The 57,671-nt window shown below is 34.7% G+C and carries 46 protein-coding genes (1 of these 46 running past the window's edge); 24 read left to right on the top strand and 22 right to left on the bottom strand.

Annotated features, from left to right (window positions below; translation table 11 throughout):
• The 4 genes from DMB65_RS08825 to pruA all read left to right on the top strand — a co-directional run.
• A protein-coding gene (locus DMB65_RS08825; protein WP_110306289.1) for a DEAD/DEAH box helicase crosses the window boundary here: on the top strand, window positions 1-1,744 show its 3' portion. It extends 1,157 nt beyond the left edge of the window; 1,744 of the gene's 2,901 nt are visible here — the last part of the coding sequence; its start codon lies beyond the left edge, outside the window; the stop codon is at window positions 1,742-1,744.
• A 75-nt stretch (window positions 1,745-1,819) separates the two neighbouring features.
• Window positions 1,820-3,079 (top strand): type IX secretion system plug protein, encoded by a 1,260-nt coding sequence (locus DMB65_RS08820; protein WP_110306288.1) that lies wholly within the window; start codon window positions 1,820-1,822, stop codon window positions 3,077-3,079.
• A gap of 82 nt (window positions 3,080-3,161) precedes the next feature.
• A complete protein-coding gene (apaG, locus tag DMB65_RS08815; protein ID WP_110306287.1) occupies window positions 3,162-3,548 on the top strand; it encodes a Co2+/Mg2+ efflux protein ApaG in 387 nt (128 codons plus the stop codon).
• A gap of 205 nt (window positions 3,549-3,753) precedes the next feature.
• Window positions 3,754-5,379 carry an L-glutamate gamma-semialdehyde dehydrogenase gene (pruA, locus tag DMB65_RS08810; RefSeq protein WP_110306286.1) on the top strand — a complete coding sequence of 542 codons (1,626 nt, stop codon included), beginning with the start codon at window positions 3,754-3,756 and terminating at the stop codon, window positions 5,377-5,379.
• A gap of 100 nt (window positions 5,380-5,479) precedes the next feature.
• Here the strand turns inward: pruA and DMB65_RS08805 are convergent, their stop codons facing one another.
• Both DMB65_RS08805 and rsmG read right to left on the bottom strand, forming a co-directional pair.
• Window positions 5,480-6,895, bottom strand: coding sequence for an alkaline phosphatase (locus DMB65_RS08805; RefSeq protein ID WP_110306285.1), 1,416 nt, complete (start codon window positions 6,893-6,895; stop codon window positions 5,480-5,482).
• Window positions 6,896-7,036: 141 nt separating this feature from the next.
• Window positions 7,037-7,666, bottom strand: a complete 630-nt coding sequence (rsmG, locus tag DMB65_RS08800) for a 16S rRNA (guanine(527)-N(7))-methyltransferase RsmG (RefSeq protein ID WP_110306284.1) — start codon at window positions 7,664-7,666, stop codon at window positions 7,037-7,039.
• A gap of 107 nt (window positions 7,667-7,773) precedes the next feature.
• Between rsmG and DMB65_RS08795 the strand changes: the two genes are divergently transcribed.
• The 11 genes from DMB65_RS08795 (at window position 7,774) to DMB65_RS08745 (ending at window position 20,568) form a co-directional block, all read left to right on the top strand.
• Window positions 7,774-8,868: a fatty acid desaturase family protein gene (locus DMB65_RS08795; RefSeq protein WP_110306283.1), complete on the top strand. Its 1,095-nt coding sequence runs from the start codon at window positions 7,774-7,776 to the stop codon at window positions 8,866-8,868.
• 73 nt (window positions 8,869-8,941) lie between these two features.
• The gene (locus DMB65_RS08790; protein ID WP_110306282.1) at window positions 8,942-10,132 is read left to right on the top strand and encodes a pyridoxal phosphate-dependent aminotransferase; all 1,191 of its coding nucleotides are present in this window, start codon (window positions 8,942-8,944) and stop codon (window positions 10,130-10,132) included.
• Window positions 10,133-10,781: 649 nt separating this feature from the next.
• Entirely contained in the window at window positions 10,782-11,237 is a 456-nt protein-coding gene (locus DMB65_RS08785) for a ferritin-like domain-containing protein (RefSeq protein WP_110306281.1), read from the top strand.
• Window positions 11,238-11,355: 118 nt separating this feature from the next.
• Entirely contained in the window at window positions 11,356-11,931 is a 576-nt protein-coding gene (locus tag DMB65_RS08780; protein ID WP_110306280.1) for a hypothetical protein, read from the top strand.
• A gap of 33 nt (window positions 11,932-11,964) precedes the next feature.
• Complete coding sequence (locus DMB65_RS08775) at window positions 11,965-12,423, top strand: hypothetical protein (RefSeq protein ID WP_110306279.1); 459 nt, start codon at window positions 11,965-11,967, stop codon at window positions 12,421-12,423.
• Between the two features lie 140 nt (window positions 12,424-12,563).
• Window positions 12,564-14,438, top strand: coding sequence for a peptidase U32 family protein (locus DMB65_RS08770; protein WP_110306278.1), 1,875 nt, complete (start codon window positions 12,564-12,566; stop codon window positions 14,436-14,438).
• A 153-nt stretch (window positions 14,439-14,591) separates the two neighbouring features.
• Entirely contained in the window at window positions 14,592-15,251 is a 660-nt protein-coding gene (locus DMB65_RS08765) for a response regulator transcription factor (RefSeq protein WP_110306277.1), read from the top strand.
• A 100-nt stretch (window positions 15,252-15,351) separates the two neighbouring features.
• The gene (locus tag DMB65_RS08760) at window positions 15,352-16,830 is read left to right on the top strand and encodes an MFS transporter (RefSeq protein WP_110306276.1); all 1,479 of its coding nucleotides are present in this window, start codon (window positions 15,352-15,354) and stop codon (window positions 16,828-16,830) included.
• A gap of 458 nt (window positions 16,831-17,288) precedes the next feature.
• Entirely contained in the window at window positions 17,289-18,677 is a 1,389-nt protein-coding gene (locus DMB65_RS08755) for a CmpA/NrtA family ABC transporter substrate-binding protein (protein WP_110306275.1), read from the top strand.
• A 189-nt stretch (window positions 18,678-18,866) separates the two neighbouring features.
• Complete coding sequence (locus DMB65_RS08750) at window positions 18,867-19,232, top strand: hypothetical protein (RefSeq protein WP_110306274.1); 366 nt, start codon at window positions 18,867-18,869, stop codon at window positions 19,230-19,232.
• Between the two features lie 565 nt (window positions 19,233-19,797).
• Window positions 19,798-20,568: an alpha/beta hydrolase gene (locus DMB65_RS08745; RefSeq protein WP_110306273.1), complete on the top strand. Its 771-nt coding sequence runs from the start codon at window positions 19,798-19,800 to the stop codon at window positions 20,566-20,568.
• Window positions 20,569-20,620: 52 nt separating this feature from the next.
• Here DMB65_RS08745 and DMB65_RS08740 read toward each other — a convergent pair whose 3' ends face one another.
• Window positions 20,621-20,995 (bottom strand): winged helix-turn-helix transcriptional regulator, encoded by a 375-nt coding sequence (locus DMB65_RS08740; RefSeq protein ID WP_110306440.1) that lies wholly within the window; start codon window positions 20,993-20,995, stop codon window positions 20,621-20,623.
• Window positions 20,996-21,107: 112 nt separating this feature from the next.
• Between DMB65_RS08740 and DMB65_RS08735 the strand changes: the two genes are divergently transcribed.
• The 3 genes from DMB65_RS08735 to DMB65_RS08725 all read left to right on the top strand — a co-directional run bounded on the left by DMB65_RS08735 (window position 21,108) and on the right by DMB65_RS08725 (window position 24,454).
• Entirely contained in the window at window positions 21,108-21,623 is a 516-nt protein-coding gene (locus tag DMB65_RS08735) for an SRPBCC family protein (RefSeq protein WP_110306272.1), read from the top strand.
• A gap of 777 nt (window positions 21,624-22,400) precedes the next feature.
• Window positions 22,401-23,291 carry a hypothetical protein gene (locus DMB65_RS08730; protein ID WP_110306271.1) on the top strand — a complete coding sequence of 297 codons (891 nt, stop codon included), beginning with the start codon at window positions 22,401-22,403 and terminating at the stop codon, window positions 23,289-23,291.
• 23 nt (window positions 23,292-23,314) lie between these two features.
• Window positions 23,315-24,454: an OmpA family protein gene (locus tag DMB65_RS08725; protein ID WP_110306270.1), complete on the top strand. Its 1,140-nt coding sequence runs from the start codon at window positions 23,315-23,317 to the stop codon at window positions 24,452-24,454.
• Window positions 24,455-24,990: 536 nt separating this feature from the next.
• On the opposite strand, the gene DMB65_RS08720 is transcribed toward DMB65_RS08725, so the two are convergent.
• On the bottom strand, window positions 24,991-26,295 hold the full coding sequence (locus DMB65_RS08720; RefSeq protein ID WP_110306269.1) for an ammonium transporter: 1,305 nt from the start codon (window positions 26,293-26,295) through the stop codon (window positions 24,991-24,993).
• A gap of 382 nt (window positions 26,296-26,677) precedes the next feature.
• Here DMB65_RS08720 and DMB65_RS08715 point away from each other — a divergent pair, with 382 nt between their 5' ends.
• On the top strand, window positions 26,678-27,427 hold the full coding sequence (locus DMB65_RS08715) for a PAS domain-containing protein (RefSeq protein WP_230470630.1): 750 nt from the start codon (window positions 26,678-26,680) through the stop codon (window positions 27,425-27,427).
• A 287-nt stretch (window positions 27,428-27,714) separates the two neighbouring features.
• Here DMB65_RS08715 and DMB65_RS08710 read toward each other — a convergent pair whose 3' ends face one another.
• The 5 genes from DMB65_RS08710 to DMB65_RS08690 all read right to left on the bottom strand — a co-directional run bounded on the left by DMB65_RS08710 (window position 27,715) and on the right by DMB65_RS08690 (window position 33,451).
• Window positions 27,715-28,521, bottom strand: a complete 807-nt coding sequence (locus tag DMB65_RS08710) for an ABC transporter ATP-binding protein (RefSeq protein ID WP_110306268.1) — start codon at window positions 28,519-28,521, stop codon at window positions 27,715-27,717.
• Window positions 28,522-28,615: 94 nt separating this feature from the next.
• Window positions 28,616-29,503 carry a nitrate ABC transporter permease gene (gene ntrB, locus DMB65_RS08705; protein WP_051872830.1) on the bottom strand — a complete coding sequence of 296 codons (888 nt, stop codon included), beginning with the start codon at window positions 29,501-29,503 and terminating at the stop codon, window positions 28,616-28,618.
• 177 nt (window positions 29,504-29,680) lie between these two features.
• Window positions 29,681-30,892 (bottom strand): CmpA/NrtA family ABC transporter substrate-binding protein, encoded by a 1,212-nt coding sequence (locus tag DMB65_RS08700; protein WP_110306267.1) that lies wholly within the window; start codon window positions 30,890-30,892, stop codon window positions 29,681-29,683.
• A 29-nt stretch (window positions 30,893-30,921) separates the two neighbouring features.
• A complete protein-coding gene (locus DMB65_RS08695) occupies window positions 30,922-32,373 on the bottom strand; it encodes an alginate export family protein (protein WP_110306266.1) in 1,452 nt (483 codons plus the stop codon).
• Between the two features lie 373 nt (window positions 32,374-32,746).
• Window positions 32,747-33,451, bottom strand: coding sequence for a Crp/Fnr family transcriptional regulator (locus tag DMB65_RS08690; protein WP_110306265.1), 705 nt, complete (start codon window positions 33,449-33,451; stop codon window positions 32,747-32,749).
• 302 nt (window positions 33,452-33,753) lie between these two features.
• Here DMB65_RS08690 and DMB65_RS08685 point away from each other — a divergent pair, with 302 nt between their 5' ends.
• The gene (locus DMB65_RS08685; protein WP_110306264.1) at window positions 33,754-37,272 is read left to right on the top strand and encodes a nitrate reductase; all 3,519 of its coding nucleotides are present in this window, start codon (window positions 33,754-33,756) and stop codon (window positions 37,270-37,272) included.
• A gap of 128 nt (window positions 37,273-37,400) precedes the next feature.
• Window positions 37,401-38,831: a rubredoxin gene (locus tag DMB65_RS08680; RefSeq protein WP_110306263.1), complete on the top strand. Its 1,431-nt coding sequence runs from the start codon at window positions 37,401-37,403 to the stop codon at window positions 38,829-38,831.
• Window positions 38,832-38,977: 146 nt separating this feature from the next.
• Here the strand turns inward: DMB65_RS08680 and DMB65_RS08675 are convergent, their stop codons facing one another.
• On the bottom strand, window positions 38,978-39,841 hold the full coding sequence (locus DMB65_RS08675) for an AraC family transcriptional regulator (RefSeq protein WP_110306262.1): 864 nt from the start codon (window positions 39,839-39,841) through the stop codon (window positions 38,978-38,980).
• Between the two features lie 96 nt (window positions 39,842-39,937).
• Here DMB65_RS08675 and DMB65_RS08670 point away from each other — a divergent pair, with 96 nt between their 5' ends.
• Both DMB65_RS08670 and fabD read left to right on the top strand, forming a co-directional pair.
• Window positions 39,938-40,300 carry a DUF983 domain-containing protein gene (locus tag DMB65_RS08670; RefSeq protein ID WP_110306261.1) on the top strand — a complete coding sequence of 121 codons (363 nt, stop codon included), beginning with the start codon at window positions 39,938-39,940 and terminating at the stop codon, window positions 40,298-40,300.
• 71 nt (window positions 40,301-40,371) lie between these two features.
• On the top strand, window positions 40,372-41,247 hold the full coding sequence (gene fabD, locus DMB65_RS08665; protein WP_110306260.1) for an ACP S-malonyltransferase: 876 nt from the start codon (window positions 40,372-40,374) through the stop codon (window positions 41,245-41,247).
• Between the two features lie 76 nt (window positions 41,248-41,323).
• Here fabD and DMB65_RS08660 read toward each other — a convergent pair whose 3' ends face one another.
• The 5 genes from DMB65_RS08660 to DMB65_RS08640 form a co-directional block, all read right to left on the bottom strand.
• The gene (locus DMB65_RS08660; protein WP_110306259.1) at window positions 41,324-41,857 is read right to left on the bottom strand and encodes a YceI family protein; all 534 of its coding nucleotides are present in this window, start codon (window positions 41,855-41,857) and stop codon (window positions 41,324-41,326) included.
• 266 nt (window positions 41,858-42,123) lie between these two features.
• Window positions 42,124-42,840: a pirin family protein gene (locus DMB65_RS08655; RefSeq protein WP_110306258.1), complete on the bottom strand. Its 717-nt coding sequence runs from the start codon at window positions 42,838-42,840 to the stop codon at window positions 42,124-42,126.
• 312 nt (window positions 42,841-43,152) lie between these two features.
• The gene (locus DMB65_RS08650) at window positions 43,153-43,515 is read right to left on the bottom strand and encodes a hypothetical protein (protein ID WP_110306257.1); all 363 of its coding nucleotides are present in this window, start codon (window positions 43,513-43,515) and stop codon (window positions 43,153-43,155) included.
• A gap of 12 nt (window positions 43,516-43,527) precedes the next feature.
• Window positions 43,528-44,148: a response regulator gene (locus DMB65_RS08645; protein ID WP_110306256.1), complete on the bottom strand. Its 621-nt coding sequence runs from the start codon at window positions 44,146-44,148 to the stop codon at window positions 43,528-43,530.
• On the bottom strand, window positions 44,145-46,268 hold the full coding sequence (locus tag DMB65_RS08640) for a tetratricopeptide repeat-containing sensor histidine kinase (protein WP_110306255.1): 2,124 nt from the start codon (window positions 46,266-46,268) through the stop codon (window positions 44,145-44,147). Before DMB65_RS08640 ends, DMB65_RS08645 begins: the two co-directional genes overlap by 4 nt.
• 14 nt (window positions 46,269-46,282) lie before the next feature.
• Between DMB65_RS08640 and DMB65_RS08635 the strand changes: the two genes are divergently transcribed.
• Complete coding sequence (locus tag DMB65_RS08635; protein WP_110306254.1) at window positions 46,283-48,424, top strand: LamG-like jellyroll fold domain-containing protein; 2,142 nt, start codon at window positions 46,283-46,285, stop codon at window positions 48,422-48,424.
• A 146-nt stretch (window positions 48,425-48,570) separates the two neighbouring features.
• Here the strand turns inward: DMB65_RS08635 and DMB65_RS08630 are convergent, their stop codons facing one another.
• The 7 genes from DMB65_RS08630 to nirB form a co-directional block, all read right to left on the bottom strand.
• The gene (locus tag DMB65_RS08630; protein ID WP_110306253.1) at window positions 48,571-49,146 is read right to left on the bottom strand and encodes a Crp/Fnr family transcriptional regulator; all 576 of its coding nucleotides are present in this window, start codon (window positions 49,144-49,146) and stop codon (window positions 48,571-48,573) included.
• Window positions 49,146-49,466: a DUF6370 family protein gene (locus tag DMB65_RS08625; RefSeq protein ID WP_110306252.1), complete on the bottom strand. Its 321-nt coding sequence runs from the start codon at window positions 49,464-49,466 to the stop codon at window positions 49,146-49,148. Before DMB65_RS08625 ends, DMB65_RS08630 begins: the two co-directional genes overlap by 1 nt.
• Window positions 49,467-49,468: 2 nt before the next feature.
• A complete protein-coding gene (gene purT / locus DMB65_RS08620) occupies window positions 49,469-50,629 on the bottom strand; it encodes a formate-dependent phosphoribosylglycinamide formyltransferase (protein ID WP_110306251.1) in 1,161 nt (386 codons plus the stop codon).
• Window positions 50,630-51,407: 778 nt separating this feature from the next.
• Complete coding sequence (locus DMB65_RS08610) at window positions 51,408-53,228, bottom strand: sensor histidine kinase (RefSeq protein WP_110306249.1); 1,821 nt, start codon at window positions 53,226-53,228, stop codon at window positions 51,408-51,410.
• Between the two features lie 66 nt (window positions 53,229-53,294).
• Window positions 53,295-53,879 carry a DUF4202 domain-containing protein gene (locus DMB65_RS08605; RefSeq protein WP_110306248.1) on the bottom strand — a complete coding sequence of 195 codons (585 nt, stop codon included), beginning with the start codon at window positions 53,877-53,879 and terminating at the stop codon, window positions 53,295-53,297.
• Between the two features lie 33 nt (window positions 53,880-53,912).
• Window positions 53,913-54,290, bottom strand: a complete 378-nt coding sequence (gene nirD, locus DMB65_RS08600) for a nitrite reductase small subunit NirD (protein ID WP_110306247.1) — start codon at window positions 54,288-54,290, stop codon at window positions 53,913-53,915.
• Window positions 54,291-54,416: 126 nt separating this feature from the next.
• Window positions 54,417-56,933, bottom strand: a complete 2,517-nt coding sequence (gene nirB, locus DMB65_RS08595) for a nitrite reductase large subunit NirB (protein ID WP_110306246.1) — start codon at window positions 56,931-56,933, stop codon at window positions 54,417-54,419.
• Between the last annotated feature and the right edge of the window lie 738 nt (window positions 56,934-57,671).

Raw genomic sequence — 57,671 nt, 5'->3', positions numbered from 1 at the left:
GGAAACAACAGGGGATTGGTTTGACATCAAAATTATCATCACGATGGGGAAATACATCGTTAATTTTAGTGAAATTATTCCCAATATAAAAAACAAGGAAAGACTCTTTATGCTACCAGACGGAAACTATTTTCTGATTCCGTTAGAGTGGTTTAGCAAATATAGTTCGCTCGCAAAATGGGCTAATACAGAAAATGGGAACCTTCTTTTGCGTAAAAGTAATTTTACTGCTTTGGAGACGATTCCTGAAATTGAAAAAGAGGCAATTGAACAAGCTGAATACAAAGCATCTGATTTACTTAAAGCAACTCTGAGACCTTATCAGATTGAAGGAGTAAAATGGCTTTTGGGGCATTTTAACTCCGGCTTAGGCGCCTGTCTGGCAGATGACATGGGACTTGGAAAAACGTTGCAAACGCTGGCAGTTTTAGTAGCTGTTCAGGAACAATTGGGATTTACAACCAAAATTACCCATTTTGATTTGTTTTCAAATGAAACCGCTATTGAAAGAGAACCTCTAAAAGCGCTGATTGTTTTACCTTCGTCATTGGTGTTTAACTGGTTTAATGAAGCCGGAAAATTTACACCACATTTCTCGAAAATACAATATGTGGGGAATGACCGGAAATTATTGGCGGGCAGATTAAATTCGACCGACTTAATTTTTACGAGTTACAGCATTATTCACCGTGATATTTCAATTTTAGAAAAATGCAATTTCCGTTATTTGATTTTAGACGAAAGCCAATACATCAAAAATAAAAATTCTAAAATTTTTAAAGCTATTAACAAAATAAATACAGCTCATAAAATTGCCCTGAGCGGAACACCTATTGAAAATTCGCTTGACGATTTATGGTCGCAGATGCAGTTTATAAATCCGGATATCCTAGGTAGTTATGCTTTTTTTACAGAAAATTTTAAAATCCCAATCGAAAAAAAACAGGATGAAGCTATTTTATCCGAATTAAAAAACCTTATACAGCCTTATATTTTAAGACGTACAAAAGAACAGGTATTAAAAGATTTGCCGGAATTAACAGAGCAGATTTATTATTGTGATATGGATCCGGAACAGGAAAAATTATACGAAAAAGAAAAATCAAAAGCTCGTAATTTCCTGCTGAAAACAGATGGATCCAGTCCGGATAAAATCAGTATCATCAATACACTGATGAAATTACGTCAGCTAAGCAATCACCCCAAAATGGTCGATCAGGAATCTGAAATTGATTCAGGGAAATACATTGCTGTTACGAATTATCTGGAAAATTTAGTAAAAGGAAAACAAAAAACGATTCTATTCAGTTCGTTTGTAACCAACTTGAGTTTTTATACCGACTGGTGCAAAGAGCGTAAAATAGGGTATTGTGAAATTACCGGCGAAACTCCAGCAGGTAAAAGAGAGCAGCAGGTGAAATTGTTTCAGGAAAAAGAAGAGCCTTTGTTGTTTTTTATTTCGCTTAAAGCGGGAGGTGTTGGTCTGAATATCACCAAAGCTTCTTATGTTTTATTTCTGGATCCATGGTGGAATCCTTTTGCTGAAAAACAGGGAATTGGAAGAGCACACCGAATTGGACAGTTAAATAAAGTAAATGTTGTTCGGTTTATTTCAAAAAATACAGTCGAAGAAAAAATTATCAAACTCCAGGAAAATAAAAAGCTATTATCTGATTCTCTTTTAGAAGAAAGTTATATCAACGAAGAAATTGAAACTAATCTGGAATACATTTTGGGTTCTTAAAAAAATAAATCGAATAAAACAGCTTCTTTTTCGTTCAATAAAATTCTTATATTTACAATCTTACAACGTAATCTGATGCTGAAATTTTTATATACGAGCTTTATTTTTCTTTTTATTTTCACTTTGGCCAACGCTCAGAAAATAGAAACTGAAGTAATTCCGCCCTACAATATAAAAACCGTTTCGTTTGTTCAAAACGGAAGCAATGTTGTTCCGATATTTGAATTAGGCTCCACATTTGAATTCCAATTTGATGATTTATACGGCAACGAAGCCAATTATTACTTTGAAGTAGTACATTGTAATTACAACTGGACCCCTAGTAATATCCCAAAAACAGATTATATTCGCGGTTTTGATAATCAAAGAATTATGGATTATTCGAATTCTTTCAATACCCTTCAGAATTATTCACATTACCGGCTTTCTTTTCCAAATCAGTTTGCTACCCAACTTCGCATTTCGGGCAATTATATGCTGAAAATCCTGAATGAAGACAGGGAAGTTATTTTCTCCAGAAAATTCATTTTGTATGAAAATCACTCAACTGTAGCGGCTCAGGTTAAACGATCCCGAAACTTAAACAACATTGAGTACAAACAAAATCTGGATATCGCAATTACTTCAAATGACATCGCTTTTCAAACGCCATTGCAAAACGTAAAAATTCTTTTACTTCAGAATGGAAATTTTAACACAGCCATTAAAAATGTTCCTCCACAATATACCCTTGGAAATCAATTGGTTTATAAATACGATAGCGAAACACAATTTTGGGGCGGAAATGAATTTTTATATTTTGAAAATAAAGATATTAGAGCCGCCAGTAATAATGTGGCAAAAGTAAGCTCTACGAGTGATATTTACAGTTCGTTTTTATACACAAGCCCGGCAAGAGCAAATCAAATTTATACGGTTTATCAGGATATTAACGGAAATTTTGTAGTCAAAAATAGCAACGGTTCCAATCAGGAAATTGAAGCTGATTATGCCTGGGTTTATTTTAGTCTTTCTGCTCCGACTTTCAGATTAAACAAGGACATCTATATTACAGGAATGTTCAACAACTACAACTTGTCGCCGGAATTCAAAATGGATTATAATGCCGAGAAAGGAATTTATGAAAAGGCCGTTATGATCAAACAGGGATTTACAAATTTTCAATACACGGTAGCTGACAAAAAAGATATAATTGATTATGAAAATGCCATTGACGGAAACTTTTACCAAACCGAAAACGAATATACTATTTTAGTCTATTACCGTGAAAATACAGACCGTTACGAAAGAGTTATCGGAAAAGGAAACGCCAACTCATTGAACATTATTAACTAAACATTCTAAAAAAGGATTTCAATCGAATCATTTTTTTTTGTAAGTTTGCAGTTATAACACACACATATATACTACTTTAGTTATGGTTTCTCAGATAACAAGAGGCATAAAAATATCTGTTTTGACTAGTTTTGAAGGTACATACTTCAAAAACTATAAGATTCACTTTGCCTTTAGTTATGTTGTTACAATCGAAAATCACAGTAAGGATTCGGTACAGTTAACGTCTCGTCACTGGGAAATTTTTGACTCTTTAAACGACCTTGAAGTTGTTGATGGAGAAGGTGTTATCGGAAAAAAACCTGTTTTAAAACCAGGTGAAAACCACACCTACAGTTCAGGCTGTTTATTGTCATCGCCCTACGGCGCAATGAAAGGTCATTTTAATATGGTTAATTTTACCACAACCAAAATTTTTAAAGTGATAGTTCCTACTTTTAGGATGTGTGCTCCATTTGCCTTGAACTAAATCAACCGTTTATTTCTATTACTTCTCCTTTTTCAAGAGCATACCCTTTTATCATTATCATTTATTTAGTATTTGGCTATTTTATACCAGACAAGTCTTGTTTATTAAATTACAACATTTTAATAATGTATTGTGATATAATCAAAATAACCTTTGTACTTTTGCCTAAAATTAAACAATTCGTAATTTCAAAATATCATATCCCATGTTAAAAGGATTTTTTAATGTCCCTAAAGCGGTAAACGAGCCGGTAAAAGGGTACGCACCAAATTCACCGGAAAGAGAAGCAGTTCTGGCCGCTTATACCACAATGTGGAATTCTCAAATTGATGTTCCTTTATACATCGGAAGCGAGGAAATCAGAACCGGAAATACCAAAAATATAACAGCACCTCATAACCATCAACACGTTGTTGGAAAATATCATCTGGCTGAAAAACATCATATTGAAAAAGCAATTACTAATGCCCTTGAATCAAGAAAAGCATGGGCAAACATGGCATGGGAACAGCGTGCTGCAATTTTCCTGAAAGCTGCTGAATTAATTGCAGGTCCTTACAGAGCACGTATTAATGCTGCAACTATGATTGGACAATCAAAAAATATTCATCAGGCAGAGATTGATGCTTCTTGTGAGCTGATTGACTTTTTACGTTACAACGTAGAATTCATGACTCAAATTTACTCAGACCAGCCAAAATCGGATTCTACAACATGGAACCGTTTAGAATACAGGTCTCTTGAAGGTTTTGTTTACGCAATAACTCCTTTTAACTTTACGGCTATTGCTGCAAATCTTCCTGCCAGTGCTGCGATGATGGGTAACGTTGTGGTTTGGAAACCAAGTGACAGCCAGGTATTTTCAACCAAAATTATTTTGGATGTTTTCAAAGAAGCAGGAGTTCCTGACGGCGTTATCAATGTTGTTTTTGGTGATGCTTTAATGATTACCGACACGGTTTTGGCAAGCCGTGATTTTGCAGGTGTTCACTTTACAGGATCAACCCATGTATTTAAAGATATCTGGGCAAAAATCGGAGCTAATATCCATAACTATAAAACCTATCCAAGAATCGTTGGGGAAACAGGTGGTAAAGATTTTATCATTGCACATCCAAGTGCCAATGTAAAACAGGTAGTTACAGGAATTACCCGTGGTGCATTTGAGTTCCAGGGACAAAAATGTTCTGCAGCATCAAGAGTTTATATTCCGCAAAGTTTATGGCCAGCTGTAAAAGAGCAATTAATTACCGATGTAAAATCGATGAAAATGGGATCTCCGGAAGATTTCGGAAACTTTATTACAGCCGTTATTCACGAAGGTTCTTTTGATAAATTAGTAAGTTACATCGATCAGGCAAAAAAAGATGCTGAAGCCGAAATTATTGTTGGAGGAAATTACGATAAATCGGTTGGATACTTTATTGAACCAACGGTTATTGTAACTACAAATCCAAAATACACAACCATGGAAACCGAATTATTTGGTCCTGTTGTGACACTTTACATATATGAAGATGCCAAATGGGAAGAAACTTTAGAATTAGTAGATACTACTTCTGAATATGCTTTGACAGGAGCGATTTTTAGTCAGGATCGTTATGCTATTGAAGTAGCAACTACGAAATTGCAAAACGCAGCAGGTAACTTCTATATTAATGACAAGCCAACCGGAGCTGTGGTAGGAATGCAGCCTTTTGGCGGAGCAAGAGCTTCTGGAACTAACGATAAAGCAGGTTCTGCACTGAACTTATTACGTTGGGCTTCTCCAAGAACAATCAAAGAAACGTTTGTAACTCCTGAGGATTACAGATATCCTTTTTTAGGATAGTTGTCATAAGTTGAAAGTCTGAAAAGACTTTTTGAATACAAACAAAGCCGAATCTTTTAATTAGGATTCGGCTTGTTTATGTTGTTTAAAATGAAAATGATCAAAACTTATTTTGCACTTCTGCTGCCTGCAGCATTACATAATGCAAATCAGTATTTTTTACAAAAGGTTTTAAAAGTTCACTTCCGGGGCCAAACATTGCCAGCTCCACATAATCAGCAGAATGATCCATGCTAATCCAGCCAACTGAATTTATTTTTCCCTGCATTTCTGCAAAAGCTTTATACGGAAGTTTTTTGTAATTATACAAGCCGTCTTCTTTATGCAATCCATTGTAGTAGCCTAATACGGTTTTTGCCTCATCATCCGAAACAGAATGACCATTTGCTTTCTCAATAATTTCTTTTACCTGCGAAGCAGAAGAATCTGACTTTATCTGATTTAAAATCCATTCATTGGTCTGCGAATATTTCTGAATACTGTCAAAATTGTCATTAGCGCTTTTTCCGTAAATAATTCCCGGATTTGCATTTCCGTGATCGGTGGTAATAATTACTAAGGTTTCTTTGTCTTTTTCAGCAAAATCAATCGCCACTTTTACGGCTTCATCAAATTCAATCTGATCGTGAATCAAACCTGCGATATCGTTAGCATGTGCTGCCCAATCGACTTTCCCGCTTTCAATCTGCAGAACAAAACCATTTTTATGGTTTTTCATTCTGTCGATTGCCTTTTGAGACATTTCGGCAAGGCTCGGAATAGCTGCTTTTAATATATCATCGGAGTTTCTGTCTATATAATACGGAAGTCCATCATCTGCAAACACACCCAGAACCGGTTTATCGTTGGATGTTGCTTCCATCTCAGCTTTGGTCTTTACCACCTGATATCCTTTTGCAGTAAAAGCAGAAAACATATCTTTTTTATCTTTTCTTAATTCCGGACTAAAATAATTGGCACCTCCGCCCATCATAATATCAAAACCAAGCTCTAAATATTGTTCGGCAATATCCTCCTGGGCATTTCTGCTTTTGCTGTTGACACAAAAACCGGCCGGAGTTGCATGCGTAATAGGAACCGTTGTTACACAGCCCGCCATTTTTCCCGACTTTTTGAACTTTTGCCAAATGGGTAGATGGGGTTCTCCGGTCGGACTCACATTCAGCGAACCATTATTGACACGAAAACCACCCCCCCACGAAGAACTCGCAGCAGACGAATCGGTTACTATAGAACTGGCCGAAGCCGTATCCATCAAAGCTCTTGAAACCTTACTGTCTTTATATAATTGCATCCAGTTAGAGCCTTTTCCTGTTTTTCTGTTTAGGAACAAGTCGGTCATATTAAGCGTTCCGGTACTCATTCCGTCACTAACCAGTAAAATAATATTTTTGGCCTTCTTGTTTTTGTTTACAGACTCTAAATCTAAAATATTGGCTGAAGCCTGAAAAGGATTCATTACCGCCGCTCCTATCGTTAACAAGGAGCCGTTTCTAAAAAACTTTCTTCTATTCATTTTATTTTGTTATCCTTTTTTCAAAGATAAAAAATTGTGGTTTCTCCAAGATTAATTTAACGTTAGCACTGGACTTGGCACAAAAAAAGCCCCATTCTATTGCAAAACAGAGCTTAATTTTTAAATTAGTACGAAAAATATTTACACTTTAAATTTCAAAGGTAAATGCACTACTTTTTTGGTTTCGAAAAATTCATCTTCAAAAATAGTTGATAAATCATATAAAGTCGCTTTCGGGAAATCCTTGAGTTCTTCAGATAAATCACCTCCTTTCAGATATAAAATTCCGTTTTTTAACGTGTGTTTATGCTGCTTTTTGATTTTATCATGAACCCACGATACAAAATCCGGCATATTCGTCACCGCACGGCTTACGATAAAATCGAAATCGCCTTTTACCAGTTCTGCACGTTTTTGTTCGGCTTTTACATTTTTTAGTTCTAGGGCATCAACCACGCCCTGAACCACTTTTATTTTTTTTGCAATCACATCAATCAGATAAAATCGGGTTTCCGGAAAAAGGATTGCCAGCGGAATCCCCGGAAAGCCTCCTCCTGTACCCACATCCAAAACTGTTGTCCCAGGTTCGAATTTCATGATTTTTGCAATGCCAAGCGAGTGCAAAATATGCTTGGTGTATAAGGAATCAATATCTTTTCTTGAAATAACATTGATTTTTTCATTCCAGTCATGGTATAAAAAGTCTAATTTTTGAAACTGTTCGATTTGAATGTCAGTCAAATCAGGAAAATATTTCAATATCTCGTCCATTGTGCTAATTTTTTAACAAAAGTACTACTTTACGATTGAAATATTTAACTCAATTTTGCAAATTGAAAATTTATAATAATTACCTTTGACAACTATTTAAAATTGATATGAATAATACCGCACCGACATTTTCAAAGCAGGATAATCTGAAGTTCTTCAGAACGCTTAACTCACGGGTAAACAATTACTTCAAAGAGAATAATATCCAGAAAACCGGAAACTGGAAACTGCATCTAAAAGCGATTATTCTTTTTACCATTTTTCTTACACCCTATTTTTTAATCCTTGCACTTGACATGCCTTTTTGGGCGCAATTATTACTGAATATTTTAATGGGTGTCGGCATGGCAGGAATTGGAATGAATGTTATGCATGATGGGAACCATGGTTCTTACTCTTCAAAATCATGGATTAACAAAATTATGGGCGGCAGTATTTATGTTTTAGCCGGAAATGTCTATAACTGGCAGGTTCAGCACAATGTACTTCACCATACCTACACCAACATTCACGGTCATGATGAAGACCTGGATGCCGGAAGAATCATCCGTTTTACACAAAATGCCGAGTGGCACCGTTTTCATAAATTCCAGCATTATTATTCTTTTTTCCTCTATGGATTACTGACTTTTAATTGGGCCTTAACAACCGATTTCAAGCAGATGAAAAACTATCTGAAAAGAAAACTATCTTATGGAACACCACAAAGCCCAACCAAATTATGGACCGTTTTAGTCATCACAAAAATCATTTACGTCATGATCTGGATGGTTTTACCAATGGTATTGGGTGTAACATGGTGGAAAGTGGTTACGGGCTTTTTTGTAATGCATTATACAGCCGGATTAATTTTGAGTATCGTTTTTCAGTTGGCGCATGTTGTAGAAGAAACCACAAACCCTGTTCCGAATGAAAATGGTGAAATCGAAAATACCTGGGCCATTCATCAATTATACACTACGGCTAATTTTGCACCAAAAAACAAAATAGTAAACTGGTTTACAGGCGGACTGAACCATCAGATTGAACATCATATTTTTCCGAACATCAGTCATATCCATTACGGAAAAATTGCTGAAATCGTAAAACAGACAGCAAAAGAATGCAATTTGCCTTATCATGAATTCAGAACCATGAGAGGAGCTGTCTGGGCGCATTACAAACATTTAAAAGATCTCGGAACAAAGCCGGAATTTGCCTAATCAAAACTAAAATCTATTAATAATAACCTCTCTTAAAAAAACAGCATATTTAAGAGCAATTAAATTTTTTATAATGAACCATATTCTTTCAGACAGAATTAACAATTTAGCTACTTCGCAGACTTTAGCGATGGCTGCATTAGCCCGTGAGCTCAAAGCACAAGGAAAAGATATTATCAGTTTAAGTTTAGGCGAGCCTGATTTTAATACGCCTGATTTTATCAAAGAAGCAGCAAAAAAAGCAATCGATGATAACTACAGTACCTATTCTCCGGTAGATGGATATCAGGATTTAAAAGAAGCAATCTGCAGAAAATTCAAAAGAGACAATGGCCTAGAATACAAACCATCCCAAATCGTAGTTTCTACAGGAGCAAAACAATCCTTATACAACATTGCGCAAGTAATGCTTAACGATGGTGACGAAGTTATTTTACCAGCACCATACTGGGTTTCTTATTTCGAAATTGTAAAACTTTCAGGTGGAGTTCCTGTAGAGGTTCCAACTTCGGTAGATACTGATTTCAAAATTACTCCTGAGCAATTAGAAGCGGCAATCACACCAAAAACAAAAATGATGTGGTTCAGTTCTCCTTGTAATCCTTCAGGTTCTGTGTACAGCAGAGAAGAATTAACAGCTTTGGCAAAAGTGCTGGAAAAATACCCCAATATATATGTAGTAGCTGACGAAATTTATGAGCATATCAATTTCTCAGGAACATTCTGCAGTATCGGTTCTATCCCGGGAATGTTAGAAAAAACAATTACTGTAAACGGGGTTGCTAAGGCATTCGCCATGACAGGATACAGAATTGGTTACATCGGAGCTCCGGAATTCATCGCAAAAGCGTGTACAAAAATCCAGGGACAGGTAACTTCCGGTGCAAACTCTGTGGCTCAAAGAGCGACAATTACAGCTGTAGATGCTGATCCAAGTGTTCTAAACGAAATGGTTCAGGCTTTCCACGGACGAAGAGATTTAGTGGTTGGATTATTAAAAGAAATCCCAGGAGTAAAAATCAATGTTCCGGAAGGAGCATTTTACGTATTTCCAGATGTTTCTTCTTTCTTCGGAAAAACATTAAAAGGAACTGAAATTAAAGATGCAAACGATGTTTCAATGTATCTATTGGCAGAGGCTAATGTTGCAACTGTAACCGGTGATGCTTTCGGAAACCCAAATTGTATTCGTTTCTCTTACGCAACAAGCAACGCTATTTTAACAGAAGCTTTACGCAGAATCAAAGAAGCTTTGACTGCATAACATATAATCATTTTACTAAAACGGCTTAAGGTTTAAAGTTTCATCACTTTATACTTTGAGCTGTTTTTTTATGAACTTCTTTTTGGGGTTGCCTCCGGCCGGGCTATCCGTTATATTCCCGATTAACAAAAACTACGGCTAAAAAGCCTTGTTTTTCTAAATCGGGAGATACCGCTCCTATCCCTAACCCAAATCGTAAACGAGAACATTTTTATTTCAAAAGAAACCATAAAATCAGCTAAATCTGCCGAATCTGCGCGCCTATTTTCCAATCCGAAAAAATGAACCGAACCTATGGTTCTCTATCTAAATCTTATCAATTTGAGCGGATTAAAATCCGCCTCTACAATATTTTCCGAGCTTACAGCTCTTTCAAAAAAGAGTTCCATAGGAACAACAAATTTTGTAGCGACGGATTCTAATCCGTTGATAGTAAAAACACCACACGTTAAAGTTCCTTAGGAACGACCAATATAAATCTCGATTCACTTAATTATTTATGACATCTCACAGAAAAATCATCTCAGATTGAATTTATTCTTTCAAAATTCCCATTCCACAATTTTATAAATCACTCTTATAATTATATAATTCACAAGGGGTTACAAAATCCCATCTTTGCAATATAAATTAATTAAAAATTATTATCATGACACATACAGAAGAAACTACGAAAGAAGCGGTGAGTACATTTGAAGGATTAATTTCAATTTTGGAAGACGGAAAACTAGGATACACAAATGCGGCCGAGCATGTAGAAAATGCAGCAATCAAAACTGATTTTCTAGAATATGCCCGTGAGCGTGCACTATTTATTGTAGAACTGCAAGATGAAATCAACAAACTCGGAAAATCAACTGACACATCCGGCGGAGGGTCATTAGGAGCTTTACACCGTACCTGGATTGACATCAAATCATCATTTACAGGTGGTGATACAGAAGCCATCATTAATGCGTGTATCACCGGAGAAGCAGCTGCAGTTGAAAAATATAAAATGGCTTTAGAAAAAAACGAACTTGACGGAAGTCAAATTGCTATTGTTTCAAAACAATTAAACCGTATTCAAAATACACTGGTACAAATTAAAATGAAAACCAATTAATCGATCGATTCATGCTTTTTTGAGAACTACTTGGTCTTCGGATTGGGTAGTTTTTTTATTGCCCAATTTAAAAAAATCTTACTTTCGCACATTGAAATTCTAAACCAGAACACCTTTTATGAAATCAACTTTACGCAGTTTTATAATTCTCGTTTTCATTGCATTTTTTTCTAATCAGATAAAAGCCCAAACAAAGGGTAAATTTATCAAAGCAGTAATAGGCTTTGGATCAAGCACATCAAATTATGAGGAAGAAAATCCTGAAATTATAGATGGTTCTGGATTTTACACACATGCAGAATATGTTTTAGGTATAACTAGATGGTTTAGTGTAAGACCATATGCAGGAGGTATCTTTACTTCAACAGATGAAGATAAAATTAAAAACCCTGAAGGCTATAAAGTCGAAACTAATGCTTTTCTTCTCGGAACAAAAGTACGTCTTTGCGCTCCAATCCCGTGGGTTGCTCCTTTCATAGAGACAGGAATTGGTGCTTCAATAGGGTCTTTCGAAACTTTTACAAATTATGTTATGGAGAAAAAAAATGGAGTCGTAGCACATATTCCAATTGGCTTTGGACTTGCTGTTGGTCCAAAAAACAATATAGAACTTGGAGTTTCTTTCTACGGAAATCTAAGTACTGAACAATCTTTTGGGGGATTTACTGCTGGATATACTTTTGCTTTAGATTAATTTATAAATCAAAAACAAACTGTTTGATATAAAATGAATAACAAAAACAGATTATTAACTTTAGCACTCTCATTAACAATAATCATCTTCATCCTTTTTACAAAATGGTGGATCGCTGATGTCGTTGATGGAACTGATGGTATAATGTACGGTTTTCCATTAATTTATAAATCTCCTGCATTTTATACTTCTATGGCTAATCAATATTTTTTAATGGCTCTTGTTATTGACTTTTTTGTTTATTTTATGGCGGTATTTGCATTTTTATTTTTGATAAATAAATTCTTTTTTGAAATAAGATTAAACAAGAAACAACTTTTAACTATTTATGCAATTGCAACGGTGTTATTTGGAATTGAAATATTATTTGCAACGGTTTTTGAATCCCGTTTTTTAATAAAACGAGACTTTGATATAGAAGTAAAGCAAACCGGATTTAAATTTTATCTCTCTGAAGAAGAAAGAAAAATATACAACAAGTCACATCAATAAACAAAAAATCTTAACCATTATCATTCGATATTAAGTTTACAATTCCAAAAAAATCGCTTCAGTATTAGCAATCTCAAATAATTTATAAGACCTTTGCACACTTTTTTTCGTGAATACCACAAAAGCCTAAAGTTTTAAAAATGAAGAAGAAGATTGAAATATTAGCTCCGGCAAGAGATCTAATCGGTGGAATGGCTGCTATAAACAGCGGAGCAGATGCCGTATATATTGGTGCACCACAATTTGGAGCACGTTCTAATGCCAACAACTCTATTGAAGATGTTGCCGCTTTAGTAAAATATGCACACTTATTTAACGCTCAGGTTTTTGTGGTAATAAATACGATTTTGTACGACAACGAATTAGAAACGTGTCGCTCCATGATTTGGGAATTATACGATATTGGTGTTGATGCCCTGATTATTCAGGATATGGCGATTATGGAAATGGAGCTTCCTCCTATCGTACTTCACGCCAGCACACAAGCCAATAATCGTGATAAAGACAAAATAAAATTCCTTAAAGATGCCGGAATCAAACGTGTCGTTTTAGCACGTGAATTGAACTTACATCAAATTAAAGAAATCTACGACTATGCAGATGTTGAACTGGAATTTTTCGTAACCGGAGCACTTTGCGTTTCATTTAGTGGAAACTGCTACATGAGCGTAGCCAACGGAGAACGCAGTGCCAACCGTGGTTCCTGTGCTCAAAACTGCCGTTTACCTTATAATTTAATTGACGGAAACGGTGATACTTTAATCAAAAACAGTCACTTACTATCCATTAAAGATTTAGATGTATCAGATCAGATTCCGAATCTGATTGAAGCCGGAATTGTTTCTTTTAAAATTGAAGGAAGGTTAAAAGATGTTGCTTACGTTAAAAACAACGTTTCGTATTTACGTCAAAAACTGGATAGCTTTTTAGAAAATGAAGGAAGCGATAAATACACCAAAGCTTCTTCCGGAAAATGTACCTATACTTTCGATTCTACTTTAAACAGAACCTTCAATCGTGGTTATACGGACTATTTCGTAAACGAAAGACACAGTTCCATTGGTTCCTGGGAAAGCCCAAAATCTAAAGGGCAGTATATTGGTAAATTAATCCGAACGATTGGAAACGCATACGAAATCGAAAACGGCGAATTGCTAAACAACGGAGACGGACTTTGTTTCATCAACGAAAACAACGAAGCTGACGGAATTTATGTTAACAAAGCCGAAAACGGAAAAATATATCCAAACGTTTTAAAAGAAATCAAAGACGGAACTTTTATTTACCGTAATAATGATATTGCTTTCATCAAAATTGTTGAAAGAGAAGATAGTGCGATCCGTAAAATAGGAACTACTTTATTACTTACCGAAAACGAAAACGGTTTTGAATTAATCGCAACAGACGAAGACGAAAACGTAAGTACTGTACGATTAGAACACGCAAAAGAACAAACTAAATCTGGCGAATCAATCGAGGAAAACATTAAAACTCAATTAGCAAAAACAGGTTTTACGCCTTACAGCGCCGATGAAATTGATGTGGTATTTTCGCAAAACTGGTTCCTTCCTATTTCAAAAATCAACGAAATGAGAAGAAATGTCTTCGAACAATTGACAGAAATTCGTTTGGCAAATTACAAACGAGAAGAACACCAATTGGTAAAAACGTCCCATCCTTATCCGGAAACAAAATTAGATTTCATGTACAATGTTTCTAACAAAACCGCCCGTAAATTCTACGAACGTCACGGCGTTACGGAAATCGAAAAAGCATTCGAATTACAATGGGATCCGGGAAAATCCCGTGTAATGACAACCAAATACTGCATTAAGTACGAACTAAAAAAATGCCCTATACACCAAAAAGACATTGTAGGTGTCAAAGTAAAAGAGCCATTGGTCTTAAAACAGGGAGAGCTGGAATACAAACTAAAATTCAACTGCAAACCCTGTGAAATGGAAATCTGGGAAAAAGATGCTGAATTTGAGATTGAAGAGGATCATTTTCATTAACATACAAACCGATGCTATAAAGTATCGGTTTTTTTATGCACCTCCTTTTTTACATTTTTCAATTATCTAGTTTCTTAATTTAAAAATTACGTATCTTAGCGATTCATTTTAGATGAATATACGTAAAAGTTCAGGATCAAAATTAAGTAAAATATGAGTGATATTATTCGGGTTGTACTAGCAGACGACCATGTTTTTGTAAGAGATGGGATCAAATCTTTACTTGAAAATGAAGCAAACATAGAAGTTGTTGGTGAAGCAGTTGACGGAGCCGATGCACTTGAAGTTGTTAACGCTAACAAACCCGATTTACTTATAGTAGATATTCGCATGCCAAACTTAACGGGTATCGAAGTAGTAGAAAAACTTAGAAACGATCATAATGCTGTAAAAATTATTATGCTTTCGATGCATGAATCAGAAGAGTATGTGTTAAAATCAATAAAAGCTGGTGCCGACGGTTATTTGTTGAAAGGCTCAAGTAAAGATGAATTTTTGAAAGCACTGCATACCGTAGCTAATGGGGGGAAATATTTTAGTGGTGATATCTCTTCTATCCTGATAGGCCAGCTAACAAATTCGTCACTTTCTGCAGAACCAAAACAAAATTTGGGTGAAGAAATGATGATAACAAAAAGAGAGAAAGAAATTTTGACGCTTTTATTATCCGGAAAAGGAAATAAAGAAATTGCCGAAGCATTAGATATAAGCAAGCGTACTGCTGAAGTACACCGTTTTAATTTAATGAAAAAATTGAAAGTCAAAAACTTAATGGAATTATCTAACAAAGCGGCCGAGTATTCTTTATTATAAAAAACATACGTACAAATACTTAAATATTTCCATAAAAACTGCGTTTTCGCAGTTTTTAAATACGTTTTAGTACTTATTTTTACATAAAAAACTAAGTACGATGACAAATACAAATTCATTATTACAATCACACAAGATTTTATTCTTAAATACATTGGCATTCACAGTATGTTTTGCATGCTGGACCTTAAATGGAGTTTTAGTAACCTTTTTAGTCGATAATGGCATCTTTAACTGGAGTGTTGTCCAGGTTGGCTGGTTACTTGGTATTCCGATTCTCACCGGTTCTGTAATGCGTTTGCCAATTGGAATCCTTACGGATAAATTTGGTGGTAAATATGTATTTTCATCGTTACTGTTGCTTTGCTCAATTCCATTATTTTTATTGCCTTTTGCAGATAGCTTTTTGATGTTTGCCGTGTTAAGCTTTTTATTTGGAATGGTAGGAACCAGTTTCGCTGTAGGGATTGGCTATACTTCTATATGGTATCCAAAAGAATGGCAGGGACGTGCTTTAGGAATTTTCGGAATGGGAAATGCCGGAGCTGCAATTACTACATTTTTAGCTCCTTCCTTATTAAATCATTTTTCTATTGAAGATCCTCAGAACGGATGGAAAATCCTTCCGGTTATTTATGCTGTTGCATTAGTAGTAATCGGGCTTGCTTTTTTATTATTTGCAAAAAACAAAAAAATAGAAAACAGCACTAAAAGTGTTTCACAAATGTTAGGTTCTTTAAAATCAGCCCGTGTCTGGCGTTTTGGAGCGTATTACTTTTTGGTTTTTGGATGTTTTGTAGCTTACTCACAATGGCTGTTGCCTAATTTCATGAACGTTTATCAAACGAGCTTGGTAATGGGCGGTTTATTTGCTACTATGTTTAGTTTACCATCTGGTGTCATCAGGGCTTTTGGAGGTTACTTATCAGATAAATATGGTGCCAGAAAAGTAATGTATTGGGTATTGAGTTCATCTGTTGTACTGAGTGCTCTATTGATGGTTCCAAAAATGGAAATTACAACTACAGGACCTGGAGTTTTGGCAACCAAAAAAGGAACTATTACTTCAGTTTCAGATCAAAATATTAAAATTGGAGAAACAGATTTTGCTGTAGCTCAAAAAAAGGAAATCACAGCTGAAAATACTATTTTTCCATCCAGAACTTCATGGCAGCAAGTAGTTGTAGAACAAAATCAAACTGTAAAGAAAAAAGAATTACTCGCAAAAGGAATTACCGTAATTAAATTTGATGCCAATATATGGGTATATTTAGTACTGGTGATTCTTATTGGAATTTCATGGGGAATCGGCAAAGCTGCAGTTTATAAACACATCCCTGAATATTTCCCGACAGAAGTTGGAGTAGTTGGCGGAATGGTAGGCATGATTGGAGGCTTAGGTGGCTTCTTTGGACCTATTATCTTTGGATATTTATTAACGGGGACAGGAATATGGTCAAGTTCATGGATTTTTATTCTGCTTCTTTCTGTTATTTGCTTAGTATGGATGCATCACACTATTACCAGGATCATGAACGAAAAACAGCCTGTTTTATCAAAAGTAATTGATAGACAATAAGCTTTTATATTTTTTTTTAAAATTCTTAGTTATTTGAATTAGGCTAAAGCCAAAGTGTTCTATTTTTTCTCCTTTTTATAACCACCAAAAAGGAATTTTAAAAAAAGAGTTTTTGATCCATTTCAGAAACTCTTTTTTAATAAAAATAACCCGTTGGGTCTAATTTTAAAAACGTCAGTTCGGTTGGTTTTTTGTGCAGGGAAACGAAACCAAAAATGTATCGAGAAACGTTTTCAATAATAATTTTTCCTTTATACATTTTCTATTGAAAATTACCCAAACTGACGAAAAATTATCATCAAAAACTAATTATTACACCCCATGCGTAAAAATGATTCGCTAAGCGCAGATATCACTTTTTTACACCAATACAATTATTTCTTTAAAGGAGTAACTGTGATCCCTGTTCTTTAGATCGAAATGCCCAAATAATTTTTTTAAACCTAAAATCAACCGGTATGAAACCAACATTATTTAGATTGTCAATGCTTATTATTGTGACCTTTATTATTTTTAGTTTTAAAGGAAAAAATCCAACAACAACCTCTTCAAAATCAAGAATAACAGATCCTCCAACAACAAAAAAATTAGTTCTGGAGAAACCAAATGTAACGATAGGTTTCATTAAACTGACCGATATGGCTCCTTTGGCAATTGCAAAGCATCTTGGTTTTTTTGATGCTGAAGGCTTAAATGTAAAACTGGAAGTACAGGCTAACTGGAGAGATATTTTAGACAAAGTTCTGGATCAGCAAATAGATGGTGCACAAATGCTTGCAGGGCAACCCATAGCTGCTGCAGCAGGCTGTGGACGACAAGGCGCACTTGTTACAACATTTTCTATGGATTTAAACGGAAACGCTATCACGGTATCTAAAGATGTCTGGTCAAAAATTGCAGACAGTATTCCGCAGGAGTATGGCAGACCTGTACATCCAATACCAGCAAGCGCACTAATGCCGGCTTTGCATATATATAAAAAACAAAATAAACCTTTTGTTATTGGAGTGGTATCGGCTTATTCTAATCATAATTATCAATTGCGCTATTGGCTTGCTGCTGCCGGAATTAATCCGGGGTTTTACAACAACAACAACATTCAGGGAAGTAAAGGAACAACAGGCGGAGATGTATTGCTGAATATAACAGCACCACCACAAATGCCCGAAACACTTCAGGCGGGCACAATAAACGCGTACTGTGTGGGAGAACCATGGAATCAGCAGGCTGTTGATCAGGGAATTGGGGTTCCGGTTGTAACAAGCAGGGAAATTTGGAAAAACCACCCCGAAAAAGTGTTTGTGATGACAAAGGAATTTGTCGAAAAATATCCAAATACAGCTATTGCTATTACAAAAGCGCTGATTAAAGCAGGAAAATGGCTGGATGACCCTGTAAACAGAAAAGAAGCAACCCGCATCTTATCAAAATCAGCTTACGTTGATGGCGATAAAAGAGTCATCGATAACTCCATGCTGGGAACATTTGAATTTGAAAAAGGAGACATACGATCTGTGCCTGATTTTAATGTGTTTTTCAGATATAACGCAACCTATCCTTATTATTCTGACGGAATTTGGTTTCTAACTCAAATGAAACGATGGGGGCAGATTTCAGAGCCAAAATCAAATGACTGGTATCATGCTAAAATCAAAGAAATTTACAAACCGGAAATCTGGATGAGTGCTGCCAGATTATTATTAGAAGAAGGTTTTTTAACCAAAGACGAAATTCCGACAACAGATGGCTACAAACCTGCCTCTACAGAGTTCATAGATAACATGGTATATGATGGAAAAAAGCCTTTGGAATACATTAAAGGCTTTAAAATTGGTATCAAGGATTAGTCTTACCCTGTAATTTTAATGAATCCAGTAATTTTTACCTAAAAAAAATAGCTTTTCCTTAAAATTAACTTCTATATTTTGCCCTTTTCTTATTTCGGAAAAGGGCGTTTTTTTTTGACCTACTAAAAACTTATTATATACTTTAATTAATTATATTTGAATCGATTATGAACCCCAAATTCTATCATTATGAAACCTTTTTTAAAATTATCTATGTTAACCTTTTTTGTGACTCAAACAGGCATTTCTGAAAAACTTAATGATGCTTTAATTTCAAAAAACTCAGAAATAAATTTTGCAAAAACACAAAAAAGAGGAATTAAAAAAAACAACATTATTTATTATGTTGAAAACGACCTTCAAACAATATCTGCCTACAAAAGGAGCAAATTAAAATGGCAAACAAATGTAATTTCTGTTTGCGGAAAACCAAAAGTGGGAGAACCTCAAATAAGATATGTAGGATATAATACCGATAAGCTACTTATCGTTATCGGAAAACACAATTTTGCAGAAATTGACATAAATAGCGGCATAACAAAATTTATTGGTTAAGATTTAATACAAAGCGACATTTAATTTAAATCGCTTATCGTATTTTATCTTATTAAAATAATCGCTTGAAATGAAATATGACAGCTAAGGAAAAGGTAAAGTGTATTTTATCTTACAATTCCTGCATTGTTATGATTTATGTTTATGTAAATCCTGAAAGACTCAAATTTACTGACAACACCTATGCTACGCTCTGGTATAAATCCGCATAAAGAACATGGTATGTTCTCTTATGGGATTTTCTGATTATGATATCATTTAATTGAAACCAACAGAAGAGAAAGAGTGTTTATCACATAGCTGAAAAGATGCTATTATTCGGTTCGTTGCAAAAAAAATTATTTCATATGAAACTTTTAAGATATACAGAATGCTTTTTCACGTATGCATACGTAAAAATAATTAACACTAAAAAAGTGAGTTAAAACATAAATTGTAACTTGTAATTTCGTAAGCAAATATACTATCTACCACCAAACATCCCGGAAATTTTGAAAAGGATGTTTCTCATTTTCCTTTAACCCTATTTTGAATTAAAGAATATCTAATTTAAGGAAATTATATAATGACAAAATCAAAAACAATTGTATTGGTACATGGTATGTTCGTGAATAATAACAGTTGGTCTGAATGGGAATCTTATCTCCAACAAAAGGGTTTTACTGTTTATGCACCACCAAACCCCGGACATGAAGGAGATCCTTACAGACTGCGAAAAAACCTTCATTATGAACTTGTTAACACCGGTTTTGTTGATGTCGTAACAAAAATTGCAAGATTTATTGACAGACTGCCTGAAAAACCACTCGTAATCGGACATTCGATGGCTGGGCTTGCAGTACAAAAACTTCTGGATCTAGATAAAGTCTATGCCGCAGTCAGCATCAGTGGAGCACCTCCAAAAAATGTTTTGCCACCACTTTCTACTGTAAAAACTATCTGGCCTGCTGTGAATTTTTTTACTTTAAAAAAGTATTATTTAGGAAGCAGAGATTGGTATAATAAGGCATTTTTTAATACACTCCCAAGAACAGAACAAGATAAAGCATATAATTTAGTTGCCGTTACTGAAAGCAGAAAAACAATAAGAGAAACCCTGCTAAAATCTTTCTCAAATGTTAATTTCAAAAAACCACATCAACCGATTCTATTTATTGGAGGAGGAAAAGATGCGATATTCCCACCTGAATTAACTAAAAAGATTGCCCATAAATATCAAGATCCCAACAGCAAAACCGATGTAAAGATTTTTGATGATAAAAGCCATTTTATCTGTGGCGAAAAAGGCTGGCAAGATGTCGCTGATTATATTTTGGATTGGTACGAAAATCTTTAAAAACTAAAAAAGCAGAGAAGCGCTCTTTAGTGTCTCTGCTTTTTTTAAATCGTTAATTTTCTGCTACAAATTCCCCCTTTTCTGTCACGACCTGATTTCCCCATTGCGTGATTGATTCCAAAGCAGGAATAAAAGTTTTACCAAATACAGTTAACTCATAAATTACTTTAACTGGTGGCTTATCACCATAAACTTTTCGTGTAATTAATTCGTCTTTTTCAAGTTGTCTTAATTGTAAACTCAATGTCATTTCAGTAATAGCAGGTATCTCTTTCCGAAGTTCACTGAATCTTTTTTGTCCTTCCTTAAGATGATAAAGAATCACGGCTTTCCATTTCCCACCTATTAAATTCATTGCCAGACTAACGGTACAAGGGTACGTTTTTCCATGAAGTTTCACATGATTTCCTAAACATTCTTTTCTCATAATCTTGGTTTTAAGCCTATCCATTTAGATAGTTATTGCAAAATTAATTAACTATCAATAATATTGCAACTATAATTTTTATAGTAATAATTAATTTAAAAAATATTATAACATGCAAAATTCAATTAATTGGCCTGAAGAATATTTACCAGGAACAACAGATAATTATTGTTCAAATGAAGTCATTATTGCAGGTTTAACGGCAGATGAGATCTGGCCTTATCTAACCAACCCTTTTTGTTGGCCGTATTATTACAGTAACTCGTCTGATATAGAATTTATCAACAAAAAGGACACTGAGTTTTATCTGGGGGCTCGTTTTCGGTTCAAAACATTTGGTCTTCCTGTTGAAGCGCAAATAACTGAATATATACCGGCAACATCAGGACAGCCGGCACGATTAGCATGGCACGGCTGGGTAGAAGGAGATGCTGATAAACGGCTAGATGTTATACATGCCTGGCTTATTGAAATAGTAGAAGGTGGACGTGTCCGGATTTTAACTCAGGAGTCACAAATAGGAAGACCTGCCCTTGAGCTAGCAAAAACTAAACCAAATCCTATGATAAATGGTCATCAGGACTGGCTGGACGGATTAGTTATGGCTGCGAAAGCTGGAAAGAGATAATCTATTATACGTTGTTTTTAAGTTGTAAAAATCCTTTAAAAATTAGAGACACACTACTCTGTGCGTCTCTAACGATATGTCTTGATAAAACAATTAATTTTTATAGACCATTCCCATATCCTCAATAGAGAATTTATATATCAGCAAATGCAATACATGATCCCTTCATTCGATATACCCAGGAGTTTTTACGATTTCAATTTTATTTCTTGGTCTTGGCAGCTTTTCTTCTACAATTTCACGAATAGTAGATGCGGGAAGATTTCTTTTATGACAATGACGATTAAATAACACCAGCGGCAACCATTTCCTATTTGAAAGAATTTTTGAATCTTTCTAAAAAAGCACGCAAAAAATACTGGTCACCAATTATTGTTCAACTCTTTCAAAAATGAGTGATTCTTATTTGCAGAACAATCAATCAGGAAAATAATACCGTTAATTTTAAATCAAAATGCTGAAATCCTGACTGGCAGAAAATAATTTATAGCAATGATGATTTTTATCTGAAGAAAATAATAAAAGCCGGTTTTGAGTTTTATGAATGAGGAGAAAACGCCATCTCAGAGAGAAAAATTACATTTTTCAGTATTGAAAATATCTAATAAAACCACTACATTTTTTACAATTATCATTTCAATTATGAAAAATTAACTAATTAATAAAATCAAAAATGCTTTTATATTGATAATGCAATAATGCTATACAAATAGACTTTTAGCTGTAAATAGCTTGGTGTGAAATTTTTCATTTTATAAATTTGAAAAAAAAAATACTATGACAGAAAACAAAAGCATTAGTAAAAAACGACTCATTTTATTACTTTTATTGTTAATTACAGGAGGCTATTCCTATTATCTATATGAAAGTAATGCTAAACTTAATACTGAAAAAACAGCATTAATTGACAATCTTACCAAATCAAGAGATTCGATTGCATCTGTAATCAATGAAAACAGTTCTATTAAAGAAGAATTATTGGTAGAACAGCAAAAAATCACCAATCTGATTGATGAATTAAAAGAATCAAAAGCCACAGTAGAAGAACTGAACAAATACAAAACAGAAGTTGTTAAACTTAAAAAACAGGTAATACTTCTCAAAAGCGATAAAATGGAATTGGTGGAGAAATACGAAGCTTTGAAAAATAAACAGGACAGTACATTGACTGTTTTAAAGAATAAAGAAGAAAGTAACGGCAGTGGTTACGATAATACTAAAGTTAATTTGCCATCCAATCGTGGTACCAGTCTTTCTGAACACCTTAATGTTACTAAAAGTAAAAATGTAGTTTTTGCCAATTTGAAAGTAGAAACTTATTCGGCAAACAAAACGTTGACCAAAATGGTTACAACGGATAAGTCGGATATGGTGAATTTTTGCAGGATCAAATTTTTGATACGTGGAAATCCTAATGTAAGTGATTCAAAAGGAAGATATTATGTCCAAATTATTAATCCCGAAGGAGAGGTAATAGGATACAAACTTTCGCACAAATTTGGTTCCATTGTTTTAGATTATAGTTACCACGAAGACTATAGCTATGCAGGAGAAAATTTAGAGGAAATATCAGGCCTTCCTTTGTCAGCTTTATCAAAAGGAAATTATACCATTTATTTGTTTAAAAACGACAAAATTGCCTTGAAATCAGGTTTTACTTTAATTTAACCCAAATACTCCATTCCATCACAATGTATTCAAAACAAATTCAAATTCTAAAAAGGTCTATCAGCAATTACAATATCAACGAATCAAGCAAATATTTGGACGAATTTGAAAATAGTGTATCCAAGGCTATTGATTTATCGTTAGAGATAATTGTAAAAAAAATAATTGACACTACCGATAGTTTCAAAATAGACTTATTTTATAAAGACGCCTATAAAATAAGAAATACCTATGAAAATATAATCCAGAATATCCCGGCTGTTTTAACCAATGATACTTCATTGGATGAGCTTAGTGAAAATTTTGAATTGAATTTTTCCCTTGATTTGGATATTATCACGGAGTCTATTGCTCAAAAAACCTTCATCAAATTAGATTCTGCTGAAAGAATCTTTAAGATGTCGATTATTGTAGTAATTTGTTATTTTGTTGAACAAAAAATAGATAAAGCCCAGATCAAATCCCATTTTGAAGACGAAGTAGCAGAGAAAGACCCCAAAGAGGATATTCAGGAAAAAGCAATAGAAGAAGCGACAAAGTCTGGTTTGTCTAAAAAAATGATGTTTGCCATAGCAGCAATACTTCTAGTGGGTTTATCATTGTTTTTTATGGCTGGTTCCAAACAAGAAACAACCGCAACAGAAACCAATATCGATGCCGAAAAACAGCCTCAGAACATCGAATTTAAAGATATTAACAAACTCGGTGACTACATCGATTATATGCTGCCAAGTGACGATATTATTACCATACCGGAAAAAGGCAGTGAGAAAGCCATTCTGGATTTTATTCTCGATAATTCTAACAGTCTCAATGGTTCAGGATACTGGATTGTTTTAGACAGAATCCATTTTAAAGACAGAGCTCCTTCGTATTTTATTGATTCTGAAGAACAAATAACGAACATTGCCCTGATTTTATCTTCTTTTCCAAAAACCAAAATAGAAATTGCAGGTTACACCGATAATTTAGGCAATCCCAAAAGCAATGAAACTTTGAGCCTGAAAAGAGCAAATTCAATAAAAGATGCGCTGATAAAATTAAAAATTACTGAGGATAGAATTACAACAAAAGGCTATGGGCAGGAATTTCCCTTGTTCAAAAATGATAATGAAGCTAATAGAAAAGAAAACAGAAGAATTTCTGTTAAAATAATTAAATAAAATAAAGAGGCCGTCTAAAAAGTCTCAACTACCCTCTGAAAATCGCTTATTTAGAAAAATTTTCAGACAGGTACCCGAATACAAAAGAGGTTGTCTAAAAAGCATAGACAGCCTCTTTTATATTTTAAAAACGGCTATTAAATTTCAGCATTTTAACTGACCAAATCACTTCATTCTTAGTGGTTTGTTTTTTTGCTTTTGCATTTACTTTATAAACTAATTCTGTTGCTTTTCTGTCTTCGATATTTGATTATAAGGCTATGACTATATAGGTGTCGTTGTTCGTTTTAGTAATGTTACTGACTTTATTATAACTAACAGCTGCTCATTTCAACTTATTATACCTTTGCTTCAGCTTAGCACGGAATACTTCAACTAAACCAAAATTGTTACCAATTTCAGAGTTTTTTAGCCCTGTGTAAGCTCTATTGGGGTTTTAGTCTGCCACGATTTACCAAACAAAAAGCCACTATTTATCATTGGTTAGAATGACAAATAATGACTTTGAACAAAAGTGCTTAACGCAAAAAAGGTTTTTATTTATTAATGAACTGATTACCATCCAATCCATCAATTTCCTGTTGTTCACTTACTTTAATAGGCGAAATGGCATTGACGATAATAAATAGTAAATAAGAAACCGCAAAAGAAAATACAGAAACAATTACTATAGCAATAATCTGGTTTACGATTAATGTTGAACCACCAAATAACAAACCAGGCTCAGTAATACCAGGATTAATGGCTTTATTGGCAAAAACTCCGGTCAATAACATACCAGAAATTCCACCTAAGGCGTGACAGCCAAATACATCCAGTGCATCGTTTATGATTTTGAATTCACTCACTATAATATAACTGATGATACTGGCAATACAGCCTATCGAAACGGCATGTTCAATACTTACATAACCAGAAGCAGGAGTTATGGCTACTAAACCAACCAGAATTCCCAGACAGGTTTCGACAGCAGTAATTTCATAACCTCTAATTTTATCCAGAAACATCCAGGCAAATCCGCCCGCTGCAGCAGCTACAACCGAATTGGCTATGGCCTGTGCCGCCAGACCATTCGCCGCTAAGGCTGATCCTCCGTTGAAACCCAGCCATCCAATCCATAAAATTCCTGTTCCTAAAAGTACATACGGAACCTGCTCCGCTTTAGAAACGTGCAGTTTTCGTTCTCCTAAATAGATTGCTCCTGCTAATGCAGCCCAGCCAGCACTCATGTGCACAACTGTACCTCCGGCAAAATCCAAAACTCCCAATTTAAAAAAGAATCCATCAGGATGCCAGGTCATGTGTGCAATTGGAGCATACACAAATAATGAAAATAAGGCAATAAATAATATATAAGGAAGTAAATTGATACGTTCTGCAAATGAACCCGAAATTAGGGCAGGCGTAATAATGGCAAACATCATTTGATAGACTGCAAAAATAATCAATGGTGTAGTAGGTGATAAAATCCAGCTGGATTGTATACCAACGCCCTGAAAAAAGAAATGGGTACTCGGGTCTCCGATAATTCCTCTAACAGAAGGGCCAAAACTTAAACTGTAACCTACTATTATCCACAAGACAGCAATCACAACCATGGCCAAAAAACTTTGCAGCATAGTAGTAATCACACTGTTTTTACCCACTAAACCTCCGTAAAAAAAAGCAAGTCCCGGAGTCATCAATAATACTAAGACACTCGCAACAATCATCCAGGCTGTATCCCCGGAATCAAACTTGGGAGTAGTGACAGGAATGACCTGATCGACAAAAATTAAATTAGAAAAAATAGGTACAATCATTACCAATAATAAAATCAATGTTAAAAAAATTCTTTTCATGTTATATTGTTTTGAGTTCATTTCAAAAATATTGATTTATTAATTATTTGCTAAGAAACAATAGGTCGTTGGACGTAAAAAAAAAGCGTTTTTAGGCAGTATTAACTGTCTAAAAAAAGCAATCTGCTTTTTTTAGACAGACTAATTTTAATAATTTCACAATTTAGATATATAAAAAAAGTGGTCATTTTATCAGATACACAAAAATACACGAATTAAAAATATTTACAAAAAACCTTGTTTAACTGAGAATTATATTACGTTTTTGTTAATTTTGACTTATTGATTAAAAAATACTACTCGTAAACACTCAATTGCGAAAATTATGTTAATTTTGTCGATGATCCAAAATGATATATTTATTGATTAAAAAAATAAGAAAATGGGAGCGGAAGAATCTAAATATAATATAAGTCCAATGAGTACAGATGACAAAGTATTTGAATTAACACAAAGACCAACACCTTCTGACCGAGAAGTGATATGGGATAAAACAAAAACTTTGCTTTGTAAAACCGATTCTAAAGGAACCATAATGTATGCCAATGAAGCATTCATTGATGTTTGTGGTTATGATGATTTTGAATTAATTACCAAAAGTTGCAACATAACCAGACATCCGGATATGCCCAGAGTGATATTCAAAATCATGTGGGAAATTATTTCTGAAGGAAAACATTTTATCACATTGGTTAAGAATATGGCAAAAACTGGCCGATATTATTGGGTTATTAATGAAATTAATACGGCAACAGATAAAAACGGAGAATACACATATACCAGCAGGCAGAATTCTTTATCAGAAGAGAGCAAAGCTTTGAAAAAAGTGATCACATTATATAAAAAACTGCTGCATATTGAACAGGCTAGCGGTGTAGTAGCCAGCGAAAATTATCTGATTGGTTTTCTGGAAGAACGTAATCAAACATTTGTAGAATACATCAACAGTATTTTGGAATCCAATAATTCAGATGAAAACGAGGTTGTAGAAAATAATGCAGAAGCTGCCATGACTTCAAAAGTTATCGAAAAGACTGTTTCTGAAAATTCAGACACAGAAGGTTCCGATATTATTAAAATTAAGAAAAAAGGATTTTTTACAGGTTTCTTCGCTAATGAAGAAGAAAAATAAATCTCAATAAATAATAAAAAACCTCAATCTCTTTATAAATTACTTAAAAGAGATTGAGGTTTTTTTATCAGTATTTTAATTGACCTTTAAATATTCAAATGTTTCAATTAAATCATACGTAATGACTCTTTTTTGAGAATCAATATGAAATTTGATTGAAACAATAAGCATAGAAACAATTATCCGTTTTGAGTTATTTTTGGAAAGTTTTAGATTGATTTTTTAATAGAAAATCCCATAATGTATGTCATTACAGGAATTCTCTGCTAAACAAAATTAATTAAAAACTAACTCTTATAAACCATTCCCATGTCCTCAATAGAGAATTTATCTGTCAGCAAATGCAATAAATGATCCCTTAATTCGATATATTCAGGAGTTTTTACGATTTCAATTTTATTTCTTGGTCTTGGCAGCTTTACTTCTACAATTTCACGAATAGTAGATGCAGGACCATTATTTAAAACGACAATTCTGTCTGATAAAAACAGGGCTTCTTCGATATCATGTGTAATCATGACAATCGTTTTTTCGCGGTTATTCAAGTTCCATAATTTCAAGACTTCCAATTGCATAGAACCTTTTGTCAAGGCATCCAAAGCACCAAAAGGTTCATCCAGAAGCAGTACTCCAGGGTTAATGGCGAAAGCTCTCGCAATGGCCACACGCTGTTTCATTCCGCCAGAAAGTTGTCCCGGCAATTTATCTTTATGCTCAAAAAGATTCACCATTTTAAGGTTCTCCATTACGATATCGTGTTTCTCTTTTTTAGAAATACTCATTACTGAATCAACAGCCTGAAAAATATTTTCTTCAACAGTCAGCCAAGGCAAAAGCGAATAGTTTTGAAAAACGATTCCGCGATCAGGTCCCGGTCCTTTTATTTTTTCATTGGCCAATTCAACTGTTCCTCCGGTTGGAGTTAACATTCCGCCAATAGCATTCATAATAGTTGATTTTCCACAGCCTGAATGCCCGATAATAGAGATAATTTCTCCCTTTTGAATAGATAAATTAATGTCTCTTACTGCTATATATTTTCCTTTTGGAGTTGGGAATGATATTTCTAAATTTTTTATTTCTAAATAACTCATGATGTTTTAGTTTTAAATTTTTGAAAAGTTTCAGGTTTCAGGTTTCAAGTGAAAAAAACTTAGTATTTTGCTTAGAACCTCAGAACCTTTTTTCTTAGGCTTTATAAGCCACTTTACTTTCAATAAAAGTGAATAATTTATCAAAAAGAAGTCCCACAATTCCGATGATGATAATGGCAGAGATTACTTTTTCCAGGCTTAGGGCATTCCAGCTGTCCCACACGAAGAACCCAATACCTGCTCCTCCTGAAAGCATTTCCCCGGCAACAATTACCAGCCAGGCCACACTGATACTCAAACGTAATCCTGTAATAATATGAGGCAAACTATACGGAATCAGAATTTTGGTTAAATAACGCATTTTCGAAAATCCAAAAGCTTTTGCTACATTTTTGTGATCCTGCGGAATCGAAGCCACACCAAAAGAAGTGTTGATTAAAGTGGACCATAATGAGGTAATGAAAACAATAAAAATAGTCGCCATTCCGGTATCTTTAAAAACAACTAACCCGATTGGAAACCAGGCCAAAGGCGAAACCGGTTTTAAAAGCTGTACGATTGGATAAAAAATTTGTTTACAAATAGTACTCGCCCCCATCAGAATTCCAATTGGAATTGCTATTAAAGATCCTAGCAAAAATCCCGTTAGAACGGTTTTGATCGAATTGAATAACTGTAAACCGATTCCTTTGTCGTTCGGACCATAATCATAAAACGGATCGCTTAGCATTTCTTTTAAAACGGTAAAAGTCGCCAATGGTCCCGGAAGTGCATCTTTGGTGTAAATGCTTAACAAACTCCAAAAGCCTATAAAAACCAGAACTCCGATTCCTGCGAAGACAGTCGATTTTAATTTTCCTGCAAATTGACTGATAATCAATTTTATTTTGTCATTTTTTACGGAATCATTTGAAGTGCCTGGTGTCAAAACTTCGGCTTGACCGGAAACAGCACTTAGTGTTAAGGTATCTTTATCAGACATGATATTGTAATTTAAATTTAAAAATTAGATTTATTAATTCCCGAGTAAGTAAATTTGGCCACAGCTAAAATGATTCTAACAGATTAAAACTTTAAGTAGGTGTAAAGGATAATTTTTAAAGACATTAAATCTGTGGCAAGAAACAAACTTTTGTGTACAGGAATAAAAAGAACTTTATTATTTAACTGCTTTGAGGTAAGCTGTAGGATTTGAAGGATCAAAAACCGTTTTGTCCATGGTTAGAGAGAAAGGCTTCATATCATCATTTGGCACTTTTACCTTCATGCTTTTGGCAACCTCTTCATATAAATCCTGCAAGATCAGTTTGTCTGCGATTGCTTTATAATTTGGTGCTTCTTTTAACATCCCGAAACGTACAAATTGTGCCATTGCCCAGATTGCGTGTGATTTACGAGGGTAATTTACAGCTCCGCCTTTGTGAAACAACATATAATCTTTAGCATAAATCTGAGTTCCCTGATTACAGCCTAAGTCATAGTTCCCCATTAATCTGTTTTCGATAACATCTGCTGGTGCGTTTACATAAGGTGCTTTTCCGATTATGGCAGCTGCTTTTTTCCGATTGCCCGGATTGTCTAACCAAATGCAGGCTTCTAAAACAGCTTTCATTACTTTTACAAGATCTGTTCTGCGTTTTTCACTAAATTCTTTGTTTACTACCAAAGCTTTTTCAGGATGGTCTTTCCAAATGTCCTGAGAGGCCACTTGTGTGAAACCAATTCCCTGTTTTACCGCAACTCCTCCCCAAGGCTCTCCAACACAAAATCCGTCCATATTACCAACTTTCATATTGGCTACCATCTGCGGAGGCGGAATCGTAATGATTTTAGATGTTTTTTGGTTCACACCTGCAATTGCCATCCAGTTGCGTAACCATAAATCATGCGTTCCTCCCGGGAAAGTCATAGCGAAAGTCACTTCTTTCTCAGCTTTCAACTTGGCTGCAACGACCGGGGCGACTTTATTCATTTGCTTGAAACCAACTTTCCCGCAAAAATCTTTAGAAAGTGTAATTGCCTGACCATTTACGTTAAGCATCATGGCGATTTTCATTTCAGAACCTGCTTTTCCTCCTACTCCTGTGTAAACCGAAAATGGCATTGAATACAGACAGTGCGCTCCGTCTAATTCTCCGGTTAAAATTTTGTCACGAACATTGGCCCATGATGACTCTTTGGTTACAACAACTTCAACGCCGTATTTTTTAAACAGTCCCAACTCTTTTGCCATTACGATTGGCGAGCAATCCGTAAGTGGAATAAATCCTAATCTTACAGGGTCATTCTGAGCTTTTACTCCTGTAAAGGAAACGATCATGACTATTACTAAAGTCAATATTTTTTTTGTGAGTGTGTTTATTTTTTTCATTTTAAATAGATTTAAAGATTATTTAGAATTTATTTTTTAGCTAAAAAATTGGGTTTGATATTTAGCATTACATACGCAAACTGTGGTGTCAAATCTGCATTGGCAATATTTTTAACTGCTGTAGAAGCCATAGCATTTGTTGCTTTCATTATAGAGTAACCTGCTTCAAAATTGATGATTTTTGTCAGGTTGTATCTTACTGTCAAATCAACTTCGGTACCTAAATAAGAGTTTAATTTTCCTCCTGCACCGTTAGATATTTTGTTCGCCGATTCAAAACCGTGGATATCTAAATTGAAGCTTAGATTGTCTTTAGCGTTATATTTTATTTTAAAGAAATAATTCAGTAATCCTTGTTTTCCGAATCCATTGGCCGCATAAAAATAATCCATGCTTCCCCAGAATTTATGAGGCGTCCCGTATAATGGATCAAAACGATTATTGTCAGAAGTAGCGGTTACGGCTTTTGTTCCGTCATCACCGGATAAATAATCAACCCCAGGGCCTATGAATAGTTTTCTTCCAACCTGATACGTTGATGTGATAGAAGCCATATTGGCACTTAAAGATCTTCCGTCCTTGTCATGACCTCCCTGGTGATAGAAGCTTCCCATGAAATTTAATTTTCGGGTTGCATTTACGTTATAGTAAATTCCGGTCGTGTTTCTGCTCCAAACGCCTTCGCCATTTACTTTTGTAGTTACAGCAGGTGTTCCAGAGGTTACGTTGGTATATTTATTGAAATCATCTTTAAAGAATAGAAAAGACAAATCACCAAAAAAGAATTTCTTTCCTATATAGGCATATTGAAATGATTTATACATAGTCCCGATTCCGTTTGTACCCGCACCATAAGCTGAATTGGTACCGTTGTAAATGGTTCCGGTGTTAAGTTCTTTGTTTTGATTAAAGGCTGCTCCGACATCTGCAATCCAGCCTTTGTTTGCATATTTAAAAACGATTGCATCGTGGCGTCTTCCTTGCTGTAACCAGTCTAAGCTTCCTAAAACTTTCTGATCGTCATAAGCAATTTCCTGGCGTCCTGCTTTGATACTTAAATTTTGAATAGTACTTAAGGTATCTATTAATGAAATTTCTGCCCAGGCTTCGTGTAATAAAATTCCGTTATTAGCTTCCGTAGTTGTTCTGTTGATAGTAGAAGCATCCTGACCCCAAACACGAACATCTTGTAATGAAGTATAAATTTTAAAACGATATCCTGTATATCCTGCAGATAATCTTGTTCTTTGACTTGTAAATAAGGCAGCCTTATCTCCATCTTGCTGTAGTGTTCCTTGTCCTGCACGCATTTCAACACGCTCTCTTATTTGGCCTGTAAGTGTAAATTGTGCTTTGGCTTCAAATTTACCTAAACAAGTTATAGCAACTCCCAATACAATTGTTTTTGAAAGTTTTGAATTAAAAAAACCTTCTTTTTTTTGACTTTGATTCTTTAATAGCAAATTTGTTAATGTAGACATGGTTATTTGTTTTGATTAGTATGAAGCAAACTTACATACGTATTAATACTTAAGTAGTGTGTTTTTTCCATATCAAAACATTTTTTTTCAACTAAAAAAAGCGTTTTAAAATCAATTGATTTACTGTGTTATCGCATAAAACCTGAAAAAACCAAGTCATAATAAGGCTTTACAAATGCCTTGTTTTGAGATTTTGGGTAATATTTTTAGAAATTAAAAGTTTATTTGGATAAAAAAAGGCTTTTTTAATTGCTTTTTGAGTGTAAAAAGTAAAAGATCATAGAAATATACGTAGAGTTATTCCTAAGTGATTGTCAAAAATACTTAATCAGGAGATTTATGAAAAAGAAATGTATAACTACTTAGATCTTAATTAGAAATATTTATGTTCCATTATTTCGGATTGCAGTTTTGGAAGTGCCAATAAGCCAATTCTTTTGCCAACTGTTTTGATAAGTGCTTCTTTTTTAAGGCTTGAAAGTATGCGAATTGCCTGTTCTTCAGTAGTTCCGGCAAAGTCGGCAATTTCTTTTCGGGAGAGTTCTATTTCTATTAAACCATTGGTTTGGCCAAACTTACGGTGAATATACAAGAGTAAATCAATTACACGTTCCCTAACATTCATGTGGGCGATTTTTCGAATATTGTTTTCGCTTTTGTTTAATTCATCAGCATAAAAAAGCATTAAATCATACGTGAATTCAGGGACATTTTGAAGTATTTCCATCATCGTTTCATTACTAAAATTGCACAAAACTGTATCTTCTAAAGCATAAGCACCAATCAAATAACGTTTACTTGTTCCGAAACCACGAAATCCAATTGTGTCTCCGTTTTTGGTTAAACGAACTATTTGTTCACGCCCATTAATTCCCGTTTTTACCGTTTTTACCTTTCCTTTACAGATAAAATAAAGTCCCTGAATAGGTGCGCCTTCAATAATAAACTGTTGTGATTTTTTGCAGGTAAAACTATGTTTTTTAGCAACATACTGTTTCATCTGCTCTAAATGCAGGTGTTTTTTTATGAAACAGTTTTCGTTTGTACAGGTATAACAAATGGCCAGTTCTTCTTTCATGATATCGACTTATTTAGCTATTTTAGTTCATAGTGATTAGTAATGAGGATTAGCTTCAACTAAATAAATAATACGTAATTCTGAATTCAGTCTAATTTTAAATTTAAACTAATGACTACTCATTAATTACTATATCCAAACAAATTTCCCGCTCCTTATTTATTTTAATTCAAAAATAGAAAAATAAATCAACAAAATAAGTATTTATACGTAAAAATACTTATTTTTGTCCAGATTTATATAAGTGCTTAATCTAAAAACTTATTAAAAGACAACAATTGTAGTATTTAAAAACAAGCGTGATGCAAAACACAAAAATCAAAACTACCTGCTCCTACTGTGGCGTTGGCTGCGGAATTATTGTAACAAATGATCCCAAAAGTGGTGTAATGGTTGAAGGAGACAAAGACCATCCTGTAAACAAGGGTATGTTGTGTTCTAAAGGGAGAAATTTGCATTATGTTGTAAATGATACTTCAGACAGGATTCTGTATCCACAAATGCGCGGAAACAAATCGTATCCTTTAGAACGTGTAAGCTGGGATACTGCAATTGATCGTGCTGCTGCTGTTTTTTCTTCTATCATAAAAAAACACGGATCTGATAGTGTTGGTTTCTATATTTCAGGCCAGTGTTTAACCGAAGAATATTATTTAGTAAATAAATTAGTAAAAGGTTTTTTAAAAACCAATAATATAGATACCAATTCCAGGCTTTGTATGAGTTCTGCGGTAGTTGGGTATAAAAAAACATTTGGAGAAGATTCTGTTCCAATTGCTTATGACGATATTGAATTGGCTGATACCTTTTTAATCACAGGAGCAAATCCTGCCTGGTGCCATCCTATTTTATTCAGAAGATTAGAAAAACACAAAGAAAATAATCCGAAAATAAAAATTATTGTTGTTGATCCGAGAAGAACAGATACTGCTGCTTTCGCCGATTTGCATTTACAGATCATTCCGGGTTCTGATATTATTTTATATCATGCCATGGCAAAACGAATCATCGAAAAAGGATATGTAGATCATGACTTCGTAAAAAATCATGCGGAAAATTTTAAAGAATATAAAGATTTAGTTTTAAACACTTCACTTGAAAAAGCTTCAAAATTATGCGGAATTTCAGTTAACGACATTAAACTGGCCGCTGATACCATTGGAAAAGCAAAAGGATTTATCTCCTTGTGGGCTATGGGACTTAATCAAAGTGCAGTTGGAGTAGATAAAAATACCGCTTTATTGAATTTGTCTTTATTAACAGGACAAGTTGGAAAGCCGGGTTCAGGCCCTTTTTCACTAACAGGGCAGCCTAATGCAATGGGAGGAAGAGAAGTTGGCGGAATGGCAACTTTGCTTGCAGCCCACAAAGACATTGCAAATCCGGAGCATCGAAAAGAAGTAGCTGATTTTTGGGGTGTTGACTCGATATCAGATAAACCGGGTCTGACTGCAACCGAAATGTTCGAAGCACTGGAATCAGGCAAAATGAAAGCCGTTTGGATCATCTGCACCAATCCGTTAGTAAGCTTGCCTGATTCCCGTCGAATCGAAAAAGCGTTGCAAAATGCCAAATTTGTTGTCGTTCAGGATATTTCACATAATGCTGATACTGCTAAATATGCCGATTTATTATTACCCGCTGCAGGATGGCTGGAAAAAGAAGGCACAATGACCAATTCTGAACGTCGTATTGCTTATCTTCCAAAGGGTATCAATCCTCCAGGTGAAGCGCTTCCGGACATCGAAATTTTAATTCGCTTTGCTAAAAAAATGAATTTCAGCGGTTTCAATTTCAATAGTGCCGAAGAGATTTACAAAGAACATTGCGCTTTGACAAAAAACACCAATATTGATATTTCATTTCTAAATTATAACCGATTAAAAACCGAAGGTACTTTTCAATGGCCGGTTCCTGATTATGGACACCCAGGAACGCCTCGCCTTTTTACGGATAAAAAATTCTATACGCCATCACAAAAAGCGATTTTTAATTTACCAATATCTATTGAAAACACGTCTGAAGTGCCATCTCCTCAATTTCCATTTATTTTAACTACAGGAAGAGTTCGTGACCAATGGCATACGATGACCAAAACCGGTAAAGTGGCCCGATTAATGACGCATACACCTAGCCCGGTGCTTGAAATTAATCCAATTGATGCTTTTAAAGCTGAAATTCAAGATGGTGATATCGTAATCGTAACCAGCAAAAATGGCGAGGTTCGTGTAAAAGCAAAAGTTACCGATTCGATCAGGGAAAAAGTAGTTTTTCTTCCCATGCACTGGGGGAAACAGCTTGAAAATGATTTGAACCGAACCAATAATTTAACGAATACCCTGATTGATCCAATTTCAAAAGAACCTGATTTTAAATATACAACGGTTTCAATTACCAAATATGTGAAACCATTTCAGAAAATTGCGATTATTGGAGCAGGTGCTGCGGCTTTCCGTTTCATTCAAAATTATCGGGAATTCAATTCTACCGATGAAATTGTGGTTTTTTCAAATGAACTCAATCCGTTTTACAATCGGGTATTACTTCCAGAATATATGACGGGAGAATTTTCGTGGAAGCAATTATTAAAGGTGAAGGATGGTGAAGCTCTGAATAAGCTAAAAATCACGATGAATGCCGGTGTCGCCGTTGGCAAAATAAATGCTGCCGAAAAAACCATTATTGACAGTAATGGCGACATACATTCTTACGATTCATTAATTTTGGCTACGGGAAGCCGCCCTTTTGTGCCTGAAAATGCACAATTACATTTGCCTGGACGTTTTACCGTGAGACGAAAAGAAGATGCTGATCGTTTAAAAAAACACCTTGACGACACCAATTTGCCTCCTGAGGAACAGCATGTAGTAATCGTTGGCGGAGGATTGTTGGGATTAGAATTAGCAGCAGCCTTAAAACATAAAAAAGTAAAAATTACCATAATCCAAAGGGCGTCCCGTTTGATGGAACGTCAATTGGACCGTATTTCAAGTAAATTATTGGCTGAAGAAGTGCAGCTTCGTGATATCCAGATTTATTTTGATAATGAAGTGAGTACCGTCTTTGAAACGGATAACGACAACGAACTCGAAATAGCACTGAAAAGTGGACGTATCATTACCGCAAATGCTATTGTATATACGATTGGAACGATTCCGAATATCGAAATAGCAAGAGAAACAGGCCTTTCCTGCGGTCGCGGAGTAAAAGTAAACCAGTATTTACAATCGTCAAATCCTGATATTTATGCTATTGGGGAAATAGCCGAATTCAATAACCAGTTATTCGGAATCACATCAGCAGCTGAAGAGCAGGCCGATATTCTGGCTAACTTTTTAGCGGGGGATATCAGCAGTTATTACAAAGGTTCTGTACTAATGAATATTCTGAAACTGGAAGATATTAATTTGTGCAGCATCGGTCAGGTTGAAATTCCGGAAAACGATGATTCGTATGAAGAAATTGTTTTTGCCGATTTAAAGCAGCGGTATTACAAAAAATGTATCGTTAAAAATGATTTGCTGGTAGGCGCTATTTTAATGGGCGACAAAAACGAATTTGCCGAGTTTAAAACCATGATCGAAAGTAAAATCGAATTGTCAGAAAAACGAAATTCATTGCTTAGAGGGAGTTCAAATGCCAAGCCGGTTCTTGGAAAATTAGTTTGCTCCTGCAGTCAGGTCGGTATCGGAAATATCGAAGAAACGATTAAAAGCGGAGTGAATAATTTTACGGACTTATGTAAAAATACAGGAGCCGGATTAGGCTGTGGAAGCTGTAAAACAGAAGTCAAAGAGATTTTAGCAAAATGTAAAGTTTAAAAAATTTTGTTTCAGGTTTTCTTTGTTTCAGGTTTCAAGTTAATCGCATGGAGAGAAACTTGAAACTTGAAACATGACTCGAGGCTGGAAGCCGAACTGGCGAAGCAAACTAAAAAAACTATAAGAACATGGAATTAACGAGATTAATAGTAAAAGGAGGCGTTATTTCGCCTGGGGAACTTAGGGAAGTAGTCAATATGGCTGCAGATCAGGGTTTAGATTCGATTTCATTTGGTTCAAGACAGGATATTATTTTTTCTAAGGGCTTTAAAGCTTTGGATAAAGAAAAAATGGGGAAACATCATTTTGTGTTTCCTGATGAAAAGAGCGGCAACAATATCGTTTCTTCTTATGTTTCAACGGATATTTTCAGAAACACCAACTGGCTGACAGGCAATAAGTTTTTATATATTTTAGAACAATTTAAAGAACAACCCAAACTAAAAGTAAACATCAACGACCCTAAGCAACAACTGGTTCCATTGTTTACAGGGCATCTTAATTTTATAGCTTCTGATCATGAAGATTATTGGTACCTCTACATTCGTTTGCCGAAATGGCAGCGTATGGAAGTGTATCCGGTCTTGATTTACAGCTGGGATATTGCCACGTTTTATTACGAAATTGAGCGTATTGTTTCTGAAGAATCATACGGAATCGATATGATTTTTAGTTTGGTAAGTGAAGCTTTAGACACCAATAACAGAACGATTGACAAACCATTAAATGTTCCATTTTATCCTTTTCCGTACTACGAAGGCATGAACCGAATGGGAATTGACCAGTATTGGCTCGGTTTGTACTGGAGAAATAATCTGTATGATTTAGAATTCCTGAAACAAATGTGTGATTTGTGTTTCGATTGCAAAATCGGAAAAATATGTATCACCCCTTGGAAATCATTTATAATAAAAGGAATTCCGAAAGACAGGAAACTGGAATGGGAAAAGTTTTTAGGAAAAAAAGGAATCAATGTCCGTCATTCTCTTTTAGAACTAAACTGGCATTTACCTGTCGCAATGGAATGGGCTTTGAACCTCAAAACCTTTTTGGTCAGAACGCTTGATCAGTTTGATATTAGTACGTACGGATTAACTTTCGGAATATCTGAATACAATCGTGATGGGCATTATTTCACTTCGATTGTAGTAGAAAAAAATGATTTGCCAAAAGATCTGGAATCGATTAAAATACGTGACACCTACAATGTCTTATTTGCAAAGAATTTTGACCCAAATACACGCGAATATATTGTACACTCACAAGATATTGACAAGCTGGAACTGCCGACCATTTTGATTGAACTAAGCCGAAAATACTTTGAAGAACTAGGGAATTCAATCCCCGAAACAACCGAAAAGAATCAGAAAAAAGAAAAACCTCAACTGGATGTTTTCCAATGTCAGGAATGTCTTTCTCTGTATAATCCTGAATATGGAGATCCGGATCAGAATATATCGAAAGGTATTTTATTTACGGATTTAGCCGAAACCTATTGCTGCTCCTTATGTGAAGCACCAAAAAGCAACTTTAAAATTTTAGAAACCGTTACTACTTAATTTAAAGCAGTTTTTAAACCATATTAAGTGATATAAAAAAATATACGTTTTACTTTTTGTAATATTGAGCGAAGTCGAAATTCTTTTAGAAAACAGATTATACGCTAAACTTAAATGAACTTACATCACTTATATGGTGAAATTTTTTATTTTTTAAAATCCCGAAAAGCCGTTGGAGAAATTCCGGTTTGTTTTTTAAAAACCCTTGAAAAATAAGAATAATCATCATACCCAACTGCTGAAGCGACTTCGTTTACAGCTAATTGTTTGTCTGTAAGCATTCGTTTGATTTCCAGAATTACACGGTCCATAATCACATCTGTGGCTGTTTTTTGTAAAATTTCATTACAGATTCGGTTGAGGTGTTTTAAGGTGATGCTTAATTTATCAGCATAAAAAGAAGGTAATTTTTCTTCTTTAAAATGCAGTTCCAAAAGCTTCTCAAATGCGCTTATTTTAATGTTGTACGAATGGGTCTGATGCGAATAAGTTTCACCATATTTACGGGCAATTTCAATATGAATACAATCCAGTAAATTCAGCATTTTATGCAGTTGAAAATCATTAGGCTGTTTATTTTCTTCATTCAATAATTTAAAATAAGGTACAATCTTTGGCATTTCTTCGGCTTCAAAAACCATTTCAGGACGATTGTGAATCGAATGATAAAAAGTATAATCATTGATGTTTTTCTTTCCGAAATATAAATTGTAAAGTTCCTGGGAAAATATAATCACAAACCCTTCAATGTTATCAGACAGACTCCAATGATGCATTTGTCCGGGTTGCAGGACGAATAAACTTCCTTTTTTAATCTCAAAGCGGTCAAAATCGACTTCATGCATTCCGGAACCATCCGTAAAAAAAACCATCAAATACGAATCATGCCGATGAGGTTCCTCTACAAAACTGTGATTTTTCAAATGCTCCTTAAACGTATTCACGTAAAAATCACGGTGAATGTCATTACAGCTAAAATTCTGAACACTATAAACCGGATACTTTTTCATGATAAAATGTCTTTATTGTGCTATAAGTGGCGAAGATATAAAAAAGGTTTTGATCCAATCTGATTTACCTTTGTATAAATATAAAACAACAATATCATGTCTAATGCATTAACTCATATTTTAAGCAACAAATGTCCGGTTTGTCATAAAGGAAAAGTTTTTAAGGACAAAAATATTTTCCTGAATTTTGGCTTTCCAAAAATGAATGAACATTGTAGCCATTGCAATTATAAATTTCAAAAAGAACCCGGGTTTTTCTTTGGTGCCATGTATGTAAATTATGGTCTGACAGTAGCTCAGGGAATTGCAACATATTGTATAGCGCAGTTTTTCTTTGAAAACACATTCGATTTAAGAATTATTCCGATAATTGCTGTTGTCATCATCCTGTTGACTTCTTTCAATCTCCGATTCTCAAGATTAGCGTGGATTTATATTTTTAAGGATTATACGAGCTAAAAAAATGCTATTTTTGCCTTTCAATTGAAACTAATTTCAATTTCAAAAAAAAACAAAAATAAATTAGACAAATGAAAGCATACGTATTTCCGGGTCAGGGCGCACAATTTACAGGAATGGGCAAAGACTTATATGAAACATCACCATTAGCAAAAGAATTGTTCGAAAAAGCCAATGAAATTTTAGGTTTCAGAATTACAGATATTATGTTTGAAGGCACTGCCGAAGAACTAAAAGAAACAAAAGTAACACAGCCGGCTGTATTTTTACATTCGGTTATTTTAGCCAAAACTTTAGGAGATGATTTCAAACCGGAAATGGTGGCAGGACATTCATTAGGTGAATTTTCAGCTTTGGTTGCTAATGGAACTTTATCTTTTGAAGACGGATTGAAATTAGTTTCACAACGTGCTTTGGCGATGCAAAAAGCCTGCGAAATAACACCATCTACAATGGCAGCAGTTTTAGGACTTGCCGATAATATTGTAGAAGAAGTTTGTGCTTCTATTGACGGAGTTGTGGTTGCGGCAAATTATAACTGCCCGGGACAATTAGTAATTTCAGGAGAAACTTCAGCAGTTGAAAAAGCGTGCGAAGCGATGAAAGCTGCCGGAGCAAAACGTGCTTTGATTTTACCTGTTGGAGGCGCTTTTCACTCCCCGATGATGGAACCTGCAAGAGAAGAACTAGCAGCAGCTATTGAAGCCACTACTTTTTCTACTCCTATTTGTCCGGTATACCAAAACGTAACTGCAAATGCGGTTGCTGATGCAGTCGAAATTAAAAAGAACTTAATTATTCAGTTGACAGCTCCTGTTAAGTGGACACAGTCTGTACAGCAAATGATCGCTGACGGCGCTACTTTGTTTACAGAAGTTGGACCTGGAAAAGTTTTGGCAGGTTTAATCAATAAAATTGACAAAGAAGCTGCTACGGCTAATGCTTAATTAGCTTTTAAAATATTAAAAAAGAGAAACCCTCCATGAATTACATGAAGGGTTTCTCTTTTTATTTAGATTGTAATTAAGCCTGTTTAGCAAACTGCAATTCAATATTCAGTTTCACTTCTTCACCAACCAAAACACCTCCGGTTTCAAGAGCAGAGTTCCAATTTAGACCCCAGTCTTTACGGTTTATTTTTCCTTCGATACTTAAAGCCACTTTTGTATTTCCCCATGGATCAGTCAGGATACCGCTAAATTCTACCGGAAAAGTTACTGTTTTAGAAATTCCTCTAATATTCAAGTCTCCAGTTAGTTCGTATTCTCCATCATTGATTTTTTTGAATGAAGAACCTTTGAAAGTTAATTTTGGATGATTTTCAGCATCAAAAAAATCACCGCTTCTTAGGTGATTGTCCCTGTCATTATTTCCTGTATCGATAGAAGCAATATCGCCGGAGAATTCGATAGGTGCATTTTCGAAATCATCACCTTCTGTTGTAATTGTGGCTTCATAAGTTCCAAATTTTCCTGAAACGTTTGTAAACATCATGTGTTTAACTTTAAAACCAATTTCTGAGTGAGTTGGGTCAATTGACCATTTTGTAGTTGCCATAATTTTATTTTTTAAATATTATAATTTCATTTTGATAGTACAAAGGTATGCTGACAGCATTCAAAAGGCACTTAACCTAGATTAAGTAATAACAGTTTGGATGACTTTCATGAGTTAAAAACAAACATGTTTATTTTTTCCTTTTTCTTATATTTCTATACTTAAACCTAAATCAAACCGATTATTGAATAAAAAAAAACGGCAATAATCTGATTTACAGATTAATTACCGTTACTTTAAAAAAAATATTTTTTGTATTTTGCAAATTAATAATTCATCGGAATATCCATCAACAGGAATTCAGCATCTGTATTTGCTTTTATATTTAAAATATCCGTTCCTGAAATTCCAACAGCATCGCGGGTATTTAATTCCTGACCATTGATGGTTACATTTCCTTTTAAAATGAAAGCATACACTCCGTTTCCTTCTTTTTTAATTTTGTATTCTGTTTCAATTCCTGAGTCAAAATTCCCCATGTTGAACCAGGCATCCTGATGAATCCAAACTCCTTCATCATCTGCATTTGGAGACAAAACCTGAGCCAGTTTATTGTGTCTGTCTGCAACATTCAATGTAATTTGCTGGTAACGCGGCGTAACATTTCTTTTGTTTGGAAACAGCCAGATTTGCAGTAATTTTGTCTGCTGATCTGCATTCGGGTTAAACTCACTATGCTGGATTCCGGTTCCGGCACTCATGACCTGAATATCACCGTTTTTGATCACTTCAGTGTTTCCCATACTGTCTTTGTGTGCCAAATCACCTTCAAGCGGAATAGTAATGATTTCCATATTATCGTGTGGATGCGTTCCAAATCCCATTCCGCCTGCAATCGTGTCATCGTTCAAAACACGAAGTGCTCCAAACTGAATTCTGTCCGGATTGTACCAGCTTGCAAAACTAAAGCTGTGGTAAGCGTTCAACCATCCGTGATTTGCATTTCCTCTTGTTTCTGCTTTGTGCAATACTATATTTTCCATGATTTTGTGTATTTGTTATTTTTATAGTACAAAGATACCACCGTCATGGATTAAAAGCACTTAATGTAGATTAAGAAAGGTTCTGAGGTTCTGAGTCGCTAAGATTCTAAGATTTATATTGTGCTGGTTTTGGGAGCAGCAATTTTAGTTATCAAAAGACCTTTAGTCCTGCTATACGCTATATCTATTGTTGCGAACCCCGCAACAATAGATATAGCGTATAGCAGGGCTGCATTAGAAATCTTTATTTTCAGAAGTATTAGGAACCTTCAAAAAGAGAGAATTTCCAGATCTTATAAGATTAAAACAGCATCATTTTATTTTTATAAATTTTCCTTTTCCGACAGCAATATCCAAATAATTCATAACAAAACCATTTCTATCATGAATGTAAAAAATCATGGTATCTTTCTCAATTTGATTTTTTGGAATACTGATAATGGTTTTAGAATTGGTGAAATTGTCTAATAAAATGCTGTTTCCATACGAAATTTTTCCAGATGGAATAAATTTATTTGAAAAAGCGTAAGTACTATCTTTAAATATAATCTTATCATTCTGGTTTGTAAAATATCCATTTTCGCAGATAAAATAATAACTGCCTTTAAGCTTATCGGTTTCCTGATTGCCAAAATTGATAAAAAAGAAAGCAATTATTAAAATGGAAGATTTCATGATTTTAGACGTTTACTTTTTACTATTTTGCATGGCCCAAATCAGTAATGCATTTTTTTCTTTAGGCAAGCCTAATTTATCGATTATCTTACTTCGGTGGCCTTCAACTGTTTTTTCGGATAAAAATAATAACTCGGCAATTTGTTTTGTAGTTTTTTGCTGCGTAATCAGTTCAATAATTTTCCTTTCAGATAATGTCAGATGTGCCAGTTCATTGTTATCATTGGGAGTATCTGTTATTAAATCATCTTTCAAAAAAGCACTGATATATTCATGTCCTTTTTTTACTTCCTGAAGACATTTTTCTAATTCGGTTTGAGCATGTTCTTTTAGAATATAACCATAAATTCCGTATTCTTTCGCCTTTTTATATATAGTCATCTCTTTATGCATAGTCAGTAAAATGATTTTGGTTCTCAGTTTACTTTCCTGTATTGCTTTGGCCACATCAAGGCCATCCAACCCCGGCATGTTGATATCAAGAATAGCAATATCCGGCAAGTGTAACTTAATTAAATTTAATGCCGAAATTCCGTTAGAGCAGGTATCTTCTACTCTGTAACCATAAGATTCCACAAAGCTTTTTGTACCCAAGAGGGTAAAAGGATGGTCATCTGCAATTAATATTCTCATTGAGCTTTCTTTATATCGATGGTAATTATTGTGCCGTTTGTATTTGATGTGATATTAGCTTGCCCGCCAATAGCCCTGCTTCGTTCTATAATATTATGCAGGCCAAATGAAGATTTACTGTTTAAAGTTTCTTCTACATTAAATCCTTTTCCATTGTCTTTAATTTCAATGATAATACTGTTTTCGTTTTCAGTTATAGAAATTTTAGCAGCAATTGCATCAGCATATTTTATGATATTGGAAAGTGCTTCCTGCACAATACGGTAAATTTGTAATTCATCGGAAGAAGATAAAACACTGTCATAATCAATCTCGGCTGTAACCATGAAATTATTAACAGATTCTGCCCGTTCTACCATTTGATTGATGCTTTCTTTTAATCCTATTTTATCAAACATTATAGGGTGTAAATTCCTGCTGATACTTCGGATATCATTAATAATAGCATCAATTTTTTGGTTAGCAACGTCTGCTTTTCCTTCAAGGAAATTTTTTAAACTCAATAGTTCGTGGCTTACGCTGTCATGTAAATCGCTTGCAATACGTTTACGTTCTTCTTCTATTTTTTCCAGCAGTTGTTTGGTATATAATTGGGCATTTTGTTTTTCAAGACGTAATTTTTTTTGTTTTTGTGTTAAATTGAACGCAAAACTTATGAAGAGGATACCTATTAAAGTGGTACCTAAGAGCGCAATTGTTGTGTTTTTATTTGTAATAGTCTGTTCTTTAATTTTTAGTTCGTGGGCCTTTTTTTCAGTTTGATATTTTTTTTCAAGTTCAACCGTTTTTATCCTTGTCGTTATGTTTCCTATACTGTCTACAATAATTCTCTTATCAACTTCGTAAGCCAAAGCACTTTTATAGTCCTTATTTTGAATAGCATTGTTTTGTAATACTCCATAAAGCATATTGACTTTTTCATATTGCTGATTGCTGATTAAAGTGGGTAATGTTTTTTTTATATCTGCAAAATTGGAATAATTGGGATTCTTTTTTATCTCATACAATGCAGATGTTAATTTGTATTCCTGAGTTAAATCATCAGAATCTATTTCTTCAACAACGGGCTTTAAATCAGTAAGTATTTTTTTGGCTTCTGGCAACTTGTTGGCATAGATTAGATTTTCTGCCTTAAAGTCAAATATTTTTATTTTTAATATTTTACTTTCATCGTTACTGCTAATAAAAGCCTGATAAACAGAATCGATTAATGGCCTTTCACGTTTGTCCTTTAAATATTCATATATCGAAATTTTATTAATCAAACCGATATAGACATTATAGGTATTGTCAATTTTTTTATACGCTTGTATTGCTTTGTCCGCATTTTGAATAGCTCTTTTTTTATCACCAATGGCAGTGTATATATTAGCGTAATTCGAATAAACAAAAGCCAAACCTTTAGGATTATCTATTTTGCTGAAATATTCAAAAGATTTCTGATTGGCAAGCAGACTTAAATTTTGCTTGCCCATTACATAATAAATATAGGACAAATCGTAGTAAGCTCTGGCAATATTGTAACAGCTATTATAGTCGTCAGGCTCTAATGTCGTAATCTTTTTAAAGTACTCACATGCCTTTTTTAAATTATACTTGTCGAAATAATAATTGGCAAGATAAGCATCTACAAAAGTGGTTTTTAATTCAGGGACTTTGTGTCTGTATCTGGTGTCAAATTCTTTGACTTTAGTCATAAACTGATCATTAAAGTCATAAGAATCTGCAAGATATACACAGGCGAAATCTAAAACTTCGGCTGCTTCCAAATATTTTTTTTCTTTTATTTTGTCGTTGTAATAGTTGTGAAAAACCGATAAATAATTTTTGTCCTTCTTGTAATGCTCCACTTTATGCAACCAGGCTTTTGTGGCATCTTCCTTTACTGGTTCTTCTTTTTGAAATAAAACTTCATTCGTTTCATTCTTCTGACAAGAAAAAACAAGCAAAAAAATTGCAATAAGAAAAGCATGAAATAAATAATTGGTTTTAGACATAACCTTATTGTTTTTTTTACAAATGTATCTATTTGAATCAGTATTTGAATTATAAATAAATAATTCAGGGGTTTCCCCTTGCGTGAATTCGTTTGGATTTGCCAGAATTTTGTAATCTAACATTTTAAAGAAAAACTATGAGAAAAATTACTCTATTAAGAAATCAAATACTTTTGTTTGCCATTGTGCTGACCACAAGTTTTTCGAGAGGACAGGTTTCAGCAAGTGCATTGTCTTTTGATGGTGTCAATGATTATGTGGAACTGGGGGATATAATGCCTGTAACATATACCAAAGAAGCCTGGTTTTATTTATCAGATTTAAGTCTCCAAAACAATCTTATTTCGGGAGGCTCAGATGGGCAACACGCACTGTATCCCTCTGCAAATTATGGAAACAGATTGTCGGCAGGACACAATGGTATCTGGAATGCAGTGCAGGACCCAACTCCAATTGCAGCTAATACATGGTATCACGTTGCTTTGACTTATGATGCTGCAACGACCACAATGAAAATGTATAAAAATGGTGTTTTAGTGGCAAGCAATACCTCTGTACCTCCTTTTACTGGCGGAAACGCTGTACGACTTGGTACATTTGATACTGCAAATTTACTTGGAGGTAAATTAGACGAAGTACGTATCTGGAACAGAGTATTACCTGAATGTGAAATTCAAAACAATATGAATGGGGAACTTCCTGCAGGACAAGTAGGATTGGTGGCTTATTACAAGTGCAACCAAGGTATTCATGCTGCAAATAATACAGCAATTACTACCCTGACTGATACCAGTGGAAATGATAATACCGGTACGTTAAGCGGATTTGCCTTAACTGGATCTTCCTCAAACTGGGTTACACCAGGAGGCGTAGTTACCGGAACAATGAGTCCGGCACAATTGTCGGTTACAAGTCCGCAATTTTTTTGTACGGCGGCTACAGTTGCTGATTTAAAGGCTACAGGAATCAATATAAAATGGTATTCTTCATTGCTATCAGTAAACGAATTGGGTGCCACAACTGCATTGACATCAGGAACAACCTATTATGTTTCGCAAACTATTGGTAGCTGCGAAAGTCCAAGAAATGCAGTTGTTATAATGATAAATACAACTTCGGCACCTACAGCCACTAGTCCACAAACTTTTAATAAAGACGCTACGGTTGCCAACATTGCCGCAACTGGAACCGACTTAAAATGGTATGCAGATCCTACAGGAGGAACACCTTTAGCAAATTCATCTCCAATAACCGGCGGCATCTATTATGTCTCTCAAACGGTTTCAGGTTGCGAAAGCTTAAGAACGGCTATTGAGGTAAACCTGAATGCATCGGCATTGGATTTTGATGGAATAGATGACAAAGTAAACTGCGACACCACTATTTCTACAACATTGAGTGATACCAATAAATTAACCGTTGAGGCATGGATCAAAACAACCAGAGATTCAAATGTAGAAACTATTGTTTCCAATCACGGTAACGGATCTTCAACTCAATTCGATTTACGTACCGTTAATGGTGAATTTGATTGTTTCATTGGTTTTGGTAGTTACGTAGTTACAGGAGGAACAGTTATACCAAACACATGGCAACATGTAGCAATGGTGTTTGATGGCACCTCTGTAACACTGTATGTTGATGGAGTAAATGTTGGTACCACACCAACCCCATCCAATTATACTTTGCCAACAAGCGTGGCACCAATGATATTAGGATATAATGGCTATGGAGAAATTTTTAAGGGACAAATGGATGAGGTTCGTGTTTGGAACAAAGCTTTGACTCAAACTGAAATTCAAAATAATAAGAATTGCGAACTAGGGCCAGGACAAACTAATTTATTAGCGTATTACCAATTTAACCAAGGTCTTGATAATAGAAACAATTCAACAGTAACCACAGTCGCAGATGCCAGCAACAATGCCTATACAGGAATATTAGATGGTTTTACACTTACAGGAAATACCTCTAACTGGACTGCAACCAGTATTGTGACAACAGGAAATACCTGTTCGACTAATTTAAATAACGATCATTTTGAATTTTCATCAAAAACAACAGTCTATCCTAACCCGTCAAATGGCATATTCTCTTTAAATACTGATGCACGTGCCGCTATTGTAGTATATGATCTGAATGGAAAAATCATTAAATCGGAAAATATTAATACAGGAAATACCAATTTGAATTTAAATAGCTCTCCAAATGGAGTTTATTTGTTGAAAATAACCTATGATAACAATCAGGTTGAAACGATTAAATTGATAAAAAAATAAGATAAAACAGATTTAAACAGAAAGACTTCTTCCTATCTAAGAAGTCTTTCTGTTATAAAAATCAATAAATAACGGTTGGATGAATTATTTTTGACCCCATTAAAATTTAAAATCCCTGAAATCAATTTTATTCAATGATATAAAGCTTACTTCTTCAAAAGCCTTGCTTTCATTTTACTGAAAAACTCAGGCGTAACCCCAATGAAGGAAGCGATTTGTTTTTGAGGCACTTTATGAACCAATGTTCCATATTTCGAACAAAATTTCTCAAAACGCTCTTCGGCAGGTAAACTCAAATTATCCATTAATCGCTGTTGATTGGCAACTAACGAATTTTCAATTAGAATTCTAAAAAAACGTTCCAGTTTTGGAATTTCAAGATACAATTGTTCCTGATTTTCTTTAGAAAGTGAAACCACTTCAGCATTTTCTAAAACTTCAATAAAAAGCTGTCCCGGTTTTTGAGAAAAATAACTGTACATATCACTCATCCACCAGCCATCACAGGCAAATGACAGAACATGCTCTACTATATTATCGTTAATATTGAAACTTCTTAAAATTCCGGAATTTACAAAATAAGAATGTTTGCAGACTTCGCCGGCATTCAGTAAAATGGTTTTGGCTTTGTAAGTGTTCGTTTCTAATTTAGATAAAAAAAGTTCCTGTTCTTCTGGTGTCAACAAAACATGTTTAGCAATGTTTTCAAGAATCAATGCCATTATTTTTTCTCGTCTATTAAAGTGAATGAAGTCGCTTTAAAACGATTTTCTTTTATTTCTCCTGTAACTAAGGCTTTGCTGATTGCATTACAAAAACCTTTTTCAGCGTGGGCATCACCATGATCGTGAATCGTTGTTCCGTCAACAAAATACGATTTCCCGTCAATACGAATGGCCAGGTCACAACTTTTGCCTTTCATTCCGAATTGACATTCACCACAAGAAGCTTCTACTATGGTTGGTTTATCAAATTTCTTTTTGCTTTGAGCCTGAACAGCAATTCCAATGAAAAGGAAAGTTGCTAATAAAATATTTTTCATAATTAAGAATTTACAGTTATTAATTTCGCCGTTTCTTTGGCGCGTTCTGTTACTTCATTGATTGGAGTCGAAAGCGAATCATGACTTAAAACGACTCCCATTCTTCTATATGGTCTGGATGTTGGTTTTCCAAAAATCCTGAAATCAGTTTTTGGTAAAGCTGCTACTTTTTCGATTCCGGTAAAAGTTGGATTTACTGAATCTTCTGAAGCTAAAATTACGGCACTTGCCCCGGCTTTTTCTAAAGTAATTTCGAAAATTGGAAGACTCAAAACTGCTCTTAAATGCAATTCGAATTCGTTGAAATTCTGTGTTCCGGCAAGAGTTACCATTCCGGTATCATGTGGACGCGGAGAAAGTTCTGAGAAATAAACGCCTTCATTGGTCAGGAAAAATTCCACACCAAAAAGTCCTGCACCACCAAGGGCTTCCGTGATTTTTTCGGCCATGTCCTGTGCTTCGTACAGATCTTTTTCGGCAATCAAAGCCGGCTGCCAGCTTTCCTGATAATCGCCCCGTTCTTGTCTATGGCCAATTGGAGCGCAAAATAAAGTAGGGTTGTTATTTTGTGTAATGGTTAAAAGTGTAATCTCTGAATAAAAATCAACAAAAGCTTCTACAATCACTTCGATGACATCTCCGCGTGAACCTGCAACAGCATATTCCCAGGCTTTTAAAATATCGTTCTGAGTTTTTATTGTCGATTGTCCTTTTCCTGACGAAGACATTAAAGGTTTTACCACACACGGAATTCCAACTTCCTGAACCGCTTTTTGCAATTCTTCGGCAGAAGTTGCGTATTGATATTTGGCGGTTTTTAATCCTAATTCTTTTGATGCCAAATCACGGATTGCTTTACGGTTCATGGTAAAGTTGGCCGCTTTCGCTGAAGGAACAACGGTAATGCCTTGTTTTTCGTAATCGTAAAAACGTTCGGTGCGAATGGCTTCTATTTCGGGTACAATAAAGTCCGGCTGGTGTTTGGCTACGATTCGGTCCAAGGCTTCGCCGTCGAGCATATTGATCACTTCAAAACCATGGGCAACCTGCATGGCCGGTGCATTTTCGTAACTGTCAACTGCGATTATGGTTTTTCCGATTCGTTGTGCGGCAATCGTGAATTCTTTGCCTAATTCGCCTGAACCGAGGAGTAGTATTTTCATTTTGTCTGATTTAAATTTTGAGTATTTTGGCTTGCTTTTATGATAATTAAACTGCTTATAAAAGTTAGAATCATTAATAGAAATGATAGAAATAAAATCATTAGTAGCGAGAATATAATTATAGAGTAATAATATAATAGAAATGCAAAAGATACTCTCATGGCAAATTCTCGTATTAGATAAATTGTAATAAGTGCTATAGCAAATTTTGAGCTTACTTTAAAAGAAAATTTAAAGGAAGCTTTTATATGAGAGTTTTGGTTTAATAAAAAGCTAAGTTTTTTTGATGAATTCCAGAAAAGAAAAACTACAAATACAGGAAATATAATTCCCCAGAAAAATGAATTCCAAAATTCGCCAAAATAACATATTGCATTAAGGTAGTTGATATAATAGCTGTGAGAGAATATTAATACGGGAAAAATTGAAGATATCAAAAATCCTGCAATAATTAAGCCTTTTTTAATGTCGTTTTTTGACTTCATTTGGATTTAGTTTGAAAAGTAAAGATAAATAAATTGAGTTTTATTCTCACGCAGATTTTGGAGATTTGGCAGATTTAAATTGTACTGAAGATTTTATTGTTTTACGATTTGCGTGAGGGATTACTTCACTAAATTTTATTTTAATCGGAGTTCAGTGAATTTATTTGAAGTAGAAAGCCCGCAGCCTGACAAAGGAAGTGCGAGGACTTGCAACGGATAGCCCGACCCTTGTGGTCACGCCAAAATAAAAAAACCGATACTTTCTAAAGCATCGGTTTGTATGTTAACATTTCCTAATTTTCTATTTTTGAAATCGGAATATTAAAAGTAACCCTTGTTCCTTCGCCAGGAATAGAATTGAAGAAAACACGACCATTGATGTATTGAATTCTTTCTTTCATAAATAAAAGTCCCATTCCGGATTCGCTGTTTCGTTTTTTGTCTACGCCCGCCATATCAAAACCTTTTCCATTATCATCGACTATAATACTCAACAGGGTTTCACTGTGAGAAAGCTGCACGATAATATGGGTTGATTCAGCATACTTTATAGCATTATTGATTGCTTCCTGAGTCAGACGATAAATATTTATTTCGATTAAGGAATCAAGTCGCTGATCAAAATCGGTTTTATTGTAAAAAAGAATTTCTTTTCCTGTCAACTTGGAAAGTTCCTGAGTCAGTTTTGCGATTGAAGAAACGATTCCGTGGTCACTTAATTCGGGTGGCATTAGATTAAAAGTTGCCGTTCGGACACCTTTAATAATGTCGAGTGACAATTTTTTGAGATATTCAATTTTCTGTGCCGATTTTTCTTTGTCGTCCAGATTAATACTTTCGAGACTAAATTTCAATCCGGTCAGCATCTGGCCAATTCCGTCATGAATTTCTTTGGCAATACGGTTTTGTTCGTTTTCCTGATTTTCAACAATTTTACTCGAAATAATCTTTTGCTGATTGATTTTTTCGGTACTATTTTCAATATTCAGACGCTCTACTTCCCGCTGCGCTTTTTTACGTTCAGTAATATTAAAACAAACAATTAAAAGTTCTAATTCGTCCTTTTTAATCATTACCGGCACCATTGATAAATCGAGCCAGATTGTCTGGTCTTCACGATTGAGGATTTTAATTTCGCCTTGCCAGCCGCTTCTCTGCTTTTCAAAAATAATACGATCTATGTTAAGCTGTTCCTTTTCATCAATCGTTAAGATCTGCGAAAACGTTTTATTCGAAGAAAACTTGGTATAATTTAAAAGTTTGGCGAATTTTTCACCTACGTGAATAATAGAGCCGTCGGGTGCAATACGGCAATAGAGTAAGGTATTTTCCATCGCATAATTTAGCGACTTTAATTCTTTTACGGAGTTCTCCTTTATTTCACTAATAATTTCAGTATCATAAGCCAGTTTTAAAGCTTTCTTTTGAGATGATAAAAGTTGGGCTATAAGTCTTTCAATCTTTTTGTTGGTTGGTTTAAAGATGAAAAAGAATTCCAGAACCAAAACCAGCAATGTAAATCCGAAAATCCAATATTCGGTTGTACGTTGCTCGGTTACTTTTTCATGTGCTTCTTTATCATACTGGGTTACAATTTCATTCATTTTCGAAAGAAAGATTCCTTCGTTTTTCAGAATTCTCTGCACCAGTTTTTGATTATCGACAGCGTTGTTTTTTTGTTCTAAATTTGAAATAAATAAATTCACCGACTCAACTATAATATTGAAACTCGGTTTTATTTCTGCATATAATTTAGAAAGTGCTTCACTTTTTTCTCTAGGAAAAGCAAGACTATCACTGCCATTTTCTAATGCATTCTGATTGGTTTGCCAAAGTGACAAAACATTTCGAACATGTGCAATTTCTTTTTTTGGAGAAGCATCAGAAACAAAATTTAAAATTAAAACTTCTTTGGTAATCCTTTGGCTCAACATTCTTTGCTTTCCGGAAATATTGATAATTTTAGAATCGCTAAGCTGCTGTTTTAAGTTGTACTGAATTAAAAGCTGACTTAAAATAATGGTTATAGCAATAGTCCAGAGTGCAAAAAAATACAAACGTCGTAAATTTTTGAATGTAATTTTTTCTGCAACTTCCTGATTGCCTTTTTTCATTCGAAGATAATATTTGTTTTTTAGGAAAATGGAATTCGCTTCTAGCTCATTTCATATAAAATCAGATTATAACCCTAAAGATGCTTTTATCAAATTTAAATTTTCTTCGGAATAACTGATTTTCAAGGCTTCCTGATGTCCTTTTTCAGACATTTTATCCCAGGTTTTTTTGATGATATTTTTTAGTTTTTCATCATCGTGTTTTTCAACAAAAGGCTCTAAATAATAATCTAAGAATACCAGACAAATTACATCTTCGAGCAATTGGGTTTCCGCATCTTTTTTAAGTAATTTCTTTTCGATTAAAAAAGAAACACGATCGATAAAAACCTGATCGTATCCGGCTTTTTCTAAAATTTCTGCAGTGGTTTTAGCATGAAATTTTTTAAGGTCTTCCCGCCATCTTAGATATCCTACACGATCCATTGGATAGGATTCGCGGGCCACTTTCCATCGGCAGATATGCTGAGCTTTTGAAGCAATCTGAACCTCTTCTGAAGCTTCAGGACAAAACTGCATCAGTTTTTCGTACATCCTGTTGGAGTATAAAAGCTCTTTTGGATATTCAATATTCTGATCTGTTTCTATATTCGGATCCTGAGCATTTTCGGCATCAATCCACTCACTTGCTTTCTGGAAAGGTGTATTCATTTTTATTAAAAATATATTTTCAAATATACATAATTAATCTAAAAAGCCAACAAACACTTCGTCTTCAACAATTTTAACCGGATATGTTGCAATTTTTAAATCATCGCCATTCAGGTTAGAACCATCGGCTAATGAAAATGTTTTTTTGTGCATGGGGCAGGCAATTTTAGGGATATCTTCCGTAGAACCTGTTATTCCTCTTGACAATACCATTTCCATTTTATGTGGACAGGCATTTTGACAAGCATACCATTCATTACGGCGTGCAAAATTAAAAACGGCAATTTGTTTGTTCTTGTATTTGATGCAACCACCACGGTTAGTTGGAAAATCACTTACATTTCCGGCTTTGAACCATATTTTGGCATCACTTAGATGCACAGTTTCGTATTGGTTTAAAATTTCTTCCATTTTGGCTGTATTTATAAATCTGTGTTCTTATCCCTCCCTTTACAATCAAGAGAGTTTGATGGCGCAGTAAAAAAGAGGGTAAGAGGACAGCAAACGTTAATATCTTATTCTAAAATCAGGACTTTATTATGACCACGCTTTTGGCATTTTTTGATCCCTTAACGGTACAAAAGCAATGTTATCATCCTTTTCATCCGAGTTCACAAAATGACTGAAACGTTTCAGCAATCTTGGATTCTCAATAGCCTGTTTCCACTCACACTCGAACGTGTTCACCAAAGTCTGCATTTCAGCTTCTAAAGTTTCGCAGATACCTAAACTGTCTTCGATAATTACTTCTTTTAAGTAATCTAAACCTCCGTCCAGTTTTTCCAACCATGTTGATGTTCTGATTAACGGACCGGCAGTACGGATATAGTACATTAAAAAGCGGTCCATGTATTTAATTACTGTTTCTTTGTCAATTTGTTCAGCCAGTAAAACAGCATGTTTTGGGTTAGCTCCACCATTCCCGCAGATGTATAAATTCCAGCCGCCTTCTACAGCAATTAATCCGAAATCTTTACCTCTTGCTTCGGCGCATTCGCGGATACACGCTGACACTCCTCCTTTTAATTTATGCGGAGAACGGATTCCTTTATATCTGTTTTCAAGTTCGATGGCAAAACCGGCACTGTCATCCATTCCGTAACGGCACCATGCGTTTCCTACGCAGCTTTTTACAGCTCTTAATGATTTTCCGTAAGCGTGACCGCTTTCAAAACCATTATCGATTAATACTTTCCATATTTTAGGAAGATCATCTAAGTGTGCTCCAAACAAGTCAACACGTTGTGCTCCTGTAATTTTGGTATATAAATCGAACTGTTTGGCTACTTCCCCAATTACGATTAATTTCTCGGCAGTAATTTCTCCACCCGCCACCCTTGGCACAACAGAATAAGTACCGTTTCTTTGAATGTTAGCCAAAAATCTGTCATTCGTATCCTGAGTAGTAACATGTTTATTAGCTGTATCATTGTAAATACTGGAGAAAATCGAAGCAATTACAGGCTTACAAACCTCACAGCCATCACCTTTTCCGTGATGATCGATTACCTCATAAAAATTATTGTATTTATTGATTTTAACCAAATCAAATAACTCCTGACGTGCATAACTAAAGTGCTCGCAGATCACATCTTTTACTTCTTTACCCATAGATTTCTGCACTGCTTTTACCAAATCAGAAACCATTGGCTTACACCCTCCACAACCCGAAGTTGCTTTGGTCAATTTCACCACATCTGAAAGATTAGAGCAGGTTTCATCTAAAATAGAGCAACAGATAGCACCTTTAGTTACATTTTCACAAGAACAAATTACAGCAGTATCAGGCAAATCCATTACACCCATCGCTGAGCCTTCAGAACCATCTCTTGCCCCTAAAATCAAATCTTCCGGATTTTGAGGCAAAGCCATTCCGTTGTAGTAAATTTGGAAAAGCGAATTATAATCACTTGAATCCCCTACTAAAATTCCTCCTAACAAGGTCTTGGAGTCTTTAGTTATATTAATCCTTTTATAAATTCCGGATAATTTATTTTCGTAAATAATAGCGGTTACTTCGTCATTTTCAATAAAAGGATCACCAAAACTCGCCACTTCAACACCAATTAATTTTAATTGTGTCGACATATCGATGGTTTCCCTCATGGTTTTAGAACCAGAACCATTTAAGATTTGCTCTGCAGCAACATCGGCCATTTCGTAACCCGGAGCCACAAGACCATAAATATTTTGATTGTATAATGCCACTTCTCCGATAGCAAAAATAGAAGGATCTGATGTTTGCATTTGATTGTTTACCACAACCCCACCGCGTAAACCTACTTCAAGACCCGAAACTCTGGCCAGTTCATCACGCGGTTTGATTCCGGCAGATATAACCAACATGTCTACTTTTAACAATTCATCATCGGCAAACATCATTCCCGTTATACTATCTTTTCCGTCGATATATTGCGTTGCTTTATTAAGATGGATACCAATATTTAATTCTTCAATTTTTGACTGCAGCATATCACTTGCTCCTTTATCCAATTGTCTTGGCATCAAACGCGGTGCAAATTCTACAACATGCGGGTTGAGTCCTAAATCACGAACGGCTTTTGCGGCTTCAAGACCTAATAAACCTCCGCCTAAAACAGCTGCCTCAGTGCAACCCCTTTGTTTTATTTTTTTGGCATAAGCCATAATCGCATCCAAATCTTCAATCGTACGATATACAAAAACACCTTCTTTTTCTACTCCGTCAATTGGCGGAACAAAAGCTGACGATCCTGTTGCTAAAACTAAGTAATCGTACTTATGTGTTTTTTCTAAATGCGTGTGAATTGTTTTTTCTTCTCTGTTAATATCTGTAATTAATTCAGAAGTATTTAAAGTAATATTATTTTCTTCATACCATTCCGTTGTTGATAATGATAAATCATCAGCCGTCTTGCCTCCAAAATATTCACTCAGGTGTACACGATCATAAGCACGCCTTGGCTCTTCACCAAATACGGTAATCTGATAATTCTCCTGACCTGATTTTGCTATAAATTTTTCACAGAATTTATAACCAACCATCCCGTTTCCAACTACTATTACTTTAATCATGATTTCTTTAATTAAGTATTACTACGCAAATATAAGTATTTATACTTATATAAAACACTTGGATACGTATTTTTTTTTACTAATTAGAATTTTTCTAAATACGTATTTTATCGTAATACCAAATAAATATAAACAACTCAGCCACCAAGTCATTTTTAATGCGCTTCTTTATCGGTTCTATTTGCCTTAACTTTAAATGTTACCCCTATTGATTCTTTTTCTGACAGACTGCCTCAAAGCCGTTTATTTTTTTATTCTAAAATAGCTGAAATGAAGAGACGCTTATGTTTTATTCATTGATAATTTATTTAGCATATAGCTGCAAATCCACTGATTCTGATACTCCAAAATAACAGGATGCGGAAAATTAAATTACAGATTACCGATTGCACAATATCCGGAGTCCCGAAGAATTAAATGGATATACAGTTTTCATTACCGATTTCGAGAAAGAATTACTCCAAATCGAGATTCACACTGAGAAAAGAGATTTATGGAATTTGGGGCTGTAACTTCATTAACGGAAGTTTATTTTTAGAAAATGACAGGTTAACACTTTCCTGTTCATAAGGAAAGATGTTGTTTTTTTAGAAAGTAGATTAATTTTAAAACATTGTTGTCCGATAAAAAAGAAGCCAAATTAATGGCTTCTTAAAAAACATCGTAATTTAGAGTTGCAAAATTCAAATAACGATGGGTAAAAATAAGTATTTTTCGACTAAATCTGTTTTCGGACAG

Source organism: Flavobacterium cheongpyeongense, from assembly GCF_003202435.1.
Taxonomy (GTDB): domain Bacteria; phylum Bacteroidota; class Bacteroidia; order Flavobacteriales; family Flavobacteriaceae; genus Flavobacterium; species Flavobacterium cheongpyeongense.
This window is presented reverse-complemented; position numbering and strand designations above follow the sequence as displayed.

Bases quoted from the DNA above. Each gene is read 5' to 3' on its own strand.
- DMB65_RS08685 (WP_110306264.1), top strand. From the start codon at position 33,754: ATGCAAAACACAAAAATCAAAACTACCTGCTCCTACTGTGGCGTTGGC.
- DMB65_RS08645 (WP_110306256.1), bottom strand. From the start codon at position 44,148: ATGAGAATATTAATTGCAGATGACCATCCTTTTACCCTCTTGGGTACA.
- DMB65_RS08755 (WP_110306275.1), top strand. From the start codon at position 17,289: ATGAAACCAACATTATTTAGATTGTCAATGCTTATTATTGTGACCTTT.
- DMB65_RS08775 (WP_110306279.1), top strand. From the start codon at position 11,965: ATGAATAACAAAAACAGATTATTAACTTTAGCACTCTCATTAACAATA.
- DMB65_RS08795 (WP_110306283.1), top strand. From the start codon at position 7,774: ATGAATAATACCGCACCGACATTTTCAAAGCAGGATAATCTGAAGTTC.
- DMB65_RS08805 (WP_110306285.1), bottom strand. From the start codon at position 6,895: ATGAATAGAAGAAAGTTTTTTAGAAACGGCTCCTTGTTAACGATAGGA.
- DMB65_RS08670 (WP_110306261.1), top strand. From the start codon at position 39,938: ATGTCTAATGCATTAACTCATATTTTAAGCAACAAATGTCCGGTTTGT.
- DMB65_RS08785 (WP_110306281.1), top strand. From the start codon at position 10,782: ATGACACATACAGAAGAAACTACGAAAGAAGCGGTGAGTACATTTGAA.
- DMB65_RS08695 (WP_110306266.1), bottom strand. From the start codon at position 32,373: ATGTCTACATTAACAAATTTGCTATTAAAGAATCAAAGTCAAAAAAAA.
- DMB65_RS08640 (WP_110306255.1), bottom strand. From the start codon at position 46,268: ATGTTAGATTACAAAATTCTGGCAAATCCAAACGAATTCACGCAAGGG.
- DMB65_RS08740 (WP_110306440.1), bottom strand. From the start codon at position 20,995: ATGAGAAAAGAATGTTTAGGAAATCATGTGAAACTTCATGGAAAAACG.
- DMB65_RS08635 (WP_110306254.1), top strand. From the start codon at position 46,283: ATGAGAAAAATTACTCTATTAAGAAATCAAATACTTTTGTTTGCCATT.
- ntrB (WP_051872830.1), bottom strand. From the start codon at position 29,503: ATGTCTGATAAAGATACCTTAACACTAAGTGCTGTTTCCGGTCAAGCC.
- DMB65_RS08725 (WP_110306270.1), top strand. From the start codon at position 23,315: ATGTATTCAAAACAAATTCAAATTCTAAAAAGGTCTATCAGCAATTAC.
- rsmG (WP_110306284.1), bottom strand. From the start codon at position 7,666: ATGGACGAGATATTGAAATATTTTCCTGATTTGACTGACATTCAAATC.
- DMB65_RS08680 (WP_110306263.1), top strand. From the start codon at position 37,401: ATGGAATTAACGAGATTAATAGTAAAAGGAGGCGTTATTTCGCCTGGG.
- DMB65_RS08700 (WP_110306267.1), bottom strand. From the start codon at position 30,892: ATGAAAAAAATAAACACACTCACAAAAAAAATATTGACTTTAGTAATA.
- DMB65_RS08650 (WP_110306257.1), bottom strand. From the start codon at position 43,515: ATGAAATCTTCCATTTTAATAATTGCTTTCTTTTTTATCAATTTTGGC.
- DMB65_RS08765 (WP_110306277.1), top strand. From the start codon at position 14,592: ATGAGTGATATTATTCGGGTTGTACTAGCAGACGACCATGTTTTTGTA.
- DMB65_RS08660 (WP_110306259.1), bottom strand. From the start codon at position 41,857: ATGGCAACTACAAAATGGTCAATTGACCCAACTCACTCAGAAATTGGT.
- DMB65_RS08770 (WP_110306278.1), top strand. From the start codon at position 12,564: ATGAAGAAGAAGATTGAAATATTAGCTCCGGCAAGAGATCTAATCGGT.
- DMB65_RS08760 (WP_110306276.1), top strand. From the start codon at position 15,352: ATGACAAATACAAATTCATTATTACAATCACACAAGATTTTATTCTTA.
- DMB65_RS08690 (WP_110306265.1), bottom strand. From the start codon at position 33,451: ATGAAAGAAGAACTGGCCATTTGTTATACCTGTACAAACGAAAACTGT.
- DMB65_RS08735 (WP_110306272.1), top strand. From the start codon at position 21,108: ATGCAAAATTCAATTAATTGGCCTGAAGAATATTTACCAGGAACAACA.
- DMB65_RS08750 (WP_110306274.1), top strand. From the start codon at position 18,867: ATGAAACCTTTTTTAAAATTATCTATGTTAACCTTTTTTGTGACTCAA.
- DMB65_RS08630 (WP_110306253.1), bottom strand. From the start codon at position 49,146: ATGGCATTGATTCTTGAAAACATTGCTAAACATGTTTTGTTGACACCA.
- purT (WP_110306251.1), bottom strand. From the start codon at position 50,629: ATGAAAATACTACTCCTCGGTTCAGGCGAATTAGGCAAAGAATTCACG.
- nirB (WP_110306246.1), bottom strand. From the start codon at position 56,933: ATGATTAAAGTAATAGTAGTTGGAAACGGGATGGTTGGTTATAAATTC.
- DMB65_RS08730 (WP_110306271.1), top strand. From the start codon at position 22,401: ATGACAGAAAACAAAAGCATTAGTAAAAAACGACTCATTTTATTACTT.
- DMB65_RS08820 (WP_110306288.1), top strand. From the start codon at position 1,820: ATGCTGAAATTTTTATATACGAGCTTTATTTTTCTTTTTATTTTCACT.
- DMB65_RS08720 (WP_110306269.1), bottom strand. From the start codon at position 26,295: ATGAAAAGAATTTTTTTAACATTGATTTTATTATTGGTAATGATTGTA.
- DMB65_RS08790 (WP_110306282.1), top strand. From the start codon at position 8,942: ATGAACCATATTCTTTCAGACAGAATTAACAATTTAGCTACTTCGCAG.
- nirD (WP_110306247.1), bottom strand. From the start codon at position 54,290: ATGGAAGAAATTTTAAACCAATACGAAACTGTGCATCTAAGTGATGCC.
- DMB65_RS08710 (WP_110306268.1), bottom strand. From the start codon at position 28,521: ATGAGTTATTTAGAAATAAAAAATTTAGAAATATCATTCCCAACTCCA.
- DMB65_RS08715 (WP_230470630.1), top strand. From the start codon at position 26,678: ATGGGAGCGGAAGAATCTAAATATAATATAAGTCCAATGAGTACAGAT.
- DMB65_RS08745 (WP_110306273.1), top strand. From the start codon at position 19,798: ATGACAAAATCAAAAACAATTGTATTGGTACATGGTATGTTCGTGAAT.
- DMB65_RS08675 (WP_110306262.1), bottom strand. From the start codon at position 39,841: ATGAAAAAGTATCCGGTTTATAGTGTTCAGAATTTTAGCTGTAATGAC.
- DMB65_RS08610 (WP_110306249.1), bottom strand. From the start codon at position 53,228: ATGAAAAAAGGCAATCAGGAAGTTGCAGAAAAAATTACATTCAAAAAT.
- DMB65_RS08780 (WP_110306280.1), top strand. From the start codon at position 11,356: ATGAAATCAACTTTACGCAGTTTTATAATTCTCGTTTTCATTGCATTT.
- pruA (WP_110306286.1), top strand. From the start codon at position 3,754: ATGTTAAAAGGATTTTTTAATGTCCCTAAAGCGGTAAACGAGCCGGTA.
- DMB65_RS08605 (WP_110306248.1), bottom strand. From the start codon at position 53,879: ATGAATACACCTTTCCAGAAAGCAAGTGAGTGGATTGATGCCGAAAAT.
- DMB65_RS08655 (WP_110306258.1), bottom strand. From the start codon at position 42,840: ATGGAAAATATAGTATTGCACAAAGCAGAAACAAGAGGAAATGCAAAT.
- DMB65_RS08625 (WP_110306252.1), bottom strand. From the start codon at position 49,466: ATGAAAAATATTTTATTAGCAACTTTCCTTTTCATTGGAATTGCTGTT.
- fabD (WP_110306260.1), top strand. From the start codon at position 40,372: ATGAAAGCATACGTATTTCCGGGTCAGGGCGCACAATTTACAGGAATG.
- apaG (WP_110306287.1), top strand. From the start codon at position 3,162: ATGGTTTCTCAGATAACAAGAGGCATAAAAATATCTGTTTTGACTAGT.